45 protein-coding genes and 1 tRNA gene (1 of these 46 cut by a window edge) are annotated in these 57,671 nt (G+C 37.3%); 30 read left to right on the forward strand and 16 right to left on the reverse strand.

Annotated features, from left to right (window positions below; all coding sequences use genetic code 11):
* The first annotated feature begins 58 nt into the window (after positions 1-58).
* The 9 genes from AOB46_RS10815 to AOB46_RS10855 all read left to right on the forward strand — a co-directional run bounded on the left by AOB46_RS10815 (position 59) and on the right by AOB46_RS10855 (position 9,998).
* Entirely contained in the window at positions 59-727 is a 669-nt protein-coding gene (locus AOB46_RS10815; RefSeq protein WP_062699172.1) for an ABC transporter ATP-binding protein, read from the forward strand.
* A gap of 15 nt (positions 728-742) precedes the next feature.
* On the forward strand, positions 743-1,321 hold the full coding sequence (locus tag AOB46_RS10820) for a murein L,D-transpeptidase catalytic domain-containing protein (RefSeq protein ID WP_241489192.1): 579 nt from the start codon (positions 743-745) through the stop codon (positions 1,319-1,321).
* A gap of 32 nt (positions 1,322-1,353) precedes the next feature.
* Positions 1,354-2,031 carry a RadC family protein gene (gene radC / locus AOB46_RS10825; RefSeq protein WP_062699175.1) on the forward strand — a complete coding sequence of 226 codons (678 nt, stop codon included), beginning with the start codon at positions 1,354-1,356 and terminating at the stop codon, positions 2,029-2,031.
* Positions 2,028-2,894: a hypothetical protein gene (locus tag AOB46_RS10830; RefSeq protein ID WP_062699177.1), complete on the forward strand. Its 867-nt coding sequence runs from the start codon at positions 2,028-2,030 to the stop codon at positions 2,892-2,894. Before radC ends, AOB46_RS10830 begins: the two co-directional genes overlap by 4 nt.
* 250 nt (positions 2,895-3,144) lie before the next feature.
* The gene (locus tag AOB46_RS10835) at positions 3,145-3,948 is read left to right on the forward strand and encodes a hypothetical protein (protein WP_062699179.1); all 804 of its coding nucleotides are present in this window, start codon (positions 3,145-3,147) and stop codon (positions 3,946-3,948) included.
* On the forward strand, positions 3,938-5,773 hold the full coding sequence (locus AOB46_RS10840) for a S8 family peptidase (RefSeq protein WP_062699180.1): 1,836 nt from the start codon (positions 3,938-3,940) through the stop codon (positions 5,771-5,773). Before AOB46_RS10835 ends, AOB46_RS10840 begins: the two co-directional genes overlap by 11 nt.
* 159 nt (positions 5,774-5,932) lie before the next feature.
* On the forward strand, positions 5,933-6,445 hold the full coding sequence (locus AOB46_RS10845) for a hypothetical protein (protein ID WP_062699182.1): 513 nt from the start codon (positions 5,933-5,935) through the stop codon (positions 6,443-6,445).
* Between the two features lie 18 nt (positions 6,446-6,463).
* The gene (locus AOB46_RS10850; protein WP_062699185.1) at positions 6,464-7,075 is read left to right on the forward strand and encodes an inorganic pyrophosphatase; all 612 of its coding nucleotides are present in this window, start codon (positions 6,464-6,466) and stop codon (positions 7,073-7,075) included.
* A 187-nt stretch (positions 7,076-7,262) separates the two neighbouring features.
* Positions 7,263-9,998 carry a sodium-translocating pyrophosphatase gene (locus AOB46_RS10855; RefSeq protein WP_062699187.1) on the forward strand — a complete coding sequence of 912 codons (2,736 nt, stop codon included), beginning with the start codon at positions 7,263-7,265 and terminating at the stop codon, positions 9,996-9,998.
* A 170-nt stretch (positions 9,999-10,168) separates the two neighbouring features.
* On the opposite strand, the gene AOB46_RS10860 is transcribed toward AOB46_RS10855, so the two are convergent.
* Entirely contained in the window at positions 10,169-11,308 is a 1,140-nt protein-coding gene (locus AOB46_RS10860; RefSeq protein WP_062699189.1) for an aminotransferase class I/II-fold pyridoxal phosphate-dependent enzyme, read from the reverse strand.
* Positions 11,309-11,545: 237 nt separating this feature from the next.
* Here AOB46_RS10860 and AOB46_RS10865 point away from each other — a divergent pair, with 237 nt between their 5' ends.
* The 5 genes from AOB46_RS10865 to AOB46_RS10885 all read left to right on the forward strand — a co-directional run bounded on the left by AOB46_RS10865 (position 11,546) and on the right by AOB46_RS10885 (position 16,533).
* Positions 11,546-12,589, forward strand: coding sequence for a M28 family metallopeptidase (locus AOB46_RS10865; protein ID WP_062699191.1), 1,044 nt, complete (start codon positions 11,546-11,548; stop codon positions 12,587-12,589).
* A gap of 156 nt (positions 12,590-12,745) precedes the next feature.
* Complete coding sequence (locus AOB46_RS10870) at positions 12,746-13,108, forward strand: glyoxalase (RefSeq protein WP_062699193.1); 363 nt, start codon at positions 12,746-12,748, stop codon at positions 13,106-13,108.
* A gap of 11 nt (positions 13,109-13,119) precedes the next feature.
* On the forward strand, positions 13,120-13,620 hold the full coding sequence (locus AOB46_RS10875) for an endonuclease V (RefSeq protein ID WP_062699194.1): 501 nt from the start codon (positions 13,120-13,122) through the stop codon (positions 13,618-13,620).
* A gap of 442 nt (positions 13,621-14,062) precedes the next feature.
* Positions 14,063-15,361 (forward strand): GEVED domain-containing protein, encoded by a 1,299-nt coding sequence (locus AOB46_RS10880; protein ID WP_062699196.1) that lies wholly within the window; start codon positions 14,063-14,065, stop codon positions 15,359-15,361.
* A gap of 353 nt (positions 15,362-15,714) precedes the next feature.
* Positions 15,715-16,533 carry a GLPGLI family protein gene (locus tag AOB46_RS10885; RefSeq protein WP_157845056.1) on the forward strand — a complete coding sequence of 273 codons (819 nt, stop codon included), beginning with the start codon at positions 15,715-15,717 and terminating at the stop codon, positions 16,531-16,533.
* Between the two features lie 50 nt (positions 16,534-16,583).
* Here the strand turns inward: AOB46_RS10885 and AOB46_RS10890 are convergent, their stop codons facing one another.
* Complete coding sequence (locus tag AOB46_RS10890) at positions 16,584-19,922, reverse strand: DEAD/DEAH box helicase (RefSeq protein ID WP_062699200.1); 3,339 nt, start codon at positions 19,920-19,922, stop codon at positions 16,584-16,586.
* A gap of 139 nt (positions 19,923-20,061) precedes the next feature.
* On the opposite strand from AOB46_RS10890, the gene AOB46_RS10895 reads away from it, so the two are divergent.
* From AOB46_RS10895 to AOB46_RS10915, 5 genes are all read left to right on the forward strand, one after another.
* Positions 20,062-20,859, forward strand: a complete 798-nt coding sequence (locus AOB46_RS10895; protein ID WP_062699202.1) for an SDR family oxidoreductase — start codon at positions 20,062-20,064, stop codon at positions 20,857-20,859.
* Positions 20,860-20,929: 70 nt separating this feature from the next.
* Complete coding sequence (locus tag AOB46_RS10900; RefSeq protein WP_062699204.1) at positions 20,930-21,844, forward strand: helix-turn-helix domain-containing protein; 915 nt, start codon at positions 20,930-20,932, stop codon at positions 21,842-21,844.
* Positions 21,845-22,001: 157 nt separating this feature from the next.
* Positions 22,002-23,060, forward strand: a complete 1,059-nt coding sequence (locus AOB46_RS10905; RefSeq protein WP_062699206.1) for a 3-oxoacyl-ACP synthase III family protein — start codon at positions 22,002-22,004, stop codon at positions 23,058-23,060.
* 233 nt (positions 23,061-23,293) lie between these two features.
* On the forward strand, positions 23,294-24,289 hold the full coding sequence (locus AOB46_RS10910) for a T9SS type A sorting domain-containing protein (protein ID WP_062699208.1): 996 nt from the start codon (positions 23,294-23,296) through the stop codon (positions 24,287-24,289).
* A 399-nt stretch (positions 24,290-24,688) separates the two neighbouring features.
* Positions 24,689-26,668, forward strand: a complete 1,980-nt coding sequence (locus tag AOB46_RS10915) for a sensor histidine kinase (protein ID WP_185113864.1) — start codon at positions 24,689-24,691, stop codon at positions 26,666-26,668.
* An 11-nt stretch (positions 26,669-26,679) separates the two neighbouring features.
* On the opposite strand, the gene AOB46_RS10920 is transcribed toward AOB46_RS10915, so the two are convergent.
* Positions 26,680-27,882, reverse strand: coding sequence for a winged helix-turn-helix domain-containing protein (locus AOB46_RS10920; RefSeq protein ID WP_062699212.1), 1,203 nt, complete (start codon positions 27,880-27,882; stop codon positions 26,680-26,682).
* A gap of 383 nt (positions 27,883-28,265) precedes the next feature.
* Here AOB46_RS10920 and AOB46_RS10925 point away from each other — a divergent pair.
* Positions 28,266-28,337: transfer RNA gene (locus AOB46_RS10925), tRNA-Arg, on the forward strand.
* A gap of 126 nt (positions 28,338-28,463) precedes the next feature.
* Here AOB46_RS10925 and AOB46_RS10930 read toward each other — a convergent pair.
* A complete protein-coding gene (locus AOB46_RS10930) occupies positions 28,464-31,319 on the reverse strand; it encodes a T9SS type A sorting domain-containing protein (RefSeq protein WP_062699214.1) in 2,856 nt (951 codons plus the stop codon).
* Positions 31,267-31,611 carry a hypothetical protein gene (locus AOB46_RS23640; RefSeq protein ID WP_062699215.1) on the reverse strand — a complete coding sequence of 115 codons (345 nt, stop codon included), beginning with the start codon at positions 31,609-31,611 and terminating at the stop codon, positions 31,267-31,269. The genes AOB46_RS10930 and AOB46_RS23640 overlap by 53 nt, the downstream gene beginning before the upstream one ends.
* Before the next feature lie 1,045 nt (positions 31,612-32,656).
* Between AOB46_RS23640 and AOB46_RS10940 the strand changes: the two genes are divergently transcribed.
* Complete coding sequence (locus AOB46_RS10940; RefSeq protein ID WP_062699217.1) at positions 32,657-33,292, forward strand: NAD(P)-dependent oxidoreductase; 636 nt, start codon at positions 32,657-32,659, stop codon at positions 33,290-33,292.
* Positions 33,293-33,344: 52 nt separating this feature from the next.
* Here AOB46_RS10940 and uvrA read toward each other — a convergent pair whose 3' ends face one another.
* Positions 33,345-36,137, reverse strand: a complete 2,793-nt coding sequence (gene uvrA / locus AOB46_RS10945; protein WP_062699219.1) for an excinuclease ABC subunit UvrA — start codon at positions 36,135-36,137, stop codon at positions 33,345-33,347.
* Positions 36,138-36,857: 720 nt separating this feature from the next.
* Between uvrA and AOB46_RS10950 the strand changes: the two genes are divergently transcribed.
* Positions 36,858-38,669, forward strand: coding sequence for a TonB-dependent receptor plug domain-containing protein (locus tag AOB46_RS10950; RefSeq protein WP_062699221.1), 1,812 nt, complete (start codon positions 36,858-36,860; stop codon positions 38,667-38,669).
* A gap of 71 nt (positions 38,670-38,740) precedes the next feature.
* Entirely contained in the window at positions 38,741-39,457 is a 717-nt protein-coding gene (locus AOB46_RS10955) for a DUF2490 domain-containing protein (protein WP_062699223.1), read from the forward strand.
* Here the strand turns inward: AOB46_RS10955 and AOB46_RS10960 are convergent.
* Together AOB46_RS10960 and AOB46_RS10965 are read right to left on the reverse strand one after the other, a co-directional pair.
* Complete coding sequence (locus AOB46_RS10960; RefSeq protein WP_062699225.1) at positions 39,454-39,900, reverse strand: phosphohydrolase; 447 nt, start codon at positions 39,898-39,900, stop codon at positions 39,454-39,456. The genes AOB46_RS10955 and AOB46_RS10960 overlap by 4 nt on opposite strands.
* Before the next feature lie 201 nt (positions 39,901-40,101).
* Complete coding sequence (locus tag AOB46_RS10965) at positions 40,102-40,437, reverse strand: YegP family protein (RefSeq protein WP_062699227.1); 336 nt, start codon at positions 40,435-40,437, stop codon at positions 40,102-40,104.
* A gap of 814 nt (positions 40,438-41,251) precedes the next feature.
* Here AOB46_RS10965 and AOB46_RS10970 point away from each other — a divergent pair.
* From AOB46_RS10970 to AOB46_RS11005, 5 genes are all read left to right on the forward strand, one after another.
* Positions 41,252-43,012 (forward strand): hypothetical protein, encoded by a 1,761-nt coding sequence (locus AOB46_RS10970; RefSeq protein WP_062699229.1) that lies wholly within the window; start codon positions 41,252-41,254, stop codon positions 43,010-43,012.
* Between the two features lie 568 nt (positions 43,013-43,580).
* Positions 43,581-43,856 (forward strand): hypothetical protein, encoded by a 276-nt coding sequence (locus tag AOB46_RS10980; RefSeq protein WP_062699231.1) that lies wholly within the window; start codon positions 43,581-43,583, stop codon positions 43,854-43,856.
* A 1,103-nt stretch (positions 43,857-44,959) separates the two neighbouring features.
* The gene (locus AOB46_RS10995; protein WP_131724353.1) at positions 44,960-45,445 is read left to right on the forward strand and encodes a hypothetical protein; all 486 of its coding nucleotides are present in this window, start codon (positions 44,960-44,962) and stop codon (positions 45,443-45,445) included.
* Between the two features lie 333 nt (positions 45,446-45,778).
* Complete coding sequence (locus AOB46_RS11000) at positions 45,779-46,291, forward strand: hypothetical protein (protein ID WP_062699235.1); 513 nt, start codon at positions 45,779-45,781, stop codon at positions 46,289-46,291.
* A 53-nt stretch (positions 46,292-46,344) separates the two neighbouring features.
* Positions 46,345-46,626, forward strand: a complete 282-nt coding sequence (locus AOB46_RS11005; RefSeq protein ID WP_062699236.1) for a hypothetical protein — start codon at positions 46,345-46,347, stop codon at positions 46,624-46,626.
* Between the two features lie 210 nt (positions 46,627-46,836).
* Here AOB46_RS11005 and AOB46_RS11010 read toward each other — a convergent pair whose 3' ends face one another.
* The 8 genes from AOB46_RS11010 to AOB46_RS11045 all read right to left on the reverse strand — a co-directional run bounded on the left by AOB46_RS11010 (position 46,837) and on the right by AOB46_RS11045 (position 55,704).
* On the reverse strand, positions 46,837-47,163 hold the full coding sequence (locus tag AOB46_RS11010; protein WP_062699238.1) for a hypothetical protein: 327 nt from the start codon (positions 47,161-47,163) through the stop codon (positions 46,837-46,839).
* A gap of 183 nt (positions 47,164-47,346) precedes the next feature.
* Positions 47,347-47,814 (reverse strand): hypothetical protein, encoded by a 468-nt coding sequence (locus AOB46_RS11015; RefSeq protein WP_131724354.1) that lies wholly within the window; start codon positions 47,812-47,814, stop codon positions 47,347-47,349.
* A gap of 109 nt (positions 47,815-47,923) precedes the next feature.
* The gene (locus tag AOB46_RS11020) at positions 47,924-49,702 is read right to left on the reverse strand and encodes an acyl-CoA dehydrogenase family protein (RefSeq protein ID WP_062699242.1); all 1,779 of its coding nucleotides are present in this window, start codon (positions 49,700-49,702) and stop codon (positions 47,924-47,926) included.
* A 182-nt stretch (positions 49,703-49,884) separates the two neighbouring features.
* On the reverse strand, positions 49,885-51,063 hold the full coding sequence (locus AOB46_RS11025; protein WP_062699244.1) for a thiolase family protein: 1,179 nt from the start codon (positions 51,061-51,063) through the stop codon (positions 49,885-49,887).
* A 106-nt stretch (positions 51,064-51,169) separates the two neighbouring features.
* Positions 51,170-51,634 carry an IS200/IS605 family transposase gene (gene tnpA / locus AOB46_RS11030; RefSeq protein WP_062699246.1) on the reverse strand — a complete coding sequence of 155 codons (465 nt, stop codon included), beginning with the start codon at positions 51,632-51,634 and terminating at the stop codon, positions 51,170-51,172.
* Positions 51,635-51,716: 82 nt separating this feature from the next.
* The gene (locus AOB46_RS11035) at positions 51,717-54,110 is read right to left on the reverse strand and encodes a 3-hydroxyacyl-CoA dehydrogenase/enoyl-CoA hydratase family protein (RefSeq protein ID WP_062699248.1); all 2,394 of its coding nucleotides are present in this window, start codon (positions 54,108-54,110) and stop codon (positions 51,717-51,719) included.
* 54 nt (positions 54,111-54,164) lie between these two features.
* The gene (locus tag AOB46_RS11040) at positions 54,165-54,617 is read right to left on the reverse strand and encodes a MarR family winged helix-turn-helix transcriptional regulator (protein ID WP_062699250.1); all 453 of its coding nucleotides are present in this window, start codon (positions 54,615-54,617) and stop codon (positions 54,165-54,167) included.
* 157 nt (positions 54,618-54,774) lie between these two features.
* Positions 54,775-55,704 carry an ABC transporter ATP-binding protein gene (locus AOB46_RS11045; protein ID WP_062699252.1) on the reverse strand — a complete coding sequence of 310 codons (930 nt, stop codon included), beginning with the start codon at positions 55,702-55,704 and terminating at the stop codon, positions 54,775-54,777.
* A gap of 619 nt (positions 55,705-56,323) precedes the next feature.
* On the opposite strand from AOB46_RS11045, the gene AOB46_RS11050 reads away from it, so the two are divergent.
* Together AOB46_RS11050 and AOB46_RS11055 are read left to right on the forward strand one after the other, a co-directional pair.
* Positions 56,324-57,082: a hypothetical protein gene (locus tag AOB46_RS11050; protein WP_062699254.1), complete on the forward strand. Its 759-nt coding sequence runs from the start codon at positions 56,324-56,326 to the stop codon at positions 57,080-57,082.
* Between the two features lie 18 nt (positions 57,083-57,100).
* Positions 57,101-57,671, forward strand: the 5' portion of a protein-coding gene (locus AOB46_RS11055; RefSeq protein WP_131724355.1) for a hypothetical protein. Its footprint extends 164 nt past the window's final position; 571 of the gene's 735 nt are visible here — the first part of the coding sequence; its start codon is at positions 57,101-57,103; the stop codon falls past the right edge of the window.

Raw genomic sequence — 57,671 nt, forward strand, 5'->3', positions numbered from 1 at the left:
TTGGAATGTTTGTTTTGAAACATTTCGTATATTTATGTTTATTCACTATTTTTGAATCATGATTAGAGCAAGGAATATCCATAAATCATATGGGAATCTAGAAGTACTGAAAGGAGTTGATATTCACATTAAAACAGGTGAAGTTGTGTCTATTGTTGGCGAATCAGGAGCAGGGAAATCTACACTGCTTCAGATTTTGGGAACATTGGATCTTCCAACCAATTCTAATAAATTTGGTACAGAAATATCTATTGCCGGGGAATCTTTCATCAATATGAATGATAAGCAGCTTTCCAAATTCAGAAATCAGAACATTGGTTTTGTATTTCAGTTCCATCAGCTTCTTCCGGAATTTACCGCCTTAGAAAACGTTCTGCTTCCAACAAAAATAGGAGGAGCGAATGAAAAAGAAGCCCTTGAGAAAGCATATGCCTTATTTGAAGATCTTAGGATAGAACAGAGACTTCATCACAAACCTAATCAGCTGTCAGGAGGAGAAGCACAGAGAGTTGCTGTGGCCAGAGCTTTGATCAATTCCCCTAAGATTATTTTTGCAGACGAACCTACAGGGAATCTGGATTCAAAAAATGCTGATGACCTTCACCGATTATTTTTTGACCTTAGAGATAAATACAACCAGACTTTTGTGATTGTTACCCATAACCCGGGGCTTGCTGAAATTACTGACCGGAAGTTGGTGATGAAAGACGGGATGATCATAGAATAAACCTGTTTTTTACTGATGAAAAAAATACTATTCCTGTTTCTTTTTACCATTTCCTGTGCCAGATTTGAGTCACAGGCAACTCCCGGTTCCGGAGGAATTCCGGAAGATAAAATTTTGGAAATTAAAAGATTTCTGAAAGGTAAAAACTACAATCAGGATATCGCTGTTTTCATCAATTTTAAAACCTATTCAGGAAAATACCGCTACTTTGTATATGATCTGAAAAACAGTAAAATACTACAGAAAGCAATCGTTTCTCATGGTTCCGGCTCTGTCATCAGAAACTCAGAGACTCTTGCCTTCAGCAATACAGAAGGATCCTACCAATCTTCGCTTGGGAAATATGAAATTCTGCAGAGCTATACCGGGAAATTTGGCAAGGCCTACAGGATGAATGGTCTTGATGCCTCCAACAGCAGAGCTATGGAACGGGCCATTGTACTTCATTCCCTGGAATGTGTTCCGGATAAAGAATCGTCCGCCCCCGCCTGTTTAAGTTTAGGATGTCCGATGCTTTCGGTAAATGCTTTCAATGAGACAGCAAAATATCTTGACCAGTCTAAATATCCGGTTATTTTATATGCTTTCTATTAAACCTCTATTATTCATTAATTAAACCTTTAAAAATGCCCATAAAACTTCTTGCCGAAGATGACAGACCCAGAGAGAAATTTTTGCTGAAAGGCCGAAATTCACTTTCTGATTCTGAATTGCTGGCTATTATTATGGGAAGCGGAAGCAAAGATGAAACGGCAGTAGAGCTGGCCAGAAAAATTCTTTCTTCAGTAAACAACAGCTGGCACCAGCTAAGCCAGCTTTCTAATAAAGAGCTGATGAAGTTTAAGGGGATAGGAGAAGCTAAGTCCATTTCTATCATTGCAGCCTTAGAGATTGCGAGAAGAAGAGCAGTTCAGGAAATTCCGGAAAGAGCAGTGGTGGTAAATAGTAATGATGCCTATCTTTTATTGAAGAACCAGCTGTCCGATCTGAGAACCGAAGAATTTTGGGGAATATTTCTCAACCAAAGTAATAAAGTCATTCATATTGCCCAGCTCACCCAAGGTGGCATAAGCCAGTCAGTTGTAGATGTAAGAATACTATTCAAGACCGCTCTGGACCATTTTTCAACAGGGATCATTATTGCCCATAATCATCCTTCAGGAAGCATCAGGCCGAGTAAAGAAGATATACATATTACCCAAAAAATAAAAGAAGCAGGAAAAACACTGAGTATTCAGCTTTTAGACCATATTATAATTACACAGAATTCATACTTTAGTTTCTCAGACGATGGATTATTATGATTAGAAGAGTGAAATATAACGAGATTGATTTCGTAAAATATACAAAGTGCCTGGAAAATTCTGAACAGAAAAACTGGTATGCCCGAAAGGAAATTTTAGATCAGCTTTCAGGCAGCTGGCACATTTTGGTTTATGGAGATTATGAAGCAGTAATGCCCGTTCATATAGATAGAAAAATAGGGATTAATTTTGTTAATATGCCGCTTTTTTGCCAGCAGCTTGGAGTTTTTTCAAAAGCGGATGATTCAGGGATCAATGATCTGTTTTTGCAGTTTTTAAAAAAGAAATATATACTTTTCCTTTATTCATTTAATCAGTACAATAGCTTTTCGGTTGAACCCGAGAAAAGAAAAAACTATATTATTCCCATTTCTGATTACGTTCTTTTAAGAAGAAAAAAATATTTCAAAGGAAGAAAATCTACCGCCAAAATGGCGCAGCATCTTCAATATAAGGAAATTGAACTTAATGATGAGAGCATTCTTTTTTTTAGAAGCAATTTAAAAGGACTTTCCAAAGAATCGGATTGGCAAAAGCTTAAAAATTATATTTTATTTCTTTCAGAAAATAATGCTCTTAAGCTTTCCGGAGCTTATTTTAATGATAAACTGATCAGTTTAGCCGTGCTGGTTGCAGATAAGGAACAATTCTCGTTATTGAGTTTAGTGAATGATGAAAAATATAAAAATGAAAACGGCGCTTCTTTTGTCATTGACAGGATTCTGAATCTGTATATTCATGAGAAAACATTCAATTTTATGGGAAGTAATATCCGGGGAATTCAGGTTTTTTTCAAAAGTTTTGGAGCAGAACTTCATGAATATGGTATTATTGAAAATAAATTTCTCAAGAGGTTTTCTTAGATAATTTTCAACACAGGAAATTACCCTGGCCTGTAAAATCTGTTTTCTTTTCCGTTAGAATTTTTCAATAGAGCATATGTTTTTGGCTATCGAAAATTTTCTTATTCCATAGGGAATCCAAATTTATTATTCTATAATCTGACTTTCACAAAATTGTGATTTTTTTATTGTGCAAAGCTTTTGTAAAGTAAATAGTTGTATATTCATACTATAAAAACTCAATAAACCATAAAACTTAAATTTAATCATCATGAAAAAAACTCTCATTGTGGCAGCTCTTGCTATGGCAGCATTCTCAAATGCCCAAACATCATGGACTTTAACCGGAAATGGAGGAACCACTCCGGGAAAAGAGTATATCGGAACAAGAGATGAACAGGATCTGGTTATAAAAACAGCGAATATTGAACGGATGAGGATTAGTGCGAAAGGAAATGTAGGCATCAATGCAGCTCCGGATGTCAATTATATCTTTAAGGTGCAGGGGAGGTCCCAATTTGTTTCTGATACAGGTTTGGATTCATTTCAAATCATCAATACAGGATCCAATGTAGGGAATGGTTCCTCTTTGGCCTGGCTTTCCTATAAACAGTACCAGCCTAATAATCCCGGAGTTTTTGATATCACTGGAATTACAAGCCTCAATGGCCCTTTTGAAAGTCTTCTATCCGTAAAATCAAATGGAAAAATGATTCTCGGTCCTTCAAGTTTTGCTTTAAACTGTCCGGACTGTAATGATTATAGATTATTTGTAAAAAACGGAATCAGAACTGAAAAAGTAAAAGTTGACATTGCAGCAGACAACGGCTGGGCAGATTACGTCTTCGAAAAAGATTATAAGCTGATGCCCTTGAATGAACTGGATCAGTTTATCAATGAAAATGGCCATCTTCCGGAAGTTCCTACCACAGAAGAAGCTATTAAAAACGGAGTAGAGCTGAAAGAAATGAATATTCTCCTGCTTAAAAAAGTGGAAGAATTAACGTTATATATGATTCAGCAGAGTAAAGAAATTAAGGAACTGAAAAATAAAATACAGCAGTATGAAAAATAAAGTATTAATTGCTGCATTTTCTTTATGGTCTGCCTTATCTTTTGCTCAGCATAAAGCATACTATATAGAAATTGCAGGCAGTGAAAATGTTCCTAAAATAAAAAGCAGCGGTAAAAACCTGTTTTTAGAACATACCGACCGATCTGTTACAGAAGTTTTGACAAAATATGAAATCTATAGATTTGAAAAAGCTTTTCCCCTGGCAGTAACCCCATTTTTGCAGAGAATATATCTTCTGGAGGTTAATAAAAGTGAAGTTTTCGAGGATTTAAAAAGATTCAGCAGATACTTTCCTCTGGTAGAAGAAACCCGTAATCCGGAAGTATTATATACTCCAAATGATTATCATTACCCTATTGGAAGTTCAGAACCCCGAAAAAGTCTTGATCTCATCAATATAACCAGTGCCTGGGATTATACTCATGGAGATCCTAATATCAAGATCGGAATATGCGACACAGCCATTAGGTTAACCCATGAGGATCTTGCTGGAAAAGTAACCAGCCTGGATACATATAACTACTCGGATTCTCATGGAACAGCAGTGGCAAGCCATGCGGCAGCTAATACTGATAATGGTAAAGGAATTCCCGGCACAGGATTTAATTCTTCTGTACTTTTTAAAGTAATGACGATTAATAATGTTAATCATTTATTGACATTATCAAAAAATGGCGCCCGGGTAGTTAACGCCAGCTGGCACAATGGCACTTGTGCCCCAAGTATTGTTGAGCAGAGTGTTATTGATGAGATACATGCCAATGGAACTGTAATTATTGCAGCAGCTGGAAATTCATCCACATGCGGAGGTCCGTTTACTCATGTATATCCCGCAAGTTATAATCATGTAATCAGTGTCTCTACTGTGGGGCATGAAGATGTTGGCTTTACTTACAATAACATCCCTTTGATATGGAGAGATCGGGTAGAACATAACATCGGAGATCCGGCTACTATTAACCGTGTTAATGACAAGGTAGATGTGTTTGCTTCAGGATTTAATGTTCTGGGAGCGACTGCAGAAAGTGACTCATCTTATGGAGGTGCGTGGGGAACTTCTTTATCAGCCCCGCAGGTATCAGGAGTTGTCGCTTTATTATTTGCAGCCAATAACTGTCTGAATCCAGATGAAGCAGAATCTCTTCTGAAATTGGGAGCATCAGATCTTGATACTATTCCGGAGAACCTTCCATACGCCGGAAGGATGGGAGCGGGAAGAATTGATGCAGGAAAATCTACTAAACTGGCCTGGCAGATGAATCCTGCAAACGGAGGCGAGATGCTGGTTTCAGGCAGGGATTTTAACAGGTACAGTTTTGAGCTGATTAATTCTCCTCAGAAAGTAAGAATAAAAGATCAGTCATTTGTACAGCAGTCTGAGATTACTGTTAAAGCAAAAGATTATATCCTTCTGGACACTAATGTTTTACTGGCGCCGGATACAGGAAAATCAAATTATCTTTATATTGGTGATAATTCATGTTATACCTTCGCGCCGGTGGCTAATAAAGCTTCTGAAACAGAAAAAAACAATAAACTGTCAGAGGTTCAGATCGCGGATAATAACCTGCTGGCTGTTGAAGTGTATCCTAATCCGTCATCAGGACTTATTTATTTTAAAAACCTTGAAAAAATCAATACCGGCGAAAAGATATCTGTAGCAGTTTATGATCTTTCGGGAAGACTGATGATTAACAGACCGGGTATGTCAGTATTAGCTATTGTACGTAATGGCTTTGATATAAGCGAATTAAAACAGGGGGCATATTTAGTTGAACTGAGTTCAGGTAAAGAAAAAGTCACTAAAAAAGTTATTAAAAAATAACTGAACAGACAGCCGGATTTACCCGGCTGTTTTTTTGTTTATCTATCTCAATTCCTGAGAGTTATTTTCCTGCATAAGATTTAAAAAATTTCCATGACGGATATATGCAAAAAATCTTTAGAACCCGGAAAATAATTAGTAATTTTGCAGTCTAAAATTATGACTAGTTTTTCAGGATATTTACCTTATGCCTTTGCATTAATCATTGCAATTCCTTTTCTGGTTTTGCTTAGGCAGTTTGTACATTCGTACATCACCCTTAAAAATCAGGAGATCAAACTTCTTTCCGTTAAATCGAATACAGAAAACAAAACCCATTCTTATGAAAGAATGACACTGTTTCTGGAAAGAATGAAACCTTCCAATCTCATTCAGAAATTTGATAAAGATCTTGCTGTTCATGAATTTATTTTCCTTACCGAAAAAGCAATCAACGAAGAATTTGAATACAACTCTTCACAACAGCTTTATCTGACAAAAAACTCGTGGAAGAATATTGTAGATTCTAAGAATGCTGTGATTGACCTGCTTCACAAAACATATGAAGGGTTGAAGGGGAATGCCAGTCTGGATGAATTCAAGACCATTTTCATCATGAATTATATGGAAAGTGAAGACTATATTGCAGCTACAATAGAAGACCTTCGAAGAGAAATTTTAATAATAACTTAAAAAATAACAGATAAAATAATGATTCCAAATTTTAAAGCACATCCATGGCACGGAATTACTGCGGGAGAAGATGCGCCAAATGTTGTAAACGTATTTGTGGAAATCGTTCCTTCAGATACCATTAAATATGAAGTTGACAAAGAAACAGGATTTTTGAAGGTAGACAGGCCTCAGAAATTTTCCAATATTATCCCTGCTTTATATGGTTTTGTTCCAAGAACATACTGCCATAATGAAGTAATGAAACTTGCGGTAGAAGCAGGTGCAGATGATGTAACCATGGGAGATCATGATCCGCTTGATATTTGTGTATTAAGCTCGCATAATATCCATTCAGGAGGATTATTAATGGAAGCGATCCCAATCGGTGGGTTCAAAATGATTGACGGAGGAGAAGCTGATGACAAAATCGTTGCCGTAATGATCGGAGACCATGCTTTCGGACATTTCAGAGATATTTCTGAGCTTCCTGAAGCTGAAGTAAAGAGATTGATGCACTACTTCCTTACCTATAAAAATCTGCCGGATGAGCCTGCAAAATGCAGAATCCATGAAATTTACGGAGCAGAGCACGCTAAAAAAGTGATCAAAGCCTCCCAAACAGACTATGCAAATAAATTTGGGGGATAATATCCTCTGATTTTCATCCTATAAAAAGGGTAAACGATTCTTCGTTTATCCTTTTTTATTGCCCGTTTACAGAGAACTGATCGTGTGTCTTTATAGGGTTGAAGATTTAAACAATTGATTTTTTTTGATGTTTTAGTGGTAATTATTTATTATATTTAATTTTCTATTACCAAAAAAATATTAAACTATGGATCTATTTGTGTTAGTGCCAATTTTTGGTGTTGTCGCGCTGTTGTATACTTTTTTGCAGAGCAATTGGGTAAGCAGGCAAAATGCCGGAAATGAAAAAATGAAAACAATCAGCGGACATATCGCTGACGGTGCAATGGCTTTTCTAAAGGCCGAGTACAAGATTTTAACGTATTTCGTAGTAGTAGTGGCCATCCTTCTGGCTGTAATGGGTTCCAGTAATGCCAATTCCCATTGGAGTATCGGTATTGCTTTTGCTGTAGGGGCTATATTTTCAGCATTGGCAGGATTTATTGGAATGAAGATCGCAACAAAAGCCAATGTGAGAACCGCAGAAGCCGCAAAAACATCCCTGTCAAAAGCACTTAAAGTATCCTTTACCGGAGGTTCTGTGATGGGAATGGGTGTGGCCGGGCTGGCTGTTTTAGGTCTGGGAGCCTTATTTCTGATTATTAAACAGATTTTTGCTCCGGAAGCTACTGTAGATTCCCATGAAATGGAACGAACCATTGAAATTCTCACCGGATTTTCTTTAGGTGCAGAATCTATTGCCCTTTTTGCCAGAGTGGGAGGTGGTATCTATACAAAAGCAGCAGACGTTGGGGCTGACCTGGTTGGCAAGGTAGAAGCGGGAATTCCGGAAGATGACCCAAGAAACCCGGCTACCATTGCAGATAATGTAGGAGATAACGTAGGAGACGTAGCAGGGATGGGGGCCGATTTATTTGGCTCTTACGTAGCCACTGTACTGGCAACCATGGTTTTAGGAAGAGAAACTGTTTCCGATGATGCTTTCGGTGGATTTGCACCTATTCTTCTGCCGATGCTTATTGCAGGAACCGGAATTATATTCTCAATGATAGGAACCTTATTCGTAAGAATCAACGATAATGAAGGGGCATCTACATCCTCTGTTCAGAATGCCCTGAATCTGGGGAATTGGGGAAGTATTGTGATTACTGCCATAGCATCTTATTTTTTGGTAACCTATACACTTCCGGAAACCATGACCCTCAGAGGACATGAATTTACAAAAATGGGTGTTTTCGGAGCAATAATGGTAGGTCTGGTTGTGGGTACTTTAATGAGTATTATTACAGAATATTATACAGCCATGGGGAAAAGACCCGTTTCCAGTATTGTGAGACAGTCTTCCACAGGACATGCAACGAACATTATCGGTGGTCTTTCCGTAGGAATGGAATCTACGTTGCTTCCGATTATTGTGCTTGCAGGGGGAATTTATGGGTCTTACTTATGTGCCGGACTATATGGGGTAGCGATTGCCGCTGCCGGTATGATGGCAACAACAGCCATGCAGCTTGCAATTGATGCATTCGGGCCAATTGCTGATAACGCCGGAGGTATCGCTGAAATGAGTGAGCTTCCGAAAGAAGTACGTGAAAAAACAGATATCCTGGATGCAGTGGGAAATACAACCGCGGCTACAGGTAAAGGATTTGCCATTGCTTCTGCAGCCTTAACAGCACTGGCCTTATTTGCAGCTTTCGTAGGAATTGCAGGAATCGATGGTATTGATATTTACAAGGCAGATGTTCTGGCTGGATTATTTGTCGGGGGAATGATCCCTTTTATATTCTCATCTCTGGCTATCACAGCAGTAGGGCAGGCAGCTATGGCGATGGTGGAAGAGGTAAGAAGACAGTTCCGTGAAATTCCGGGAATTCTGGAAGGAAAAGCACAGCCTGAATATGAAAAATGCGTCGCAATTTCTACCGATGCTTCCATCAGGAAAATGATGCTTCCGGGCGCTATCGCCATTGTATCCCCATTGCTGATTGGTTTTATCTTCGGACCTGAAGTATTAGGAGGTTTTCTGGCAGGAGCTACTGTTTGTGGGGTTCTGATGGGGATGTTCCAGAATAATGCCGGCGGTGCCTGGGATAATGCTAAAAAATCTTTTGAAAAAGGAGTGGATATCAATGGGCAGACCTACTATAAAGGTTCAGAACCCCATAAAGCTTCTGTAACCGGAGATACGGTGGGGGATCCTTTTAAAGATACTTCCGGACCGTCTATGAACATCCTGATCAAGCTGATGTCCATTGTTTCATTGGTAATTGCTCCAACGCTGGCAGTACTGCATAAAGATAAGATAGAAGCTAACAGAAAGGCTAAACTGGAAAGCTTAACCGGCATTTCCGGTGCAGGTACTTCAACAGCTCATGCTGATCTTCAGGTTATTCCGGCAGCTTCCGGAGAAATTAAAGGCCACCTTAATGAAAACGGTGATTTTGTATATGATACCGGAAATATGCAGGAAATTAAGCTGAAAGGCGGCAAAACAATATCTGTGGGTGAAGGAAGCAAACTGTACCAGCTGTATAATGCAGTAAATAAAAAAGATCAATCTATATTGGATCCTAATATCTGGTATACTATTGAAAACCTTTACTTTGAAACCGGGTCAAGCGACCTGAAAGCAGGATCTGAAATACAACTGAACAATCTTGCAGAGCTCTTAAATGCTTATCCGGATCTTAAGATTAAATTAGGCGGATATACAGACAATACCGGAAATGAAGAAAGCAATCTGAAACTATCTAACCTGAGAGCTCAGACGGCAAAACTTAAGCTTCTGGAATTAGGAATTCCGTCAGACAGGATAGAAGCGGATGGCTATGGTTCACAGCATCCCGTATGCGCTGCCAATGATACCGATGAATGTAAAGCTAAAAACAGAAGAATTGATGTAAGGGTTCTGGCTCTGTAACTAAAAAGATAAAATATACTATAAGACACCGCATTTGTGGTGTCTTTTTTAGTGATTTGAAAGATTTCATTACCTTTTATTATATGAATTAAAGGTTATTTAATCTGCAAAACATTTATAAGAGGAAAACATACCAATCTTGTTGGTATGTTTTATATGAAATAAAGGGATTAAAGATTCTTTCTAAGGTATTCCATTGCCTGAATAATCACTTCATCTTTTTTGGCAAAGCTAAACCGTATATAATCTGAATTCTGTTTGGAGTGATAAAATGCAGAAAGAGGAAGGCAGGCTGTTTTCTTTTCAACAGTCAGCCATTTGGAAAACTCTACATCGGTCATCGTTTTGGAAATATTTCTGAAATTAACAATTTGAAAAACACTGCCTTCTGCCTTCTCTAGAGTTTCGAAAGGGGTGTTTTGAGCCATCTCATAAAAAAGATCTCTCTTCTTCTGCATCAGTCTCTGGTTTTCAGACGGGTCAAAGATTTCCAGATATTTTGCCAGCGCATATTGTGCCGGGGCATTGGCGCTATAAGAAATATACTGCTGGTGGCATCTGAATTTTGAAGTCAGATCTTCAGACGCTACCAAATAGCTCACTTTCCAGCCGGAGGTATGAAACATTTTTCCAAAGGAAAAAATACAAAACGTTCTGTTTTTAAGCTCCGGATGCAGCAATGAACTGTAATGTTCGATGCCGTCATAACAGTAGGTGTCGTAAATCTCTTCTGAAATCAGATAAATTTCCTGATCTTTAATCAGCTCGTACAGCTGCTGCCAGTCGTTTTGTTTCCAAATTTTTCCGGTAGGATTCTGCGGGGAATTAACGATGACTGCTTTTGTTTTTTGGGAAATACATGTTTGAAACTTTTCCCAGTCTATAGCAAAATTCTCGTCAAGGTCATAATAGACAGGAGTTCCTCCGTTGATCACTACAGAGGGTCCGTACGTATAATAAGAAGGCTGTATGATGATGACTTCATCTTCCTGATTCAGAATAGATTTTAGAGCAGTATGTAAAGCAAAGGTTGCACATGGAATAATTGTAACTTCGTTGTCTTTAAGTTTAATGCTGTTTTTTCGCAGTTTATTAAACTGTATAATATTTTTGATAAGGAGCGGATTGCCTGCCAGGGGCTCATACTGATGACTGTCATGCTCTGCAGCTTCTTTGAGAAATATTTTCAGACGGCTGTCAATGTCAAAATCAGGAAGCCCGAGAGAAAGATCAAAACTATTGTGTCTGGAAGCAAGATCAGACATTTCTGTGAAAAATGAATAATGAGTAAACCCGTAAATTTTTTCCATCTATTCTGTATTTAATTCAAATATAATAAAATTGATATCATATTTTTATCTGAAAGAATATTTTAATACGATTTGTGTTGTTGATTATGGTTTTTGTTGTTTATATTTTAAATCTGTCTTGGTTTGAGCAGAAATGAAAATACACTGTATTATCATAATTCCCCTGAATAAAGCCAAATTGTAGGGATTATCATCCCGGTTAAATAAAATTTGTTATTTTTAGGCAAATAATTTTTTATGAAAAAACTACTTATACCGTTATTTTCTGCTGCTGTACTGGTGAGCTGCGGAACGGCAAAAACGGCTGAAGGAGCGCCGGCTCAGTCTTCCTCTTCTGCTAAAGGTGATAAAGCTTTTCTTTCTGCCTATAAGTTTATTAAAGCAGATGAATTAAAGAAAAACTTATATGTTATTGCTTCTGATGAAATGGGAGGAAGAGATACTGGCAGCCCGGGGCAGAAAAAAGCGGGTGAGTATATGATCAACTATTATAAAGGCCTGGGAATATCATATCCTAAAGCACTCGGGTCCTATTATCAGAAAGTGCCATCGGAATTTATGAAGAAAAGAGGCGGTGGAAATCTCCCGGATTCAGAAAATATTCTGGCATTTATTGAAGGAAGTGAAAAACCGGAAGAAATTGTAGTGATTTCTGCACATTATGACCATGTGGGAACCAAAAATGGTGTTGTATATAACGGTGCTGATGATGACGGAAGCGGTACCGTGGCTGTAATGCAGATTGCAAAAGCTTTCCAGGAAGCTAAAAAAGCAGGAAAAGGACCTAAGAGATCCATCCTGTTTCTTCATGTAACAGGAGAAGAGCATGGCCTGTTCGGGTCAGATTATTATACCAGCAATCCGGTCTTCCCATTGGCGAATACAGTTGTAGATCTTAATATAGACATGATAGGGCGTGATGATCCGGATAACAGGGGTAAACAATATGTGTATGTAATTGGTTCCGAAATGCTGAGCTCCCAGCTTAAAGTAATCAATGAAGAAGCAAATAAGAGAACCAATAATCTGGAGCTGAACTATAAATATGATGATCCGAATGACCCCCAGCAGCTGTACTATCGTTCAGATCACTATAACTTTGCTAAAAATAACGTTCCGGTAGCATTCTACTTCGACGGAATTCATGAAGACTATCACCGTCCTACAGATGATCCGGATAAAATTGATTATCCTTTGCTGGAAAAAAGAACCCAGCTTGTTTTTGCAACAGCCTGGGAAATAGCCAACAGAGCAGAAAGAATAGTTGTAGATAAAAAATAACTTTAGGTTGAATTACAGAAATGCAGATTCCATACTGTATTTCTGTATGAGGACCGAAACATTTTACAGAAAATCAGGATGGAAACAAAATGGAGTGCACGGAAAAGGTGAAATCCGTTTTGAAATGGACTGGTCAACCTGGAACAATAAAAAACAATGAAACAGAAAATCAAGTCAATCCGCCCGTTTATCGGTGCTGAAAACTTCGAAATAAGCCGTAACTTTTATAAAGATCTGGGATTTGAAGAATTCGTCTTAGAACCTAAATTGTCCTTATTTATAAAAGAGGAAACTGCTTTTTATCTACAGGATTATTATGCCAAAGACTGGATAGATAATACCATGGTTTTTATGGAAGTGGAAAATACAGATAGCTTTTATAAAGAACTTCAGGCTTTGAATTTTACTGAAAAATATAAAGGAACCAGACTTACTCCGGTAAGAACGTTGGAGTGGGGGAAAGAATGCTTCGTTCATGATCCGTCCGGGATTTTATGGCATTTTGGTGAATTCTTTTAAGTTAAGATATTATGATTTACGCGTTTGATACCTACTATTATGAGGATCATGCCAATACGGTATGTATTGCATTTGAAGACTGGACTTCTGAAAAAGAATCTGAAATTTTTACCGAAAAAACAGAAATCAGTTCTGATTATGAAAGTGGAGCTTTTTACAAAAGAGAGCTTCCCTGCATTCTCAGTCTGCTGAAGAAAATACCCCTGAAGAAAGGAGATCTCATCATTGTAGACGGTTATGTTACCTTGGATAATGACGGGAAAATAGGATTGGGGGGATATCTGTACGATGCCCTGGAACAGAAATATCCTATTATCGGAATCGCAAAAAACGGTTTTGCAGCTCCGGATTCTTTACGGAGAACCATATTCCGTGGGGAAAGCAAATCTCCCTTATTTCTTACCGTAAAAGGTGCTGATTCTGATGAAATCCTGAAGAAAGTGGAACAAATGCATGGGCCGTACAGAATTCCGACATTACTTAAAAAACTGGATCAACTGTCAAGGGCTTAAAAGTACACTTTATTAAAAATACTTATCCCGCATAATCTGTGAGATAAAATACCGGTAAATATCTGCGGATCCAGCCGGCTTTAGTCAAAATCTACACAGTCAGTCTGTAAAAACTGCAATAAATAAAACTGCGTGATTTCATTGCATAAATATTCCAACAGACCCCATAGTTTTTATGGATAGGGATGGTAGATCCTGTCACAAATTAATAAAATCAGTGTGTTAAATATTTTTAACCTCAAGGATTAAGCAGGTTGAGAATTTTCTTTGTATGGGGTGGTTATTCCTTGAGTATTTATTAATATTTTAGTTTTTAATCTTATAAATTATTTTGTTTAATTAATTATCCTGATAATGTTTCAAAAGTGACAAATATCATCATGTTATTATTTTTATTAATTCTAAATAAATATAATTTTGTTTCAGGAAAATTAAAGAATACATGAAAAGATTATCTACTCTTGCAGCTGTGCTGTTTTATATGATGATGGACGCGCAATACTGCAGTCCTGCATTTCAATATGGGGCAGACAGCAACATGATTACCCATGTCAGCTTTGGAAATATCAATAATACATCACCGTTTCAATCAGGAACTACCCCAATATATGAAGATTTTACCTCAATATCTACAGATCTGCAGGCTGGTAACAGCTATCCAGTATCTGTGAAAGGTCCTTCCGGTACATTTCCGAGTGATGTGGTTATTTTTATAGATTTCAATCAGAATGGGAGTTTTAATGATGCCGGAGAAAGCTTTTATATCGGCAGACTTGCAGCAGCAAATCCAGCTAATGCTTTTACGTTGACAGGAACGGTAACAGTGCCGGTAAACGCTTCTTCAGGAGCAACAAGAATGAGAGTGCTTAAAAATAATAATACAGCAGCTTATTCGGATCCGAATGCACCTAATTCTATCAATACAGCATGTGATAACAATTTAAGGTCGGGGCAGGCAGAAGACTATACCGTTATGATCTCCGGCAGTAATGCAGGTTTCCCGGCACCATACTGCGGAACTGAAAATATAAGCTCTCATACGGTAAGCGAAATAGGCAGAGTAGAATTTGCCGGGAAAAGCAATGACAGCAATATCGACGGAAATTCAGAGGTGCTGGAAAATTTTACAGATATTATATTTGATGTGAAGAGAGGCAGCTCTTATCTGATCTCAATTACAGGAGGAACTCATGGCCAGGCCACTGTTTCAGCATATGCCTATATAGACCTTAATCACGACAATATATTTGATGCCGATGAAGTATTTAATCTGGGATATTTAGACAATTCTGATCCTGTGAATCATGTGCAGTCAGGAGTGGCTTCAGGAACAATTATGATTCCTTCTGATGCCTTGCTGGGCCTAACCCGTTTCAGACTGGTAAAAGCATATGAATCAAGTTCGGGGATGGGAACATTGGAAAATCTTCCGTGTCCGTCAGGATGGTTCATAGGACAGGTGGAGGATTATACCGTCAATGTGCAGGCAGAAAATCTTGCTACCACAGAAGTATCAAAAAAAGCGGCAGTAAAAATATTCCCTAACCCGACAACCGGTTCTGTAACCATAAGAACGGAAGGAGGACTGAATCAATACGAAGTATATGATCTCGCCGGACGAAAGCTTCTGGAAGGAAACTCTGCTGTGATAAGCACAGAGGGATTGGCTGCGGGAACCTACCTGATAAAAATCCGGACTAAAGATCATAAGGTTATAACCGAAAAAATCATAAAAAAATAAACATATATCTAAATCATATCCATATCAATTTTTGTTTTTTTAAACCGGCAGGCCATATTCTGTCGGTTTTTTCTTTATCAAAATAAGAGACCGCCGAAACACCTGTATTTAAGAGACTTTTAACTAAAATGTGCTTCCGGTGGGTAATTGTTAAAACATTCCTGTTCCTTTTAACATTTTATTCCTGAAATTTATCAAAACTTTATATTTCCGGCGTTTTCGTCTGTTGAAAAATTGAAGTTATTTTACAGAAAATTAAAAGCCATGAATTTATGATCAGGCCGTCTGTAAAAGATGACTTACAAATATCCTGTTCTGTCTTTCAGGCGATTGTTAACGGGAAAAATAATAACATGAAGAAAACAGTACTTATGGCAGTTATGGCTGCCGGCTTTTGGGGCAAAGCCCAGACACACCGATTCATTTACGATGTCGTTTACAAAAAAGACGCAGATTCAGAAGTCCTTACCAAAGAGAATTTTCACCTGGATATCCATCCTGAAAAAGTAGAATATTACCAAAGGGATTTCTTTATTGCAGATTCTCTGATCACCAATAACCTTCAGTTTCCCAAAGATACCAAACTGAATACTTCCAGCATCATCTATCATAAAACAGGTAGTGAAAATTATGATGAATATGACCTTATGGAAGATACCGTTTTAAAGCTTCAGACTAAAGATACCCAGCAATGGAAGCTCACGGGAGAAAGTAAAAAAGTAAAGGATCTTCAGCTTCAGAAAGCAACAACAAGCTATGGTGGAAGAGAATGGACAGCCTGGTTTGCCAAGGATATTCCTTTTCAGGAAGGTCCTTATAAATTCCATGGCCTGCCGGGGCTGATTGTAGAGCTTTACGATAATAAAAACAATTATAAATTTGAGCTGGTTAAGTCCGTTAAACTGGATAAGCCGGTTAAAAATATGTTTATTGACATGTCGAGGGAAAAAAGTGTACCGGTTACCTGGGAAAAATACAAATCAACGAAACTTGCATTCTATGATTCTCCGATTAATTTCATCAGGAACGGAGCGCAGGGAGATCAGTTCTTCCTGAACGACGGAACAAAAGTAAATGCAGCCAATAGAAGAGAAGTGAATGAGAGAATGAAACAGGACATCAAAAGGTTTAACAATCCTGTTGAGCTGGATAAAAAGATTATATACCCTTAATCATAAAAAATTTCGGGCATTCCAGAACGGAATGCCCGAAATTTTTATCATCATTTTGAATCTAAAATATCCAGCAGATCGTTTTTGGAAAGCTTCTGAATACCTGCACCATCTGTTTTAATAAGATTTTGAGCCAGTTCATTCTTTTTCTTCTGCAGAGTCAATATTTTTTCCTCAACGGTATTGGTGCAAATCAGCCGGACTGCAATAACATTTTTGGTCTGCCCGATACGATAGCTTCTGTCAATGGCCTGGTTTTCTGCCGCAGGATTCCACCACGGATCTACCAGGTAGATATAATCAGCTTCCGTAAGGTTAAGCCCAACTCCTCCGGCCTTTAAGCTGATCAGAAAGACGCGCACATTTTCTTTTTCCTGGAAGTTTTTGACTGCTTTACCGCGGTTTTTGGTTTGCCCGGTAAGGTATTCAAAAGATATATTACGTTCTTCAAGTTCGGTTTTCAAGAGATCCAGCATCTCTACAAACTGGGAGAATACAAGAATTTTATGATCTTTTGATTTACTTTCAATCTGTTCCATCAGGATTTCTGTTTTCACTGAATGTTCACCGGAATACCCCTCTTTCAAAAGAATAGGTGAATTACAGATCTGCCGGAGTCTGGTCAGTCCGGTAAGAACATGCATACTGTTCTTGTTTAGCTCATCGTCATCATTGGCTGCTATAAACTCACGAAGCTCTCTTTCATAAGCATCATAAATCTTTCGCTGCTCACTATTCATTTCACAGTAAATCACCATTTCTGTTTTCTCAGGAAGCTCTTTGGCAACCTGTTTTTTGGTCCTGCGGAGGATAAACGGCTGTATTTTCTTCTGAAGCTCCATGGCGCGTTTGCTGTACTCAAATTTGTCAATAGGAACGGCATAAATGTCCTTGAAATACTGTTTGCTCCCCAACAGTCCGGGACAGGCAAAAGATAGCTGGCTGTAAAGATCAAACGTATTGTTTTCAACTGGGGTTCCGGTAAGGACAAACCTGTTTCTTGATTGCAGAAGGCGGGCTGCTTTGTATCGTTCAGAATCAGGATTCTTAATTGTCTGTGATTCATCAAGGAAAATACAGCTGAAATCAAAGTTCTTCAGGAAACGAATGTCGGAAAGCATCATCCCATAGCTGGTAAGCACAATGTCATAATCAGTCATATGGTCTGTGGTTTTTGCTCGGTCAGAGCCATAATGGACCAGTACCTTTAGAGTAGGGGCAAATTTTCTGATCTCTTCCTGCCAGTTAAAAAGGAGAGAGGTAGGGACTACTATCAGATGGGTTTTGAAGCCCCGTTTTTCCCTCTGAGCCAGAATAAAGGCAATAATCTGAATGGTTTTTCCAAGTCCCATATCATCAGCCAGGCACCCTCCGAAATTAAATTCGTCCAGAAAACTCAGCCAGTTCAGCCCGTCATGCTGATAGTCCCTTAATACAGCATGTAATCCATCAGGAATCTCAATCTGAGGAATATTTTTAACAGATGAAAACTGAAACGAATACGAAGCAATTTCCTGCTGTACCTCTTCACTTAATACCTCTTTTTCAAAGAGTGAAGAAACTTCTGTAAAATTGATCTTAGGGAATCTTAGCATCTCCTCATTAATTTCTCCTGCCTGAAAATAAGCGGAAATACGGCTGATCCATTCCTCAGGAAGAATTCCCTGTGTACCGTCATCAAGCTGTACAAATCTGCTTTTGTTCCGGATTGCCCTGTGAAGCTGCTTTAAAGCTGCATCTTTCTCTCCGAAACTTACTTTCAGCTTTGCATTGAACCAGTCCACGCCGCTGGTGATCCGTATATTGACCTTTGCCCGGTTAGGATTGAGCTTATTATTTTTTAGTTCATTAAAGCCTAAAATCACTATGCCCTCATTCTGCCAGGTTTCAAATGCATTAAGAAACCAGTGTTCATCCAGAAATTTATCCCTGTGAAGGTAAAAATATTCGTATCCGCTCATCTGTTCTTCAAATTCAGGGTGCTGCTGCATAACCAGAGAAGTAAAGCGTGCCTCGGCATGTTCGTTCCTGCTCACTTTAAAAGGATTGCCATTCTGATCCGTATCAAAAAGCTGTTTTTTTGAGTACACCGGGACTTCTGCCATTCTATACTTCATGACGGGAGTTATGGCAATATAATTTCCCTGTTCACGAAGATAGATGACCCTTTCGGTCTGATATTTTTTTTCTTCAAGCTGTACTTGTGTTGCAGGGCGTATATAGCTGTAATTGATATGGATAATCTGTTCAAGAGAAGAAAGCACCGTCTGCATGAATTCTTCATATTTTGAAGAATGAACCAGAAGGATCTCATGATTAGCTTTAAAGAACTTAATAACCCTTAACATATCCGGATGATCCACAAAACAGAAGGTGTTTTTACTGTAAACGAAACATTCATTCCGGAGTACTACATTTTTAAAAGGTACAGAAGCATCATTGAACAGAAGCTCTCCTGTAATTTCATAAAACGGATCTTTTTTAAAGACATTCAGCTGAATTTCGCCTTGCAGGATCTCAAGCTTTACAGGGATAAGTGACTTTGCAGACAGAGTTTCTGAAAGGTCTTTGTCATGATAATAGACATCAAGATTAAGAGGGTTGTGAACAATTAATCTGAGAGCATCCAGTTCCGAGGTTGTGTAATCCTCACTGTAGTTATTCTGAAAAGAAGAGACTGCGGTATAAAACCTGATCTCGGAAGATTCCTCTGCTTTCCAGATCAGTGGCATGATATCCACAGTATGTACCGGGTTTTTTATCTTTCCGTTTTGAGTAGTCTCTGCTTCCATCAGAGAAAAATTCAGATGATTATAATAACGGTGCCTGCCAATGACCAGTATCTTTTTCCTGCCTGTTTCCTGAAGGGCAAGCTCGTTGATAAGAGAAGGACGCTGTGGCAGCAGATGCTGCTTGAAAGCATGTTCATCTATGGGAAGCATTTCTTTGATTCTGGGATGTACCTCAATTTTCCCGTCAAGATATTCAAGCCGGAAATAAACATCAAGGTCAGGTTCACGGTCCAGCCCGTAATTTTTTGCTTTGGAAAGCAGCAGCTTTCTTCGGATGAAGGGATCAAAAAAGACCTTAAAAGAATTGACCTCTAAAATACTATGGATGATTTCTGTCTGGTGTTCACAGAGTTTATTCCTGGTGCGACCGCAGCTGCAGGTACTGACCAGTGAACTTCCGATCTGGCTGACGGAAACAGAAGGAAAATCAAGGAGGGTTTTCTTCGTAAATACACCCGTATTATTTTCAATGGCAAGCGGATATACATCATGAAAATCCCTGATTTCTATAAATATGCTGCTTTCGGTATGTTTCAGAAGATCATACACAGAAAGTGTGCTGATGCTGGTATTTTCAAGAATATAGGCTGCTGTCATGATGAGCAAACTTACAAAAAACTGCTGAAAGAAAAGAAGAGAATGGAAGTCCGTTTTGGCTACATGTTTCCCCGTTTTGGCAACTCCTTACTTTTTCTTTTTGAAGAACTTTGTCCTGTAATTTAAATACAAAAATAAAATGAAAACAATTTTTATAACAGGTGCTTCAACAGGATTAGGAAAAGCAGTTGCGCATTTATTTCAAAGCAGAGGATGGAAAGTTATCGCAACGATGAGAAATACTGAGGCTGCCGGAGATTTATCCGGATTAGAAAATGTGACGGTTCTTCCGCTGGATGTAACTAACCTGGAGCAGATCCGTTCTACAGTAAGCAAAGCCACGGATCTTGGTGAAGTGGATGTGGTTTTTAATAATGCAGGATATGGTCTTATCGGACCTCTGGAAGCATTAACGGATGAACAGATTCTGAAGCAGCTGGATACTAATCTTTTGGGAGTAATTCGCGTTACACAGGCTTTTATTCCATATTTCAGAGAGAAAAATGAAGGGGTTTTTATCTCTACCACATCTATTGGGGGATTGATCGCCTTTCCTTTCGGGTCTACTTATCATGCTACCAAATGGGCTCTGGAAGGCTGGAGCGAGAGTATGGCTTTTGAGCTTGACCCATTCGGAATCACCATTAAAACAGTTTCTCCGGGCGGAATTAAGACGGATTTTGCAGGACGATCCTTAGATTCAGCAGTAAGTCCGGCTTACGAAGACATGCTTAATACCATGTTTTCAAATATGGGAGGGATGATGGAAACAGCTTCTTCTCCGGAACAGATTGCAGAAGTAGTATATGAAGCAGCTACAGATGGAAAGAAAAAACTGAGGTATGTAGCCGGGGAAGATGCTAAAGCCCTATATGCACAGCGTCTTGAATTGGGAGATGAGGCGTTCAGGGAACAACTTGGAAAACAATTTCTCTAAATCTATGAATATAACAGCATAAATCAGGCATTTATGCTGTTTTTAAACCTGTAATTTTTATCTTTATCATATGGAAAAGAAAGAATATATTCCGCTTAAAATCTCATCCATATCAGAGCTGCACAACATGCTTCGGCTTCCCAAGCCGCTTCATCCACTGGTAAGTTTGATAGACAATTCCAACATGAAGGTTAATAAAGAAATGCTGAACAGAAGTTTTCTCCTGGATTTCTATAAGATCTCCTACAAGTTTTCAGAGAACGGAAAGATGGGATACGGCCAGGGATATTATGATTTTAATGAGGGAGGAATGATGTTCACATCACCGGGACAGATTCTTTCTACGGATGCGGAAGCAGAGTACTGCGGGTATACATTATTGGTACATCCTGACTTCATCCGTAATTATCCTTTGGCAAAAAAAATTAAAACATTCGGTTTCTTTTCCTATGATACCAATGAGGCTCTACACCTTTCTGACCAGGAAAAAACAATTATAACCGGACTTCTGGACAATATAAAAAATGAGCTTAATACAGCCATAGACGAAATCAGTCAGGATGTGATTGTCTCCTATATTGAAGTTTTACTGAATTACAGCAACCGGTTTTATAAAAGACAGTTTATCACAAGGAAAGCTGTGGGAAGTGATTTGCTGTCTAAAATGGAAACCACTCTTGATAATTATTTCAACCAGCAGGAAACTCTTACCAATGGTCTTCCGACGGTGGAATTTCTGGCATCCAGTCTTCATCTTTCACCACATTATCTGAGCGATATGCTTCGTAACCTTACTGGACAGAATGCCCAGCAGCATATTCATGAAAAGCTTATTGAAAAGGCAAAGGAGTATCTTACTTCAACCAGCTTTTCAGTATCAGAGGTTGCTTATGCATTGGGATTCGGGCATCCGCAGTCATTTAATAAGCTCTTCAAAAAGAAAACAGATAAAACACCGCTAAGTTTCAGACAGTCATTTAATTAATCAATAGATTCATTCATAAAAAAGGGAAGTGATATGCGAAGGATATTAAATAAAGTGATATATTTCTGATTCAGATACAATATGGAGATAATTTACGTTATATTTATAAACCAGTTCAATTCAATAACGAAAAGAATTAAAAGGGAATATAACTTTCATGACAAGCAAAATAATAGGAGTAGGAAATTATATTCCGCCGGAAACCATCACTAATTTATTTTTTGATCAGCATCATTTTATCAATAAAAGCGGCGAATCATTAAAGGAGACTAATGCCGTTATTGCCCAAAAGCTTAAGGAGATCACAGGAATAGAAGAAAGGAGATATGCCTCCAGCCATCAGGTCACCTCAGATTTAGGATTGATTGCTGCACAGCAGGCTATAGAGGATTCAAAGATAGATCCTGAAACCCTAGATTACATCATCTTTGCCCATAACTTTGGCGATGTCCGTTTCGGAACAGTTCAGTCTGATACAGTTCCCAGTCTGGCTGCCAGGGTAAAACATCTTTTAAAGATTAAAAATAACTTTTGTGTAGCTTATGATGTGCTTTTCGGTTGCCCCGGATGGATAGAGGGAGTAATACAGGCTAATGCCTTTATAAAATCAGGAATTGCCAGACGCTGCCTGGTTATTGGTGCAGAAACGCTCTCCAGAGTGGTAGATATTCATGACAGAGACAGTATGATTTATGCTGATGGTGCGGGAGCTGTTATTCTGGAAGCCTGCAATAATGACTGCGGTATACAGGCTCACTTGTCTGCTTCGTACACCCTCAATGAAAAAGATTATCTGTATTTCGGAAAGTCATATAATAATGAAAGCTGTCCCGATACAAAATATATCAAGATGGATGGCCGGAAGATCTACGAATTTGCTCTCGTAAATGTACCTGAAGCCATGAAGCTATGTCTTGAAAAAAGCGGTTTTTCCATTGATGATATCAACAAGATTATTATTCATCAGGCAAACGAGAAAATGGATGAAGCCATTGTGAAACGTTTTTACCAGCTTCATAACAAGCCGATGCCGGAAAATATTATGCCGATGGTAATTGAAAAATTAGGGAACAGCAGCGTTGCCACTATCCCTTCTCTGCTGAAAATGATTTTAAACGGAGAGCTTCCTTTGCACCAGATCCGCAGAGATGAGGTGGTTTTGTTTGCCTCTGTAGGAGCCGGAATGAATATTAACGCGTTTATCTATAAATTCTGATACTCTCCAAAAGAATATATTTTTTTGCAATATCCGGGACTGTCTTTTTAGGCAGTCCCGGTATTTTTTCCAAATATGGACCGTGCTTAAAATAAGGATTTCTTTTGATATAAAAAATACCTGATTTTCAGGATAAAAAAATACTTTTTTTTAAGGATTGATGATCGCTGAGGTAAGATATAGATTTGTCATGAAAACATTTCATTATAAATCACTTCAGTAAACTTAAAAAAATGAAAAAGCTAAACTTTATTTTATTTGCTGTTATCGGAGTAATGGGTTACGCCCAGCCTTCAATAACGAGAGCAGGAGTAGACCGTATCAATGTACCTGCTACATTCAGGTCTGGTGATTTTACTGCTGCTTCCATCAATGCAGGACCTGCAGGCGCGAATATCACCTGGGACTTTTCTGCGTACAGCGCAGTGAATGTTATTACCTACACTACCAATGTCTGCCCGGGGCAGGCCAACTGTTTCAGGTTTTCCGGAGCTAACAGAATTACCAAACCGGCACAGGCAGAAGTTTATGATTTCACCGCTATGACAGATACCGAAGCAACGATGCTCGGAACTTATTCCGGACCAAGTGTTGGGGAAGGAACCTCAACCTATACCGATCCGTTAATTGAATATAAGTTTCCAATTACTTATCAGCAGCAATTTGATGACAACTATCAGTTCAATGGAGTTTCTGCGACCAGTAGCATGAGTGAATCAGGGCAGGTATCTTTCGTTGCGGATGGTTATGGAACAGTCATTACTCCTGTTGGGACGTTTTCCAACGTAATGAGGGTTAAAAGAATGAGATCAGCTACACAAACCATTCCGGGATTACCACCGGCAACCTATATCGTTGAGTCTTATCAGTGGATCAGCCAGAATGAAGGAGTTGTGTTGAGCTTTACGATCAATACTGCTACTTTTAATGGAAATACCAACACTACAAAATTACTGTCTTATCTTGTTCCCGGATCTTTATCAACTCTGGAAACAAAGAACATCCCATCAGATATTACAGTATATCCGAATCCGAGTGCAGATCTTGTTACCTTAAAATCAAAAGAAGATATTAAAAAAATAACAGTTCACTCTTTGGATGGAAAAGTAATTCTGTCTGCTGAAAACAGAAAGGATATTGATATTTCAGGTCTGCCTGAAGGAACATATATATTACAGGGAATTTTAAAGAACGGAACTTCTGTATCGAAAAAAGTGATTAAAAAATAAAAGAAATTTCATAGATCAGAAATGAACTACCTGAAAAGGAAAATAGAAATTTTATATTTGATTGTGTGACAGATCAGGAAGACAGCTATCCTGATATCTGAAAATTTCAGTTTCTAAAAATCAGTTTGAAAAGTAGTTTTTTAGTGGGATGGAGCTGGCAGAATTTTCTGACAGCTCTTTCCATTTTGGTAAAGTTACCTAGATCTAATACAGATAAATAAAAAATAGATGATGTATTGATTCTTATTGTATTTTTGAGTAGAGATTTTTAGTTCTCAATACAGTGATAAAAAAGTACTGCTAATAAAACTATCTATACCGGACATGAAGAGCAGCCTAAAAAATAATTCAGCACAACCGCGCAGATCCGTAATGTTCTTACAAAAAATAAGTTTTCTGATGATGGTAATTTTTACCGGACTTTTGTACAAAGCACAGCTGCCTCTTAATCACAAGGCTTATCATGACAGTCTTTATACAGCATTCAGGAATCAGAAAAATGACAGTGCAAAAGCCAGGACAGCCTTTCAGCTCGCTCATTACTGGGCCGTAAAAAGAGATCAGAATAAAGCGGAAAAATATCTGGCTGAGGGAAGGTCCTGCTTTAAAAATAACCGTTTCCTGCTTGGGATTTACTACAGCAGTGTCATTGAAGTATATCTGGATACAGATCCCGTTAAAACCCGTAAAGCGCTTCATAAGGCCGATTCACTGCTGTCCCTATTTCATACTTCAGATGCTTACTACACGCTGGCCAGATCCTGGTACAGTGAAGCGATCAATGCCCAGAAAGTGAATGACGAGAAGAAAGCCCTGGAAATTATCATCAGCAAAGTGATTCCCCTGATCAAAAAAAGTGGAAAAAAAGATTCTCTGGCTATGTTTTATTCACAGGTGGGAATCCTGCTGATGAATTCAGACCAATTGGAGAATGCAGAAGAGTATTTTTCCAGGATCATTGAGATGAAAAGAAGCCTTCCGGCCAATAGCAATATTCTGGTGAGAGCTTATATCTATTCCGCTGAAGCATTTGTTTATGGCAAAAAGCTTCCTCAAGCCAAATCCAGACTGGATGAAGCATGGAAAATACTGGCCAAAAACCCGGAATCTTCAGATTACGGAGATTATTATAAAGTAACAGGTAATTATTTCGAAAAGGCAGGAAAGCATGATGAAGCTATCCGCTATTATGACAAAGGGATAGAATTTGCAAAGAGCATTGAAGATACTTATCTGGAAAGTGATCTTGTGAGATACCGTCTCGGCCTTCTTTTTGATACCAAACAGTTTGACCAGGCTAAAAAAATGCTGAATCAGGTGATGCTCAGCAGCCGGTATATGGCAGATCTGGATAACAGAAAAGAAGTATATGGGCAGATGGCTAAGGTTTCTCACGCGTTAGGTCATAATGCTGAGGCTTATCAATGGCAGTTGAAATACAGCTCATTGAGTGACAGCCTGCATGTAGCCCGTTCCGATGAAGATATTGCAGAAATAGAAGCGAAATTTAAAAACTCTGAAAAAGAAAAAACAATAGCCCGGCTTCAGGCAGATAAAAAGCAAAATGCGCTGAACAGTAAAAATCAGAAACTGACCAGCTGGATATTAGGAATAGCAGTTACCACACTTCTGGTAGGAGTCTTTTTTCTGGCCTATTATTATAAAAGTGCAAAAAAGCTGGCGAAACAAAAGGAAATTAACCATGAACAGCATTTAAAAGAAATGGAAAACCAGCACCGGCTGACTCTTGTTCAGGCCATGTTGGGAGCAGAAGAGCGTGAGCGCCAGCGGATAGGGCGTGACCTGCACGATGGCTTGGGAGGAATGCTGGCAGGAATCAAAATGAATCTTTCCCAACAATCTCAATCAGAATATCATAATCTGAACACGGTCATCAGCAGGCTGGATGAATCTGTTACAGAACTCAGGCGTATTGCCCGAAATATGATGCCTGAAAGTCTTTTGAAAATCGGGTTGGAAACTGCCTTGCGCGACCTTTGTGAATTACTGCAGAGTGATGAAACTGAGATTGACTTCCAGGCTATAGATATCAGTGAAAATATTCCGGCCGCCACACAGATGCATATTTATCGTATTGTTCAGGAGCTTCTTTCCAATGCTGTACGTCACGGCAGCCCTTCCCATATCATCCTGCAGTGCAGCCAGAATCATAACAGGTTTTACATCACGGCAGAGGATGACGGGGTAGGATTTGATACCCGCCTGATTGAAAAAAGCCCGGGAATTGGTTTTAGCAATATAAAAAACAGGATTGCTTACCTCAAAGGAACGATGGATATCACATCTGCTGAAAATGAAGGAACAACTGTCAATATCGAACTTGATATAGAAGCAGGACGTCAGAATAGGATGATCTGATCAATCGACTGTTATTCGTGCGAATTCAGTGCGGAGCTGATGGTTTCAGTAAACTCTGCCGGACTGACTTTTGTGAGATCTGTCAATTCACAACCGTTAAACACAGCAAAACGTCTTACAGATTCAATAAAAGGGTTCAGCCATACTTCCGTATTGATACGGGTATTTTCAATATGCAGATGGATGAGTTCAAGCCGCCTGTCTCTTCTGTGAGCTTTGCAGTCTACACGGCCGATAAAGGTATTGCCGGACAGGATAGGAAGACAGAAATATCCGTACTGTCTTTTTTCCTGTGGAGTGTAGCATTCAAGACGGAAGTCAAAATTGAAAACCTGGCTGATGCGGTCTCTGTGAATAATAGAATTGTCAAAAGGGGATAGCAGATGTATTCCTGAAGTAGGTTTTTTAAATGTTTTTTCTAATAGGTTATTCTGTATAAAGACAGATGACATGCCTTCAATCTCTATCTTCTGAATGCTTCCTTCCTGAAGCATAGACTGTAAAACCTCATTGATATTTTTCTTCAGTGTTTCCCCTTTCCTGAGATGGGTAATCTGCTTTAATGTGGTAAAGCCATAAGCCCGAAGATGGGTTTTTACAAGATATTCTGCCATTTCCATCGGAGAAGGCTCTGTGGTATCAACGGTTTGGGGCAGTACTCTCTCGCAGATATCATACATTTTCTGCATGCCGTTCCGTCCGCAGATCATTAGGTCTCCCTGCATGAAAAGCCTTTCTAAAGCTAATTTTGTAGGTTTCCAGTTCCACCAGCTGCCGGGCTTTTTGGTTTCACTCTCAAAATCTCTTGCCCTTTTAGGACCTTCAGTACGGATCACATTCAAAACATGCTGCATTACCTTCGGATCTGCCTTATAATAATGAGAATCACTGCGCCTGATGCTGTACATTTTGGGTAAAACAAAACGGAAATCCCTCATAGGAAGATAGGAAGCTGCATGAAACCAGTACTCAAAAACTTTACGCTCTTCTACCAGCTCATCCAGATAATCCGGCTGATAATCCGGAATCCTTGTCCAGAGTGTATGATGATGGGCACGTTCAACCATTGAGAGGGTATCAATCTGTACATACCCCAGATGCTCCAAAGCGTGGAGTACTGCTTTTTTTCCTTTCCCGAACGGATAAGGTTTTGTTAATCCCTGACATTCCAATGTTGCACGCTGTAATTGCTGCAGCGTTAATTCTTTTCCCATATTTAAAGCAATATACTGATATTTTCTGGTATCAATTGTAAGGGAAGAATGAAATTATTTTTTACCATAGTCATTTATTTTCATGTTAAATTTCTGTATAGATGTGAGCCTGGTTTTCCAAAGATTTATGCGACGTTGTTTACGTTAAAACCTTATCAGCTTCGATATTGTTCTTGTCCTAGTTATTATTTTAGGCGTGAAATAAGACCATCAACAGAACGGGAATAGGTGCTTTTCTTTTTGTGCTGAGAGAAAAATCTGTTTCCTACGATCGCGGAATTGGGACCGTTGACGATATTCTTGACTATTTCTTATAAAGTTGACCGTACTGAAATGGAATAGGTGGATTTTATTTAAATAATTTGTAATTTTAAACATTTACAGGTCCCATAGTTCAATGGATAGAATAGAAGTTTCCTAAACTTTAGATCCAGGTTCGATCCCTGGTGGGACTACAATAAAAGTATGTTGGAAGTTATTTTCAACTGTAAGGAGCTCCGAAAAGCTCAAGTATTCTCTGTATAGAAATATAAAAACCGGATGCCTGGCATCCGGTTGCTTAGTTTTATGATAGTCTGGTTTTAGTTTCTGGAAATACTCAGGTTAATGATCTGGTAATTTCCATTCTGCATATCAACCTGTACTTTATAAATACCGGTTGCGAGCTCAGAGACACTGGTTGTGCCGCCAGTGCTTGTGATCTTGAAGCGTTTTCTGATCTGTGAATTCATGTCGTAAATCGTAACATCCGTCTGGTTATTTATGAATTCAGGGCGGTTGTTGCTGTCAAGAAGATACAACTGAATCTGATGGTCGGCTGGATTCGGGGTAATTCCGAAGCCTCCTCCGTTGTTGTATTTTATGGTGACAGGCAGCTCTTTAAAGGCTGAGCAGCCACACGTGTTACAGGCTCTTACCTTCACTGTTCCATTGGTTGCATTATTACTTTTTACCTTAATTAAATTCTGGTTAGCAGTACTGGCTAACAATTCCCAGTTCGCAGGAGTTGTGGAGAAACTCTGAACCGTCTGGAAGTTGCCGGGTAATTGCCATTCATAGTGAGTAGCATTCTGTACAGGGTCTACTTCATATGTTAATATGGTAGATATAGGAGGATTGCCATTTGGCATTGGGAAAACAGTGATGGTTGATGGTCCGTAGATATCCGCAGGCTGAGCAGGTCCTCCTACCATTACTGCTGTTATAGAGCTTCTTTTACCACAGGTACCTCCTGAATTGACGATAACTGTTATTATGCTTACTCCGTGATATGTTGAGTTTGGATTTACTTTCACCGTGATGGTGGATGTTCCCTGTCCGGAAACCATCTGAAGGCCGTTTCCTACCATCCAGGTAATAGTCACACCAGGAACATTGATGGCGGGAATGCTGTAGGTTTGGTTCACTCCGGAACATACTCTGCTGGCGCCGGCTATGATCATATCTCCGCAAAATGCCGAGCAGTCTGTACTGCTGTAATTGGTACTGTTACTCAGCAGCTGTGATAGCTCATTTCCCAGGAAACCTCCGGTTTTATCACTAAAACTGATATGTTTGAAATTATTGTTTGATTCTGCAATAAATTCATGGAAGGGAGAGGTGAGTCCGCTGCCTTGCAGGTTACTGCTGGCGTATGATCTCTTATAATCCTGCAGCGTTAAACTGGCATTCGTTCTTTTAATGGCCAAAGCACTTGGTACCGGTATAAAATTAAAGACAGGATTTATGATATAATCAGAATCTATATCTGCCTTATAATAACCTCCCGCAAGATTTTCAGTAGGAAGTATCGTATTGCCGATATAACCTCTTTTATTGGTTACATCATAGGTGATTGTCCAATTGATCCCCAGCCAATTTACTCTGAATTTTTTATCGTATTTAAGGATACCCCGGTAAACTTCCCTGTCGCTATTAGTGGTCTCAGGGATCGTTTTGATCTGGAAATCAGCACGCACCTGAGAAGGAAGAGGAATGGTTGAGAATAATACAAGACCAAGGTTATTGGTGGTTGCTCCCCAGAACGTCATGGAAAGGTTAATTAAAGTACTGTTAAGTTCGTTTAATGAAGCTGTTTCTTCCTGAAAACGGAAAAGGTTGTCCCCCGCACTAAAGCCCTGGTTCATACCGCACATATTTCCATTGCTGATCGCTACATTACGGCTTTGTGAAGGGTATCCGAGGGCGTCAAATTCATTTTGCCAGTTCTGATGATAAGAAGTGTTGAGCTGCCAGTTGGGCGCGATATAATTTTTAGTCATTTGCAGGGCAGCAGGGCAGTCTACAATCGTTAACACATCGCTGCCTCCAAAGTCGGTAATGAAATTCTGGTTGAACAGTCCTATAATATCAAGAATAAATGGAACCACATGATCTCCCAATGCATGCAGGAACGGGTTGGAAGAGTATAGCTCGTTGGCATGGCGCAGCATATACTGGGCACCTACAGGAATATTGGCGCCATTAAGCGGCGAATCGTGGGCAATGAATAAACTTACCTGATGATTGTAGTTTTCCTGTTCCAGTTTTACCAATGCATATTTGCTGACCAATCCGCCCATGCTTTGTCCCAGAAGCACATTAGGTGCGGTGCTGCCATTGGCTGCTTTCTGATTGTTTACATATTTTATAATCTTTTTCAGGGTTTCGGCATTCTGTCTGATATCGCCTATGCCATTGCGCCAGTCAACATAGATAATATCGTATTTCTGGTTGTTTAGTAAAATATTCTTCAGCTCGGGAGAAGCATTTAGACTTGTTTTAAAATTAGAAAGAGAAAGATCTCCGCCTACTTTTTCAGGAGTCAGGGCACTGCTTAAATCAAATCCTTCAGCAACAATAAGCGGGCGTGTAATACGTTTGTCATTGTCGTTGATGTAATCTATGCGTAGGGTTGCACTATGTTTTCCATTGTTGATTTTAATATTGTTCAGATCCCCGAACAGACCTCCGATCTCGCCGATAATTTCTATAGGAAATTTAATTCGTTTGATCTTTCCGGAGGTTAAGTTTACCGAAAAAGACCAGCTGTATTTACCTTCTGTAGCATAATTAAGTGTTATGGGCTCATCTAACCTTAAGATCTGCTGTGGATGACCTCCTCCGAAATCAGCAGAAATAGACTGTATTTCTTCTGATGCATTTCCCAGCAAAAGCTCTTTAGGCAGAACAACATTGAATTTTAAAGAATTCATCCGGTTGATGGGTGCAGTAAGAACAAATATTTCATCTTCCTGATAAGGATTCTGCCATACGCCGTTGCTGTAAACATCTTTAAACTGCTGGTTTTCTATTGTTATTTTGTTTTCATTATAAGCGTTCATTGCAAACTTGGAGAATTTTGCATAAAGCCCCGAAAGAACAAGTGTAGGAGCTGTACTTTCCTCATTGTTGTATTCTTTCCTGTAGCTTACCCATCTGGCAGCCATTTCCTGCATGGTAGGGAGGTTTCTTAGTCCGTTTTCGTGAATAACTCCTGAAAAAGAGTTCTTTATACACGCTTCCATAAATGTGAATGTCTATTTCCTGTATTTTTTCACTGTTATATTGTTCTATATCAGTTAGTCCCCAGGCGTAATCGAGCAAAATACCATGGGGTATCTTCTCCCGTTCAAGTTTCATAAACGGTTCTGCCATTTTCTGGCTGAATCCCTCCATGTTTTCTTCTGTTTGTGCATGCATACCCAGTGTAAAAAAGCTGAGTAATAATAAAAGTAGTTTTTGTTTCATAAAATATTGGGTTTAGTTGGTTGTTCTATGCTGATATTGGTATAGGATGAATAACCGCAATACCGATATGTATTCTGGGAAAAAATGGCAGCAAGTTTAATAGCAGGCCTTTTGAAAGGACTGGAAAAAGGTTAAAGAAACGGAATTACAAGGGCAATAAGCCCCGTTTCAGAAGTTCTTTACTGGTGGTCTTTAAGCAGGAAGGCTTAATTCACGATACAGTAAATGAACCTGTTCAACATAATGAAGTCTCATCATTCTTAAGTGAACATGAAGGGCACTAAAAAAAACAAAGCGGTAACTTTTATCCAATATATAATAATTTTTAATACAAAACAAATCTAATTAACGTGAAATATTTAATATAATTCAATTATTAATGAATTTTATTCTGTTTTTTTGTTGAAAAGAAGGATGAACAGGGCGCAGGACAATGTTTTATCTATTTAAAAATTTGGTTTAAAATATAATTTTAAATAGACTATTTTTAGTTAAAAAATAATATTTTATTAATAAATTATGTAAAATATCCTTTTAAAACATATGGTCTATCTGATTATTTTTTCTGGTTCAGATATGCTTAGTCCTGACAAATAAAAAAGAATCCGCTCTTTAGAAGCGGATCCAATAGATAATACATCTCATTTTTTTAATTAGACAACAATAAAAAAGCACAGCCGACAATGCTGTGCTTAAATTTTTATTTCAAATTTAATTGCAATTTCAAAGCTGAAAAAGACAAAAAATGTTTTCACTTCAGTTGTATTACATAGTAAATGTAGTGATATTTTTAATACGATATATAAATTAAATGTTAAAATTTACGGTATTTTCATTAGTGACTCCTGAATCCTGAATGAAATCTGGAAATTTTACTATCTTTAAATCATCAAACTCGATTTGTAAATATTATCCACATTTCAGATGTACACTGTACCTGAAAACATAAGGTTCAGATTCCCTGAGCCTGTTATTTCTTATTTTTTTAACAGAAGTATCATAAAGAAAAAAATACTTTCTGTCATTTTAAATTAAACGAATCATTATGAAATCCAATACAATTGCCGTTATTGGCGGAACCGGAAAATCAGGGCGATTTCTGGTGCAAAAACTTATTAAAGAGGGATATCCGGTGAAATTGTTACTGAGAAATCCTGATTTTTTTACTTTAGCCCATCCTCTGATCGAAACGATACAAGGTGACGCAAGAGATTTTAATTCCATTAACAGGCTGGTTAAAGGCTGCCGTGCAGTTATCAGCACACTGGGACAACCCAAAGGGGAGCGTTCCATATTCAGTGATGCTGCACACAATATTATCGGAGCGATGAATCTTAATCAGGTAAAAAGATACATTGCAACAACGGGTTTGAGCGTAAATACACCTTTCGACGTGAAGAGTGAAAGAGTTAGTATGGCTACTGACTGGATGTATCAGAATTATACAGAAACTACTCAGGACAAACAAAAAGAATATGAACTTCTTTCGGAAAGCAATCTGGACTGGACTTTGGTAAGGCTGCCATTAATAAGGCTTACCGAACAACATTTTAAGACAGAAACAAACCTTGAGGACTGTAAAGGAGAGGGAATAGGTGCAGCAGATCTGGCAGAGTTTCTGGTCTCTCAGATTGAAGAAAAGGATTTTATAAAGCAAAGTCCGTTTTTGTATAATCTTTAAGATCGTTTCAATAAAAAACAGAGAATCATTTTTTTTGATTCTCTGTTTATATTTAGCTTTCAAGTTTTTCCCTGATATATTTAGCTGTGTGGGATTTTTTATTCTTCGCCAATTCTTCCGGAGTTCCTGAAAAAACAACTTCTCCACCGTGCTTTCCTGCTTCCGGGCCAATGTCAATAATATGGTCTGCGCATTTGATAATATCCGGCTGGTGTTCAATAACAATTACCGAATGTCCCAGATCAATCAGAGCCTGCAGAGATTTAAGCAGCTTTTGAATATCATGGAAATGCAGTCCGGTAGAAGGTTCATCAAAGATAAACAGGGTCTTATCAGTGGTTACTCCTTTTACAAGGAATGAAGCCAGTTTTACACGTTGTGCTTCACCACCTGAAAGGGTAGATGAGCTTTGACCAAGCTGAAGGTAACCTAGCCCTACATCCTGCAGCGGCCTTAATTTGGTAACGATCTTTTCTTCATTGTTATCTTTAAAGAACTCCAATGCCTCATTTACGGTCATATGAAGAATATCGGAAATGTTTTTTTCATCGAATTTTACTTCGAGGATTTCACTTTTAAATCTTGTCCCTTTACATACTTCACATTCCAGTTCAATATCAGCCATAAACTGCATGGATACATTGATCACACCTTCTCCTTTACATTCGTCGCATCGTCCGCCATCTACATTGAAAGAGAAATGTTTTGGCTTATAACCCATCATTTTAGCAACTTTCTGCTTAGCGAAAAGATCTCTTATGTCGTCATAGGCTTTAAGGTAGGTTACAGGATTGGAACGCGAAGATTTTCCGATCGGGTTCTGATCAATCAGTTCAATATTTTTGATCAGTCTTTTAGGGAATTCTACAGAATCGTAATCTCCTTTTTTACCCCCCATTCCAAGCTGAATCTGGATGTCATTGGTTAAGATTTCCTTCATCAGGGTGGATTTTCCGCTTCCGGAAACCCCCGAAATAACGACAAGGCTTTCCAGAGGAACGTCTACATCTATATTTTTAAGGTTATTCTGTCTTGCTCCTTTAATGTGAATCCATTCTTTGGCCTTTCTTCTTTTTTCAGGGACTTCAATTTCCAGTCTTCCGGTAAGGTATTTTGATGTAAGGGTATCAGCATTTTTAAGATCTGTATAATCTCCGGCAAACACCAGCTCACCACCAAGATAGCCTGCCTCCGGGCCAATGTCAATGATATAATCGGCTTCCCTCATAACGTCTTCGTCGTGTTCCACTACAATCACTGTGTTTCCTAAGTCTCTGAGGTTTTTTAAAACACCGATGAGGTTTTCTGTATCCCTTGAATGAAGCCCGATAGAAGGTTCATCCAGAATATAGATTGATCCTACCAATGAGCTCCCCAGACTGGTTGCCAGATTAATTCTCTGACTTTCACCACCTGATAACGTATTGGAAGTTCTGTTGAGAGTTAAATAGCCCAGGCCAACTTTTAATAGAAACTCAATACGTGTAGTGATTTCGTACATCAGTCTTTTTGCTATTTCCTGGTCATGTTCAGAAAGTTTAAGGTCCTGTATTAGCGGAAATAATTCATCCAATGGAAGTTCAATCATCGATTGAATATTGTGTCCGTCAATTTTTACCCAGCTTGTTTCCTCACGAAGTCTCAGCCCCTCACAGGTTGGACATAGGGTTTTTCCTCTGTATCGGGAAAGCATAACGCGGTATTGTATCTTGTACAGGTTTTCCTCCAGCATTTTAAAAAAGTTGTTGATGGAGGGGAAGCTGCTTTTCCCGTCACCTTTCCAGAGAAAATTCTTCTGTTCTTTGGTTAACTGATGATAAGGTTTATGGATAGGGAAGTCACCTGCTTTTTTGATAAATTCTTTTTTCCATTCGCTCATCGTTTCGCCTTTCCAGGAAACAACGGCATCTTCATAAACGGATAGGGTCTTATTCGGAACAACAAGATCTTCATCAATCCCGATTACTTTTCCATATCCTTCACAGGCAGGGCAGGCCCCGTAAGGATTGTTAAAACTGAAAAAATGAACATTCGGTTCTAAAAATTCTATTCCGTCCAGCTCGAATTTGTTGGAAAATTCTTTGACTTTTCCGGTATCTGTGTTTTTCAGTGAACAGTAGCCCCGTCCTTCATAAAATGCCATCTGAATAGAATCGGCAAGACGCTGAAGGAAACTTTCATCTTCTTCGTAAGAAAAACGGTCGATCACCAGATTGATAACCATTCCTTTTTCAGGAAGAAATCCAAAACTTTCAAGGTCTTCAATTCCGGCCAGATTTCCACTGATTTCCAGTCGGGTAAATCCTGCCAGTTTTAATACATTCAGAGTTTCCCTGAAGTTGTCTGTGTCATATTCCAAAGGAGCGGTCAGTAAGAATGAAGTATCTTTTTTGGAGGCTTTGATAAAGTCTACCACATCAGATACCGTATCTTTCTTCACTTCTTCACCTGAAACGGGAGAAAAGGTTTTCCCGATCCTCGCGAATAAAAGTTTCATATAATCATAGATCTCGGTAGACGTACCTACAGTAGACCTTGGGTTGGAAGAAATAACCTTCTGCTGGATGGCAATAGAAGGAGCAAGCCCTTTGATGTCATCTACCTTTGGCTTTTCTAATTTCCCAAGGAACTGACGGGCATAGGAGCTTAAACTTTCAACGTACCTTCTCTGTCCTTCGGCATAGATGGTGTCGAAAGCCAGTGAGGATTTCCCGCTTCCTGAAACGCCCGTGATTACAATCAGTTTATTTTTAGGAATCAGTACGTCAATGTGTTTCAGATTGTTAAGATGGGCATTCTTAACGAAAATCTGCTTTTTTATATCTATTTCTGTTGTTTTAGCCATATTTTTCTTCCTTAAATTTTCTGTAATCCTACTTTGATTTTTATATTCTTTATTTAGAAATGCCTATAAAAAACAGGGAAAGAAAGATTATTTTCATCGTAAAATTAAGACCCACAAAATTACGAATTTTTGGTGAAAATAATAGGCTAAAATAGGTCCTTCAACAGAATTAAATCAGGTTGAATTTTTACCTTCTGTAAAGATTATCAAGAAAGAGCTTTGAAATAAGTATTTAACAGTCATAAGATTATATGGTTGTCATATTATTATTCTGCTTTCAGTCTTCTTTACAATTTTAACTATATTTTTCCCAGGTCGCTATTGTTTTTTATTTTAAAATTATTTAAAATTGCATTCATAAATATGTAATATAGAAATGAGAAAATTTTTCAGAGATCTAGTTACACATTTAATGAGAAAAAGATAATTACTCCCTCACACAAGCTGTCTCTATGAGATAGCTTTTTTATTTCTGCCTTCAATATATGCTGAAATAATAATCCATTGCTTTATACAATCAATAGACTTGATTCTATTCTTTATTCTCTCTTAAAATCAGAAATTTCAAAATAAAGCTTTGTATAAAAAATATAATATTACGGTCAGAAATAATTTTAGATTACAGTTTTTATGATAACTATCATTTGGCTGTGTTAACGAACTCCCTTACTTTTGAAGCCGTTATAAAGAAACTGACTTCAAGGATAAAAACGGATAGTTATGATCAAAAAGATTGGAAGTATATTTTTACTGGGATCAATGGTTTTGGGCAATGCACAGGATAAAATCACAGATATTGAAAATGTGGAATTTCAGGGAAAATTTATTTCCACACCCTATAAAAGTGCGAATCAGAATATTGCTGTAATCACCAAAGAAGATATTGCCAGCTCTCCTGCAAAAAGTATTGATGAGATTCTTCAGCAGGTCCCCGGAATGGATATCAGAAGGAGAGGTGCCAACGGGGTGCAGAGTGATATCGGCTTCAGGGGAAGTTCTTTTGAACAGGTTTTGCTTCTTCTGAACGGCATCAGAATGAATGATTCCCAGACCGGGCATAATTCTATGAACATTCCTGTAGATCTGGAAGATGTAGAAAAGATTGAGATCATCAAAGGTCCGGCTGCCAGAAGATTCGGACAGAATGCATATGCCGGGGCTATTAATATCATCACCAGAACCCATCCCGGGAAACGGGTGAAAATCAGTGCGGAAGGTGGTGATTACGAAACTTACGGATTCGGGTTCAATGCACAGATGGGAAATGAAAAGTTTTCTAACTCACTTCAGGCTAATTCAGCTTCTTCACAGGGTTATATGTACAATACTGATTATGAGATCAGGAATGTATTTTACCAGAGCAGACTGAACATCAAAAACGGAGATCTTAAACTACAGGCAGGCTTTTCTGAGAAGAAATTCGGGGCCAACGGGTTTTATGCTTCTAAAGCAGCTACCGAACAATATGAAGAAACTCAGGCATCTGTTATAAGCCTTGCCCATCAGCAGAAATTCGGAGATGTAAAGCTTAGTTCAAATGTTTACTGGAGAAGAGGACAGGATATGTATCTATATGACAGAAATAAGCCGGATGGCTACCGCAATATGCACATCGGGAATAACGTTGGAGGAGAGGTAAACAGCAGCTATCAGTGGGCGCTTGGTACTACCGGTGTGGGTGTCGAGCTCAGAAAGGAGCTTCTGGCAAGTAATAACCTGGGAGAAAGAAACCGTTTTGTATCCCAGGTATTCTTTGAGCATCATTTCTCATTATTGGATAAAAAACTGAACATCAGCCCGGGAATCTCGTGGGCCAACTATTCTAAAGAAGGTAACTTTTTTTACCCGGGATTAGATGTAGGATATAACTTCAACCTGAATCATAAAGTTTACGGAAATATTGCCAGAGTACACCGTGTTCCTACCTTTACCGATCTTTATTATGTAAGTAAAACTGAACAGGGAAATCCTGATCTGCTTCCTGAAAATGCCGTTTCCTCGGAAATTGGGTATCAGTTCCAGAATAGCAGAATTTTGGCTAAAATAAGCGGATTCATGAGGAATTCCAATAATTCGATAGATTGGGTTAAAAAGACCCTGAAAGATCCGGTGTGGTATGCTCAAAACGTAGGGAAAATTGATACGAAAGGGTTTGAAGCAGAGGTTAGCCATAAAGTATCTGACTGGCTGAAATATACGGTTGGATACACTTATATAGACAGTAAAATAGGGGCAACCAATGAATTGGTTTCGAGATATATTCTTGATAATCTGAAACATCAGGTTATTGCCAAACTGGAAACCCGGTTTCTCAGAAATTTCACTAACGAACTGGTGTACAGATATAATGAACGCCTTGGATTGGGAACCTATAATCTTGTTGATGAAAAGCTGAGTTTTGCCCAAAAAGACTTTTCCGTATATGTTTTGATTAATAACCTGACCAACACAAAATATACCGAAGCCTTTGGGGTGGAAATGCCGCAGCGATGGTTTCATTTGGGCCTCTCTTACACGATTAACATTAAATAAATGTTAAGGTGATATTAATGAAAATTAATATTAATAAATTGTTAAATCTGCTATTTTTGCAAAAATTTTTTATGAAACTTTTTTTAAGCCTGAGCTTACTTTTCAGTATGGCCTTTATCAAAGCACAGGAACACATTTCCAGCTTCAATGCAGTGACCCTAACCTATAAGTTTCATCCCAAATTTTTCCTCTATGGAGAAGGCCAGCTTAGAGGCAATGAAGATTACACATATCCCGATTATTATGAAATTAAAGGAGGAATAGGATATAATCTTACCAAGAATCATAAACCTTTTGTAGGTCTGGGAAGATATGTGAACTACAAAGACCATAAATTAAGCAGAGAAGAATTCAGGGTATGGCTTCAGGATGTCATCGATTTTAAAAAAGGGATCGTGAAATTTGAAAACCGTTTCCGTGTAGAGAAAAGCTGGTTTTATGAGCCTGCTGCCGATAAAGTTTCCCAAAGAATGCGTTACAGATACCGTTTGAATATAAGTGTTCCCCTGAATTCAAAAACCATTAAGAAAGGAACTATTTTCGCCAATGCTTACGATGAGATGTTCCTGGTAAGCCCAATGAAACCAACTTTTGCAAGAAACAGGGTGTACGGAGGCTTCGGGTACCAGATTGACGATTATTTCGGAATTCTGACAGGCTATTTATGGCAGCGTGAGTTTGAAGCAAAAGGAAATAAGAATCTTCATTTTATTTATCTTGCTTTAAACATCAACATTGATGGTACTGACCATCCTACAAAAACCTATGATTTCCCGGGAGCGGATTAATATTTTTCAATCAGATAGCGATAAGCTTTCAGATATTTATTGAATCTTTTGATATCTTTAGGAGTAAGCTCCCTGTTTACTCTTCTAAGGTCCATGTTATCCCTGAGGTCATTAAGCTTTACAGCGACAGCCAGAGGTGATCTTTCGGTTCTTTTGATAAACTCGTCATAATCCTCTTCAGGATCAAATTTGGTCAGGCAGCTGACTGCAAAAATAATATACTCCGGGAAGCCTTCACTTCTTAAATAATCGAAGCTGAACTCTGCCGGATGATCTTCCACTACGTCATGGAGTACTCCTACGATCTTTTCATCCATGGTTTTACCGTATTCCATAACCCGCATAACGTGGGCAATATAAGGAGCGTGGTATTTATCTGTTTGTCCTTTATGTGCTTTATCAGCTATTTTAATTGCTCTGTGCAGCAGTTCTTCTTTTGTCATTCTATAGAAAATATAGACTGCAAAAATAAAAAAATGCCTCAAAAAACATGAGGCATTTATAAAGATTATTTTTTATTAAACGGAGTTTGGATTAAGGAAGTTAAGAACAAAAGGCCTGAAGATGGAGGAAGGTAGAGCGGAAGTGGTTATCATCAATTTTCTCATCTCACCTTCCGGCTTCAGATCTTTTATCCCGATAGGTTACTGACCGCTTTCATCTTCCACAAGAGCAGTCGGAGCATTATTTTTTACGGATCCAATGCCGTTTTCCCTTCCGTTTTCAGATTCATACATCTGGCTGGTTCCTATAATCTGTCCGTTTCCGGCTTTTAAATTAAAATAAGACCGTCTGTCTTTTGCTATATTCCGTTCATATTTTGAATCATCCTGAGAATGGATTTTTACAGACTCTATTCCGTTTTGGCAGGACGCTTTGGAAGCGTATCCCTGGCTTGTCAGAATAATCTGACCGTTTCCGGCTTTTAAACTGAACTGAAAATCATGGTCTGCTCTTTTTGAAATAATAAATTTTCCCATAGTAATAGTTTTTTGATTGTATAGTTTTTGGTTATAATAAAGTTAGCAAAAAATAAGGAAACCTATGGGCTGCCTGTTTCCATAATTATGTTTTTCTCAATAATAAATATGTATATTTTTAATATTTAGTGTGTGATTTAGTGAAAATATTATTTATTAAATAGGATTAAGTATTTATATATTCATTTTATAATCTATTTTAAAGTGATTTTTAAGGTCATAAAAAAGAACGCTTGATACTTAACATCTTTTATTTTTTAACAATCTGATTTATAGTTGTTTATTTTTTTTATTAATAACATTTTTTATTACAAAAAGTGTAAAAAAATCATTGTTTTTGAGGGACTGTTTTTGTGTATTTATTTCTGTTGATGTAATTTTAGAATGAAATTAATCAAAAGAGTTAAAAGTGAAACTATTTATAATATATGAAAAAGAAAGTCTTATTTTTTTCTCCTGGCTTTCTCAGTCAGTTTATTATAGCATCAGGCAGCGATAAAGAAACTGGTATGCGTATATAGCGGAACAGAATAAAGCTTTTATCCAGAAAAATGAAAGTCCAACACTAAGATAGAGGGAAAAGTAGAATAGTAGAGGATAGGTCCGGCTTTTGCCGGGCCTTTTTTATGAAATTATGATTAATTAGATCCGCTAACTCGTTGTATCGTTAATGACAACTCAACCGTAACATCTGATATTTTTAGAGGTATAAATTCAGATATAAACTTAATAACCGGAAATTAAATTCCCGAAAATAGGGATTGTGTTTTTAGGAAATAATCTTATATTGCATTTGTAACAAAATCACCATCTGATGAAAAATTTAAATTTCCTGATACTCATAGTATCACTTTTATTTCTGCAGGGCTGCAGAACAGAATTTGAGTCTGAACAGACTACCCACAACGAGTATACCCCTTCCCGGAAGATTGTATCCCTGAAAGAAGCCGGCCCTTTTAAGGAGTATATTGACGCCCGGAAATCCGGCAGCGCAAAAAATACCCTGAGCAAAACAGGCTATGATCTGTTATCTGTTCTTTCAGACAGCTCTAAGATTGCCATTATTATTAAGGATTCCGTTATTTCTTATAGTACGGTAATCAGGCATCCTGACCGTTCTTCCGATGTGCTGGTGTACAGCATAGACAGCCAACAGCGCAGTATTGCCTTCAGGGCAGAATATACCCCGGCAGACCGGACCAAAAATTATAAAATTGATAACTTTACCGGAACCGTAATGTATGAAACCCTGGATGGGGAATATATGGGAACCTTTAGACTGAAAAACAGCATTACGGTACCCGGATCCGGAAACCCAAACAGCTATGCCGGGAAATCGGAGGATTGCACCTACGAGCTTAATCTTATTGAAGTAAGATGCAGTGAGGACCTGCATAACCCCAACCAGGCAGGAGGATGTACCGCAGACACAAAACCTTATTATATCCTGGAAATGTGGAAGAAATGCAGCAACTTTTCTGTAGCACAGTTTCCTAATATGGGAGCTTATGAAGGCAGCGGAGCCAACGGCGGCGGAAGCAATGGTGAAGTGCCCGTTGATGTGCCTATGGAAGATTGTTTTAATATCGTTCTTGAAAATAATAATTTCCCTCCCCTTAGCCCCGAACAATATACCTACATACAAAACCATCCCCATACCGGGAGTGTTTTGCTAGGCAGCATGGGTGTTATGTTCTCTGATAACCAGAGACGTTTCACCTTATGGCTGATTGATTACCTAAGACAGAATAATACATGGGGACTTACGGATTTTGAGGGTTCATTGAAAATAGTAGATTTTTCTCAGTTTGGACAAGGGTTTTTGATGGGGAGTTCTGATCCTGCTTTATGGGGGCAATTCGAAGACTGGTTTTTAACGGATCCATTAGATGGAAGCTTACAGAATGAATTGCTGGAAGATTGGGCTGAACCTGATAGGGTAAGACCAACCACTAGATTTAAAAATCATGCGAAACTAAATGGTATTTATAATAAAATTAAAACGGCTTCAAGTTTTGATAAAATTTTGAAAAATTTTACTCCTGAAGGGTCTGTTGCTCATCTAATTTTTGATATTGGACCGACAAAGAAACCGAATTCAGATGCTGAAACTTCAGAACCTGTAAATTATTGGATAAAAATTGTCTTCAACCAAAATAAGGATTGGGCTAGTAAACCAAAAGTCATAATAGCAGGAACGTTTATGCATGAATTAATACATGCAGAAATTTTAAGACAACTATTAGCAGTTGCTAATACTAATGGAAATATTGATTACGTCACGCTGTTAGAGTATGCAAAAAATCATAAACATATTGAGCTATTCAATGCTTATGTAAAAGCTAAAACCAATGATGCAGATTTTCAACATCAATATATGGCCGAAAAATATGTTACAACAATTGTTAATTTCTTAAAGCAAGTTTATGGAACTCAATATACCGATGTAGAATATAAAACTGTTGCTTGGATGAGCAGTCTCAAAGGAACAAGGGCATGGAACTTGTTACCTCAATCTGAAAAAGACTTATATATAAATACTTTTAACACAAATTACTGGATATGGGAACTTTAAATAAATTTTTAATGCTTTTAGTTTTTATCAATATGGGTTTTCTGTACTCGCAAAGTTGTATCATTAAAGTGAGTAAAAGTGACTCTTTAAAGCTGGAAAAACAAGACAATGAATACTATGAAGAATATATATTTTCATTACTAGACGCAAATAAAACGTTGGAAACTTATAAAGTTACCCCTTTAAACAAAGTAATAAGCAAAAAAGATAGGATTTACAATTTGAAATTTTTTTTAGAGAATAAATACAAAAAGAAATGTTTTTCAAGAGATATATTGTTTCTTATTGACAACAAATTTTATAAGTATATAAGAACTTTTGAATAAAAATTTGAAGTAATAAACCACAGAGTTTTTCTGTGGTTTATCTCAATTAATAAAAAGTGCAAATGTATTTCACAGTATGGATGATTGATTATTTAGACATAATGGATGGTTATTACCTGATTCAATTAAAATAGAAAACATGAAAGCATTTAGTTTATTCCTCTTTTTCTGAAGTTCTAATAAGAGATAACAGAAAGCAATACATTGGCTCTTTTGTTTATCAATTAAAGAAAAGTACTGAAATGCGTATAAGTCCACATAATCCTCCTCCTATTCAGATTGAAAATAGAATTGTACAAAGTTATGATTCATCTTATGATGAAAAAAAAGAACAAATAGTTGTTACAACCTATTATTATGACGAAAAAGAACCTAAAGAAAAAGAAGTAAAAACATTGCAGCAAGGCAAAAAAGGTTTTTTCTATGTCAAGCAGAAACAAACCTATTTTAAGAATGGTGAAATGAAAGAGGAAAAAGATTTGCCCGAGAAGATAGAATTTGTGAAAGTTAATTTTTAGTTCTAAGCAACTGTGAAGACTAATATTCTGTAGTTATATTTTGATTTTTCTTGTGTTGCTAATATAAATTGAGATGAAAAAGAAAATGTTTTTATTTTTCTGTATGGTGCAGATACACTGTTTTTCACAAAATATAAAATGTGAAACGGCAAACTATTCTAAAAGGATAGATGGTAAAGAGTATTCTATCTATAATTATATTCAGGCAAGCTATAGTTCTTCTCGCCCTCTTATTGTGATTGTTGCTAATAAGGAAGTTTTCACAAAGATTCATCTTAAAATTCCATCATTGTTTTCCGTAAAGCAAGAATATACAGATGTAAATCTACTCGGGATAAATGATTTCAACAAAACAACATTTCCGAAACTGATAAAAAAATTATTGATACTTTCATTAACGGAATTATAAAATACAGGATAGATCACAATTTACCCGGATATACTGAAGAGCAAATAAAGTCACGTATAAATTATTTGGATACAAGCGAAGATATCAATAGGTTGTTTATTGTCAGGAAACAAGGAAAGAAAAAATAAAAATTGATTTATCAATACTAAAAAATGACCCATAAAATACAATCCTTTTACCCTATAGTATTACTATTTGTTTTTTCCTGTTCTACAGTTAAATAGTAAAGGAAAGAACTTTTATATTAAAAACTTTAAGGAAGAATTTAAGCAGGCTGCTTTTTGTAACTGTTTATTATATGGCTATAACGATAAAAGTCTGGCATCAAGGTTAACGCAGATAGATAAAACCTTCTATAATCCAATAATGCAAAATATATTTTCAGAAGAACTGACAGAAATTTCAATAAATGAATATAAATTGATTAAAAAAGATTCTCTCAATTTTATACAAACTTCTTCTGAAGCAAATGCAGGGAAAAAGGTTTTATAACATTGCTTAAATTTTTATGAAAGTAAGAAACTAGACTCTATTACTGTAATCCAATATAAAAAATGGAAAAGCATAAAAAATGTGGATTCATTAATAGAGGTTAAAAATCCAGGATTTTGAAATCATATTATAGATACTGAAATATAAATCTGTTGTGTAGATGGTAGAGTTTGTGAAAAATATTAATTATCTGACATTAAAAATGAAAACTTTACTGTTCTCTCTTTTCTGCTTTTCAATCTCTTTCTTTTATTCCCAGGATAAGAAACCGGAAAGTTTATATACAGGAGAGAATTTATATATTGAGATTCCATATCCTGCCAAGTCTGTTATATCAGATAAAACAATGAAATTGGAATCTTACTTAATAGAGATAGGAGCTCCATGCAATCAGGGACAAATTGTTACTTTCAAAGTGCTTCCCGGAGGAACATTATCCCGGCAAATTTCAATAGCCGGGCGCTCTATACCTACGCTGGAAATAACCTATGTAAGTAAACAAGGTGATAATGAGCCTGTAAAAACAGGCAAACGCAAGATACAAAACCTGATTACTTATGAAGAATTGACCAAACACAGTACTATTGATAATATTCTTTGGATTGTGGGGATGTATAAAAATGTTTTTATTATAGATAAGAATTCTAATGCTAAAAAAGTGCAAATTAAACAGTTTTCTTCTTTATAGAAGTAGGCTTCTATAATACATAGTAGAAATATTAAAATGTTTTTTCAAAGGAATTGAAATGGCTTTACTTTATGATCTGAAAAGATTATAATAATCTTCTAAATAGTCATGATATATTGTTATGGGAACTTTAAATAAATTTTTAGCGATCTTAGTTTATATCAATATCGGATTTCTGTATTCACAAAGTTGTATTATTATTTAAGAAAGAAGACATGTTGATATGATTAAAAATGGATATATCTCAGGTGGAGCAAATTTTACATCTTCTAATGGAGAATTTGTTAAAGGAGGTATAAAACATATTTATATTTGGGAACTAAATTAGAAACTATGAGAAAAATAACATTAATACTATTTCTATTATCATCTTTTGGGTTAATTGCTCAGAATAATATTTACGAAGTAAAAAAAACAGATATAAAATTTGGAAAGTATAAGTATACGTTAGAATATGAGTATAATTATCAGCCTGAAGGGAAATTCAACTCTTTTTCTGAAGTTCTAATAAGAGATAACAGAAAGCAATACATTGGCTCTTTTGTTTATCAATTAAAAAAAAGTACTGAAATGCGTATAAGTCCACATAACCCTCCTCCAATTCAGATTGAAAATAGGATTGTACAAAGTTATGATTCATCTTATGATGAAAAAAAAGAACAAATAATTGTCACAACCTATTATTATGACGAAGAAGAACCAAAAGAAAAAGAAGTAAAAACGCTGCAACAAGGCAAAAAGGGTTTTTTCTATGTTAAAGAAAAACAAATTTTTTTCAAAAATGGGGAAAGAAAAGAAGAAAAGAATCTACCAGAGAAAATAGATTTTTATAAAATTCCATTTTAAAATATGTTGACAGTGAGGCCTTCCCCCTTTTTTACATTAACAGTATATTAGTTATGGGAATTATAAAAAATAGAATACCTATACTTTTATTATTGATGAATATCAATATTTACCCGCAAATAATAGAAGTTAAAAAGAGTGATTCTGTTGTATTAAGAAATACAAATAGTAAAAATGAATACTATGTTACTTTAATTAATAAAGAAAATATTACATATAATAAAAGCAACGGATTTAAATATGATACTATTCCCCATATAAAAACAGTCATAAAATGTAAGGAATGTAAAGAAGAATCTTACGGATTTTTTATAAAAAAGAATAAAAAAGAATAAGAAAAAGCAAGGCTCTATTTGTACTCTTGAAGAATTTTTTAAAGATAGAACAGGCTTTAATTTTGGAATAGGTTATTTTTTAATTGATGGTCATTATTATAAAAACCTGGGGATGCCAATAGAATAATTTGAACTAACTTTTGTAAAAAAGAAGAGAAGTAAATAGAAAACAGGATATAGGTCCGGCCTCAGCCGGGCCTTTTCGTTAATTTATTTAGATGGAATGATTTTCTTTTCTTCCGGTTTTTGTTTTTCAGGAATAATAACGTTTAAGATCTTATATTTAGATGTGTCTATCTTGGGCTCTTTTAATGCCAGATAAAGAGAAGTATCAGGCTTTACAGTAAGGATTTTATACAGGTCTTTATATTCTTTTTTAGAGGTTGCGTTCAGTTTTTCAACGGACAGGACCTCCAGCTTTCCCTGTTTCAAGATCTTAAGAGTATCTGTTTTGGGCAGAAGAGGCAGTTGTTTGTCGGTTTTTTGGGCAGAAACTCCTGCTGAAATTAGAAGGAAAGGAAATAATAAGGCTTTCATGTGTTGTAATTTTAAATTAAAATATTAAGTTTCCGTTATCCGGGAACTTCCTGATATTATAAGACAACTCATGACTTCATCCTATTACATTATCTGATAAAAAAGAATAAGGGGGGGAGATCATAATGTCCTGAAAACCTTAAGAGAATTAAGCCTGATAAATTTAAATATGCTTTTTCAGGTTTATCTGATAGGCAGCCTTGAAATGGAATTAATTTTTCTGTCTTTATCTAATCTGAATTCAAAATAATACTCTGCATTGCTTTTCAGATCCTCAAAAAAGAGTTGCTGCAACCGGAGCTGATCTGTAAAATATTTAAAATCACCGGACAGCTGCAATCGGGCATCAACAGATGAGACACATTGAACATCATATAGGGCTTCGCAATGTTCATTATTTCCATGAACATCACTTACAGATGCTGTTCCGGTGACGATTGAAGCACAACGGAAGACCAGTGTAATATTTTTGGCTTCTTTTTTCAGTCGTATATCTGTGGCACTAATGATAGTATCTGTCTTTATTGCTTTTTCACAGGCACATGGTTCTTGCCGGAAAAAATTATCATTGTTAAGAGTGTGGTTTCTGTTCTGTTCTTTATTGCATGCAGAAAGCATTAAAATCAATACTGCAGATGTTATTATTTTCATACGTCTTCTTTAGAATAGTACAACAAGATACCGTTTTTTTCTGTTGATATTCAATAAAAAAAGCGCCTCAGAAAGGTGAGACGCTTTAATCAAATTTATGTATAAAAGACTAATAAGCTCCTTTTTCGATATAATGAGCAGCCACTTTTTCAGTGAGTGCCACTACATTCGGGTGGTTGGTATATTTCGTGAATCTTCTTAATCCTGAAAGCATCATTCTCTGCTCATCTCCTTCAGCGAAAGAAACAATTCCTTCTTTAGCTGCAACAATAATCTTTTCAACAGCTTTATAAAGGTTAAGCTGTGCCATAGCCGCTTCTACAGAGTCCGGAGCAAAGTGCTTTTCAGCTCTTAAAACTGCAGATTCTGCCATATAGATCTGGTTAAGGATCTCGGATGCATTCAATAATAAGTGCTGCTGTTTTTCAATATCCATCATATATTTCTGAAGCGCTGCTCCGGAAACCATAAGGAATACTTTCTTAAGGTTAGCAATGATTGATTTTTCCTCACTCATAAATTCAGAATAATCAGGAACCTCAAATGAAGGAATTCCCATTAATTCTTTGCTGATAGCCATTGCCGGAGACAACAAGTCAAGTTCTCCCTTCATTGCTCTTTTAATAAGCATTCCAACCGCTAATAACCTGTTGATTTCATTGGTTCCTTCATAAATTCTGGAAATTCTTGAATCTCTCCATGCTGCTTCCATTGGAGTATCTTCAGAGAATCCCATACCTCCGTAAACCTGGATACCTTCATCTGCTGTATGCTGAGCAAGATCTGAAACGAAAACTTTAAGAATTGAACATTCTACTGCAAATTCCTCAACTCCTTTAAGCTCTGCTGCCTGATGATCCATTCCTCCGGCTACAAGCTCATCAATTTTATCCTGAATGTTTTTAGCTGCTCTGTAGGATCCTGCCTCACTAACGAAAACTCCGGTTGCCATTTCTGCAATTTTCTTTCTGATGGCTCCAAAAGTAGAAATAGAAACTCCAAACTGTTTTCTTTCATTAGAATACTGGATAGAGTGATTTAAAATTCTTCTCTGTGCATCAAGACATGCAGCTGCTAATTTGATACGGCCAACGTTTAAAGCGTTTAGTGCAATCTTGAACCCGTTGTTTCTTTCTCCCAGTAGGTTTTCCACTGGAACCTTCATATCATTGAAGAAAACCTGACGGGTAGAGGAGGCACGGATACCTAATTTATGCTCTTCTTCCCCAAAGGTAAGGCTTTCAGGATTTTCAAGCTCAGATCTGTTGATAACGAAACCGGTGATGTTTTTGTCATCATCAATCTTAGCAAACAGGGTGAATGTATCAGCAAAACCTGCATTGGAGATCCACATTTTCTGCCCGTTGATGATATAATGTTTTCCATCTTCAGAAAGTTTCGCTCTTGTTTTTCCGGAGTTCGCATCCGAACCTGCATCCGGCTCAGTTAAGCAATAAGCCCCGAATTTTGCTCCTGTTGCAAGGTCCGGAAGGTATTTATTCTTCTGCTCTTCAGTTCCGTAAAGAACAATAGGAAGGGTCCCGATTCCGGTGTGTGCCCCGTAAGCAGTTGCCAATGAACCTGTAACTCCTGAAATATAATCGCAGGCAAGCATTGTAGTTACAAAGCCCATTCCAAGACCTCCGTATTCTTCAGGAACAGCAATCCCAAGCATTCCCATTTCACCAAGCTTACGCATGGTTTCTTCAGTAAAGGCGTAGTCTTTCTTTTCAAAACGCTCTTTCTGAGGAACTACTTCTCTGTCTATAAATTCTTTCGCAGAATCACGAAGCATTTTTTGTTCTTCATTTAATTCTTCAATACTGAAGATTTCGTTTGCAGGAATTTCTTTGATTAGGAATTCTCCACCCTTAAGTATATTGCTCATTTGTTATTATTTTAAATTTTAGATTATAAATTTTTAAATTAGATTTTGTCGTTATAAATTTTCAGATGATGTTTTAATGATTTTAGTCAAAATATTAATAATCATTTCTATTTCTTTTTATTTGGATCAAATTGTCTTGTTTGAAACTCATCTAAAATTTATAATTTAAAATCTATAATTAATTAAAGTAGTTCAAAAATAGAAGCCGCTCCCTGGCCCGTTCCCACACACATAGAAACCATTCCGTATTTGTTGCCGCGTCTTCTCATTTCGTCAAGAAGCTGAACGGTAAGTTTGGTTCCGGTACATCCAAGCGGGTGGCCCAGAGCAATCGCTCCTCCGTTTACGTTCAGGATATCAGGATTTAAGCCTAATTCTTTTTTAATTGCAACCGATTGAGAAGCGAAAGCTTCGTTAAGCTCAATCAGATCAATGTCTTTTAGTTCTAAACCAGCCTGTTTTAATGCCTTTGGAATAGCGTAGATTGGACCCATTCCCATGATTCTCGGCTCAAGGCCTGCAGCAGCATAAGCCACTAATCTTGCCTCCGGCTGTAATCCTAACTCTTTTACCATTTCTTCGCTCATTACCATTACGAAAGCAGCTCCGTCACTCATTTGAGATGAGTTTCCGGCTGTAACGCTCCCCCCGTTGGCGAATACAGGTTTTAATTTTGCCAGACCTGCCAGCGAAGTATCTGCCCTTGGTCCTTCATCTACTGAAAAATCAAACTTTTTAGTCTGCATTTTCTGATTTTCATCTAAGAAGTTATATTCTACAGGAATAGGAACAATCTGATTGGCAAATTTCCCTTCTGCGTTGGCTTTTAAAGCTTTCATATGAGATTCAAAAGCAAACTGATCCTGCTCTTCTCTTGTAATGTGATATTGTTTAGCTACTTCTTCAGCTGTATAGCCCATTCCCCAGTAGTAATCAGGGTTTGTTTTTGCAATATCCGTTTCGGGAACCGGCTTATAACCACCCATCGGAATATAAGACATAGATTCTGTACCTCCCGCGATAATACAGTCGGCCATCCCTGCCTGGATTTTCGCTGAAGCAATAGCAATTGCTTCACTTCCTGATGCACAGTATCTGTTTACTGTTACTCCCGGAACTTTATCTGTATTTAACCCCATTAGAGAGATCAGACGGGCAACATTAAGCCCCTGCTCAGCTTCAGGCATTGCATTTCCTACAATAAGGTCATCAATTCTGTTTTTATCTAATTGCGGAAGCTCTGCCATTAATTTTTCAATAACGGTAGCTGCCATTACGTCAGGACGTGTAAAGCGTAGGGAACCTTTTGGTGCTTTTCCTACTGCTGATCTGAATCCTTTTACGATGTATGCTGTTTTCATTTTTTTTGTTTAATTAAATTGTTGTAAGAATTTTTTGCCTCGTGGAGGTCAACTGTTCATAGATATTTGTTGTTGCATCTTTGTGGAGCTCCATAGGAGCGACCTGTTAATCATTAATCCATTCAAATAAATATTTTGGATCATGTTCTATCTCAAATTTTGACATAAAATCCAGGTATTCTTCTCTAAAAGTTTTCTTTTTATGATGTTCTTCCTGATTTAAAATATATTTTACAACAGAATCAACACTGCTTTTAGAATAAGAAAAAGCTCCGTACCCTTCCTGCCAATTGAATTTTCCATTGATCCATCCTTTTTCATTGATGAATTTTGAAGAACCCGCTTTAATATCTCTTACTAAATCTGAAACCGAAAGTGTCGGATTCATACTTACAAGAATATGGACATGGTCAGGCATTGCAAAAACTGCGAATAATTTTTGATTTCTGTTGCAGGCAATACCAGTGATGTATTTATGTAATTCCTCTCTGTTTTCTTTTGAAATCAGATTCTGTCTTCCTTTTACGGCGAAAACAATTTGAATATAAATCTGAGTGTAGGTGTTTGCCATACATTAACAGGTCGCCTCTACGAGGCTCTACAAAATTGTATATTACTCATCTATTAACAGTTCGCTCCTATGGAGCTCCCCGTTAGTTTCTCAAGGGTTTCCCGTTTTGCAACATATATTGGATTCTTTCCAGAGTTTTTCTTTCACCACAAAGCTGAAGGAATGTTTCTCTTTCAAGGTTCAGTAGATACTGTTCCGTTACAACTGTTGGTTCGGATAGATTTCCACCTACCATCACGTTGGCCAGTTTATCAGCAATTTTCTTATCGTGTTCAGAGATGTAATTTCCGGTAAGCATCTGGTCGGTTCCTACGTAGAACATTCCTAATGCATCTTTACCAAGAACTTTTACTTTTTGCTCGATAGGTTGGGTATAGCCTTGTTCTGCCAATAGTTTTGCTACCTTTTTGGCTTCGGCAATCTGTCTGTTTTTGCTTATGGAGACAATATCTTTACCTTTTTCAAGGATTCCCATATCGTAGGCTTCATAGGCTGATGTGGCTACTTTACCCATAGCAATATTCATGAAGGCATCACGAAGCCTGTTATTTTTAACGTCATCGTTGTGGAATTCTCTGGAAGTTCTTAAAGTAAGTTCTTTTGTTCCGCCGCCTCCGGGAATTACGCCAACACCTGTTTCTACAAGTCCTATATATGTTTCTGCTGCTGCAACTACCCGGTCAGCGTGCATCGTCATTTCACATCCGCCCCCTAAAGTCATTCCGTGAGGAGCAACGACAACAGGAATAGAGGAGTAGCGTACTCTCATCATGGATTTCTGGAAGTAAGCGATCGCCATATTCAGATCGTCCCAATCCTGTTCAATAGCCATCATGAGAATCATGGCAAGGTTAGCTCCTACAGAGAAGTTTGCCCCTTGGTTTCCTACTACTAATCCGTCATATTCTTTTTCTGCTAAATCAATAGCTCTGTTAAGCCCATCTAAAACTTCGCCTCCAAGTGAATTCATTTTTGACCGGATTTCAAAGTTGATGATTCCGTCACCAAGATCTTCAATTGCGGCTCCTGAATTACTCCAAAGCGTTTTGTTTTTTCTGATATTATCGAGGATAATAAAAGCGTCCTGTCCCGGAATTTTGTTGTATTCTCCTGAATTTTTATCAACATAAATGCTTTGCCCTTCTTCATTTACTTTATAGAAAGTCTCAACATTTTTTACCCAGTCTGAAACTTCATATCCTGCATCTTTAGCCAGTTCAATACCTTTTTGAACACCTACGGCATCCCAGATTTCAAATGGTCCGTTTTCCCATCCGAAACCGGCTCTCATGGCATCGTCAATTTTATAAACTTCGTCAGAAATTTCAGGAACTTTATGCGAAACATAGGCGAATAGTGCTCCTAAAGACTTTCTGTAAAGTTCACCGGCTTTATCTTTACCGCCAATCAGTACTTTGAATCTGTCAATGGGTTTATCAATAGCTTTTGTTAACTCCAGGGTAGGAAAAGAAGATTTTCCCTGAAGTTCATATTCTAAGGTATCAAGATTTAATCCGTGAATTTCAGATTTTCCTTCTGCATTTTTAACTTTTTTATAGAATCCCTGTTCTGTTTTTGAGCCCAGCCATTTGTTATCCATCATTTTCTGGATGTAATCAGGAAGAGCAAACACATCATTGAAATCGTTTGCTTCGGCACCGCTTTGGCGTACACCATTCGCTACCATTACTAAGGTGTCAAGACCTACAACGTCAGCGGTTCTGAATGTAGCAGATTTAGGACGTCCAATCACAGGACCAGTCAGTTTATCAACGTCAGAAACAGTAAGACCCAGTTTTTGTACGTTGTGAAGAAGATCCATCATAGAGAATACTCCAATTCTGTTGGCGATGAATGCTGGAGTATCTTTAGCCAGAACGGTTGTTTTGCCTAAAAATTTTGCTCCGTAGTTCATATAAAAATCTATGATTTCCGGATCTGTATCATTGGTAGGGATAATTTCAAGAAGAGGAAGGTACCTTACCGGATTGAAAAAGTGAGTTCCTGCGAAATATTTTTTGAAATCTTCGCTTCTTCCTTCCGTCAGCAGATGGATTGGAATTCCGGATGTATTGGAAGAAATTAATGTTCCCGTTTTTCTGAACTGTTCAATTTTTTCGTAAACCGATTTTTTGATGTCAAGTCTTTCAACTACAACTTCAATAATCCAGTCTGTATTTTTGATTTTCTGAAGATCATCATCAAAGTTTCCTATCTTTATTCTGTCTGCAAATTTTGGAGAATAAAGGAGTGCCGGACTCGCTTTTTTTAGTTTTTCAAAGTTTTCAGCAGCAATTCTGTTTCTTACTGCCTTATCATCTTTGGTCAAACCTTTTTTCTGCTCAGCTTCAGTCAGTTCAAAAGGGACGATATCCAAAAGTGCCACTTCCACGCCGATATTGGCAAAGTGTGCTGCAATACCGCTCCCCATAATTCCTGAACCAAGAACCGTTACATGTTTGATTCTTCTTTTCATATGTAAATTTTTATTGTTTCTAAAGGTCATATAACCTTGTGGTGATATGATCGCTTATTTTCTGTTGTTTAATAATTCGTTGGCAATCTTCATGATTTCAGACATGACTTCTTTGAAGGTTTCCAGTTTTTCAGGAGCGATCTTTTCCATCACTTTCTTATTGAAGTTAACAACAACTTCTTTAGACATGTTTCTTGAGTTCAGTCCTTTGTCTGTAAGCTTGATGATCACTTCTCTTTTATCAGTGGTCGTCTTTTCCTTATAGATATATCCGTTGTCTTCCAGAAGTTTGATGATCCGGGTCAGGGAAGTAGGCTCAATGGCCATTTTGGGGCCAAGATTGGTACTTCTCGTTCCTTCTTTTGGATCAATCTTAAGAAGAGTTAGGGCCTGAACAGCTGTAGAATCATGTTCCTGTGCCAATTCTGTGTACATTTTAGAAACAGCTAACCATGTCTGCTTCAAAATGAGATCTACGTTTTCTATTTTTTCCTTGTTATTATCCATCTTTCGTACTAATGGTGTTACCCAAATTTAGTAAATATTATGCATGCATAGTATTTATTAACGTTAAATTTTGTTAATAATCTGGTAATAAGAGGGTTAAATTGTATGACAAGCATAATATTATGCATGCATAATATGTGAATTAATTAAAGAAAACCTAGTATTGGTGAATGTTTTTGATGAAATTAACTATTTCTTCAAAAGATTCGCATTGATGATTGAAGTTGTTATTACGAATCTCCCAAATTTCATTCTTATAGTCGAAATTAAAAGAAGAAAGATCTTTTTCAAAGTTTTTCTGTAGTAAAGAATACAGCATTTCCTTATGAACTTGTGGTGCTGTTATAGATGGAGGAACAAAACGGTCATTAACCTGAAATAAAGAAGCGTTGGTTAATTCATCATACTGCAGAAGGACATCTTCAACAATCCCTGAAAAAAGCTGCTGATCTTTCACATACCAGATCTTGTCTGCAAATTCTTTGGCCAAACGCCAGTCATGGGATGAGAATAAAATGATTTTGTTTTGCTTCTTAGCCAGTTTACGAAGGGTTTTTAAAATAATTATTTTGTTTTTCTCATCCAGGTGTGTGGTGGGCTCATCAAGGATAATCACAGGAGAGTTCTGTGTAATGGCACGGCCTATAAATGCTTTCTGCAGATTTCCGTCCGAGAGATTTTTAAGTGGCGTATGTCTGTATTGGACCAGATCAAGTTCTTCTATAATATGATAAACTTCTTCCCGGTCTTCTTTCTTCAGTTCAAAATAAAAAGGGTAGTAAATGTATTTCCCAAGTGAAATAAGATCTTCAACGGTATGATGCCGGGGGATATTCGATTTCGAAAAAACCACCGCAATATTTTCTGCGATTTCCTTCACAGAAAGACTTTTTACATTTTTACCATTAATCAGGATTTCACCATCGAGTAAAGGCAGCTGATGGAGTATTGATTTTATTAAAGTTGTTTTCCCCACCCCGTTGTTTCCGATCAGTAAACATACCTCCCCAAGCCTTAAATCTGCATTAGCATTGGAAATTAAAGTTTTATTATAGCCGATATTTATCTGATTGATCCGTAGAAACATGTTGAGTACTGATGCAAATGTATTTCACAAAAATACTGATTTCCTGATATTTCTTTACGATATGACTGATTTAAATTTAAACTGTTCAGATTTTAATTTTATAATCTTTGTCTAACCTTTTTCGTGAACCTGAAGAAAAATTGAATAAAATTTAAACAGGTTCTGGAAAAGTAATGGTTTTACTTTTAGCTTTTTGTTATTAAAAATGTTAATTAACGGAGAAATAAATAAATTGAATTTGTAATTTGTGTTTGTATTTAATATTTTGATATTCAATTAATTGTGTTTTTTTTGTTGATGCTGGCAGCTATTTTTAATGAAAAATAATTGTTAATTGGAAAATAGAGTTAACTGAAAATTGGACCCAAAAAGTAAATTTGCTGTTCGCAATTGATAACCAAAAATACTTTAACTATGATGAAAAATTTACTATCTGCAACGATTCCGGTTGTGTTAATAAAACAAGCCATCATATTTTTAATACCAGATAAAATTTCTTTTGCAAAAATTGATCTATGAATAAAAGTTTCTCAGCACCGTTGCAGTGAATAACATTATTCATCAGTAAACTATTTTTAAATTTTTATGAAAGGATAATAACTGGTTAATAAGTTTTAAAATGAAAAAAACACATTTGATTTTTCTGTTTTTGTTGGTCTCTATCGTCAGGCTGAATGCACAGAGAGGTAATATGGGGATAGGAACTTCTAGTCCTCATCCGTCAGCTCTTCTGCATATAGAGTCATCTGATAAAGGAGTAATGCTTCCTGTGGTTTCTTTATTATCTACTAAAGACATTACAACTATTGCAAACCCTAAAACAGGATTTGTAGTTTACAATCAAAACATTTCAGGAACGGGAGATGCTACTGTATCAAAAGGAATATATGCGTATAACGGACAGGTATGGGAGAAAATGCTGACCAGATCTGAAATCAATACGGAAATAAGTAAAGTTCCATTTATAAAGGCTGTATTTGCAGCGGGCAATACAACTACTTCTCCGGTTTTCACGGCAGGAAGCATTAATAACCTTACATTCAACAGTCTTTACAGGGATAGTCCAGCCGGAGCACAGGGACCTGTTAGTGCCTACACAGGATATGCTGTTAAAGAAACAGGTAAATATAGTATTACCTATAATGCGGGCATTATGGCTGCCAACGCCAATATGGGATATATCATATTTACCATTCTTAAAAACGGTGTCGTTATTAATACCTATGCTGTTGAAAGGCAATTTCAGTTTGGAGGGATCTCAGGAACGGTTTCAGCAGATTTAGCAATAGGTGATATTATAACTTTTCAGATAAGAGGTATAAACGTTAATTACCAGACTACACATACCAATGTATCTATATCAAAGATCTTTAAATAAAATATAAGAAATTTAATTATGGTAATAAGAAAACTTTTTTTCTTTTTCGTCCTTACAGCGTGTTGTTGTAATGCTCAGGTGGTGATAGGATCTTATAATATAACTCCGGGAGCTATGTTAAAACTGGACAGTAATGAAAAGGCATTGAAAGTGCCTGTATTATCTATTTTAAATAAAACTGATGGTGCGTCTCCTATTTCTTCTCCTGCAAACGGGATTATGGTGTATAATTCCAACAATAATATTGCAGCTAATATCGGGAAAAGCCTTAGTTGGTGGAAAAGTAATAATGAGTATTGCTTTCAGGCTAATAATTCCCTTATCCAGGAAAGTATAAGTGATTCTCATATTCCTGTGCTTATTTTCAGTGCCCGTTCAGGACAAAAACCGATTATTGCAGTAGGCAATGCAGGTTTTACCAATGTAATACTGTCTGACAGTGAAATACAGCTTGACTATTATTCAGGATGGAATTCCAATCAGTATAAAATATCCAGAGAAGGGCAGTATATTGTAGAATTTATTTCAGAAATAAGTGCTCCTGACGGAGGTACACTCTCTAATAGACTGATTACCAACGGGACAAATA

It is taken from the genome of Chryseobacterium indologenes (assembly GCF_001295265.1).
GTDB lineage: Bacteria > Bacteroidota > Bacteroidia > Flavobacteriales > Weeksellaceae > Chryseobacterium > Chryseobacterium indologenes_A.

Coding starts and splice junctions, on each gene's coding strand:
- AOB46_RS10815 (WP_062699172.1), top strand. CDS start 59: ATGATTAGAGCAAGGAATATCCATAAATCATATGGGAATCTAGAAGTA.
- AOB46_RS10820 (WP_241489192.1), top strand. CDS start 743: ATGAAAAAAATACTATTCCTGTTTCTTTTTACCATTTCCTGTGCCAGA.
- radC (WP_062699175.1), top strand. CDS start 1,354: ATGCCCATAAAACTTCTTGCCGAAGATGACAGACCCAGAGAGAAATTT.
- AOB46_RS10830 (WP_062699177.1), top strand. CDS start 2,028: ATGATTAGAAGAGTGAAATATAACGAGATTGATTTCGTAAAATATACA.
- AOB46_RS10835 (WP_062699179.1), top strand. CDS start 3,145: ATGAAAAAAACTCTCATTGTGGCAGCTCTTGCTATGGCAGCATTCTCA.
- AOB46_RS10840 (WP_062699180.1), top strand. CDS start 3,938: ATGAAAAATAAAGTATTAATTGCTGCATTTTCTTTATGGTCTGCCTTA.
- AOB46_RS10845 (WP_062699182.1), top strand. CDS start 5,933: ATGACTAGTTTTTCAGGATATTTACCTTATGCCTTTGCATTAATCATT.
- AOB46_RS10850 (WP_062699185.1), top strand. CDS start 6,464: ATGATTCCAAATTTTAAAGCACATCCATGGCACGGAATTACTGCGGGA.
- AOB46_RS10855 (WP_062699187.1), top strand. CDS start 7,263: ATGGATCTATTTGTGTTAGTGCCAATTTTTGGTGTTGTCGCGCTGTTG.
- AOB46_RS10860 (WP_062699189.1), bottom strand. CDS start 11,308: ATGGAAAAAATTTACGGGTTTACTCATTATTCATTTTTCACAGAAATG.
- AOB46_RS10865 (WP_062699191.1), top strand. CDS start 11,546: ATGAAAAAACTACTTATACCGTTATTTTCTGCTGCTGTACTGGTGAGC.
- AOB46_RS10870 (WP_062699193.1), top strand. CDS start 12,746: ATGAAACAGAAAATCAAGTCAATCCGCCCGTTTATCGGTGCTGAAAAC.
- AOB46_RS10875 (WP_062699194.1), top strand. CDS start 13,120: ATGATTTACGCGTTTGATACCTACTATTATGAGGATCATGCCAATACG.
- AOB46_RS10880 (WP_062699196.1), top strand. CDS start 14,063: ATGAAAAGATTATCTACTCTTGCAGCTGTGCTGTTTTATATGATGATG.
- AOB46_RS10885 (WP_157845056.1), top strand. CDS start 15,715: ATGAAGAAAACAGTACTTATGGCAGTTATGGCTGCCGGCTTTTGGGGC.
- AOB46_RS10890 (WP_062699200.1), bottom strand. CDS start 19,922: ATGACAGCAGCCTATATTCTTGAAAATACCAGCATCAGCACACTTTCT.
- AOB46_RS10895 (WP_062699202.1), top strand. CDS start 20,062: ATGAAAACAATTTTTATAACAGGTGCTTCAACAGGATTAGGAAAAGCA.
- AOB46_RS10900 (WP_062699204.1), top strand. CDS start 20,930: ATGGAAAAGAAAGAATATATTCCGCTTAAAATCTCATCCATATCAGAG.
- AOB46_RS10905 (WP_062699206.1), top strand. CDS start 22,002: ATGACAAGCAAAATAATAGGAGTAGGAAATTATATTCCGCCGGAAACC.
- AOB46_RS10910 (WP_062699208.1), top strand. CDS start 23,294: ATGAAAAAGCTAAACTTTATTTTATTTGCTGTTATCGGAGTAATGGGT.
- AOB46_RS10915 (WP_185113864.1), top strand. CDS start 24,689: ATGATGGTAATTTTTACCGGACTTTTGTACAAAGCACAGCTGCCTCTT.
- AOB46_RS10920 (WP_062699212.1), bottom strand. CDS start 27,882: ATGGGAAAAGAATTAACGCTGCAGCAATTACAGCGTGCAACATTGGAA.
- AOB46_RS10930 (WP_062699214.1), bottom strand. CDS start 31,319: ATGCAGGAAATGGCTGCCAGATGGGTAAGCTACAGGAAAGAATACAAC.
- AOB46_RS23640 (WP_062699215.1), bottom strand. CDS start 31,611: ATGAAACAAAAACTACTTTTATTATTACTCAGCTTTTTTACACTGGGT.
- AOB46_RS10940 (WP_062699217.1), top strand. CDS start 32,657: ATGAAATCCAATACAATTGCCGTTATTGGCGGAACCGGAAAATCAGGG.
- uvrA (WP_062699219.1), bottom strand. CDS start 36,137: ATGGCTAAAACAACAGAAATAGATATAAAAAAGCAGATTTTCGTTAAG.
- AOB46_RS10950 (WP_062699221.1), top strand. CDS start 36,858: ATGATCAAAAAGATTGGAAGTATATTTTTACTGGGATCAATGGTTTTG.
- AOB46_RS10955 (WP_062699223.1), top strand. CDS start 38,741: ATGAAACTTTTTTTAAGCCTGAGCTTACTTTTCAGTATGGCCTTTATC.
- AOB46_RS10960 (WP_062699225.1), bottom strand. CDS start 39,900: ATGACAAAAGAAGAACTGCTGCACAGAGCAATTAAAATAGCTGATAAA.
- AOB46_RS10965 (WP_062699227.1), bottom strand. CDS start 40,437: ATGGGAAAATTTATTATTTCAAAAAGAGCAGACCATGATTTTCAGTTC.
- AOB46_RS10970 (WP_062699229.1), top strand. CDS start 41,252: ATGAAAAATTTAAATTTCCTGATACTCATAGTATCACTTTTATTTCTG.
- AOB46_RS10980 (WP_062699231.1), top strand. CDS start 43,581: ATGCGTATAAGTCCACATAATCCTCCTCCTATTCAGATTGAAAATAGA.
- AOB46_RS10995 (WP_131724353.1), top strand. CDS start 44,960: ATGAAAACTTTACTGTTCTCTCTTTTCTGCTTTTCAATCTCTTTCTTT.
- AOB46_RS11000 (WP_062699235.1), top strand. CDS start 45,779: ATGAGAAAAATAACATTAATACTATTTCTATTATCATCTTTTGGGTTA.
- AOB46_RS11005 (WP_062699236.1), top strand. CDS start 46,345: ATGGGAATTATAAAAAATAGAATACCTATACTTTTATTATTGATGAAT.
- AOB46_RS11010 (WP_062699238.1), bottom strand. CDS start 47,163: ATGAAAGCCTTATTATTTCCTTTCCTTCTAATTTCAGCAGGAGTTTCT.
- AOB46_RS11015 (WP_131724354.1), bottom strand. CDS start 47,814: ATGAAAATAATAACATCTGCAGTATTGATTTTAATGCTTTCTGCATGC.
- AOB46_RS11020 (WP_062699242.1), bottom strand. CDS start 49,702: ATGAGCAATATACTTAAGGGTGGAGAATTCCTAATCAAAGAAATTCCT.
- AOB46_RS11025 (WP_062699244.1), bottom strand. CDS start 51,063: ATGAAAACAGCATACATCGTAAAAGGATTCAGATCAGCAGTAGGAAAA.
- tnpA (WP_062699246.1), bottom strand. CDS start 51,634: ATGGCAAACACCTACACTCAGATTTATATTCAAATTGTTTTCGCCGTA.
- AOB46_RS11035 (WP_062699248.1), bottom strand. CDS start 54,110: ATGAAAAGAAGAATCAAACATGTAACGGTTCTTGGTTCAGGAATTATG.
- AOB46_RS11040 (WP_062699250.1), bottom strand. CDS start 54,617: ATGGATAATAACAAGGAAAAAATAGAAAACGTAGATCTCATTTTGAAG.
- AOB46_RS11045 (WP_062699252.1), bottom strand. CDS start 55,704: ATGTTTCTACGGATCAATCAGATAAATATCGGCTATAATAAAACTTTA.
- AOB46_RS11050 (WP_062699254.1), top strand. CDS start 56,324: ATGAAAAAAACACATTTGATTTTTCTGTTTTTGTTGGTCTCTATCGTC.